This is a genomic window from Microvirga sp. P4_A5 (assembly GCF_056402495.1).
In genome coordinates, this window is the sequence record NZ_JBFUHH010000012.1 from 1 (window position 1) to 56,382 (window position 56,382).

Annotated in this window: 55 protein-coding genes, 1 tRNA gene and 2 pseudogenes (1 of these 58 only partly in view); 43 read left to right on the forward strand and 15 right to left on the reverse strand. The window is 63.3% G+C overall.

From position 1 onward, the window contains the following. The 6 genes and pseudogenes from AC1DVM_RS05975 to AC1DVM_RS06000 all read left to right on the forward strand — a co-directional run. Positions 1-532 (forward strand): annotated as a pseudogene (locus AC1DVM_RS05975) (nitrate ABC transporter substrate-binding protein); the annotation flags it as partial. A 23-nt stretch (positions 533-555) separates the two neighbouring features. Then, complete coding sequence (locus AC1DVM_RS05980) at positions 556-1,356, forward strand: deaminated glutathione amidase (protein ID WP_477252854.1); 801 nt, start codon at positions 556-558, stop codon at positions 1,354-1,356. A 32-nt stretch (positions 1,357-1,388) separates the two neighbouring features. After that, complete coding sequence (locus AC1DVM_RS05985) at positions 1,389-2,282, forward strand: ABC transporter substrate-binding protein (protein ID WP_477252856.1); 894 nt, start codon at positions 1,389-1,391, stop codon at positions 2,280-2,282. Beyond that, positions 2,279-3,247, forward strand: coding sequence for an amino acid ABC transporter permease (locus AC1DVM_RS05990; protein WP_477252857.1), 969 nt, complete (start codon positions 2,279-2,281; stop codon positions 3,245-3,247). The genes AC1DVM_RS05985 and AC1DVM_RS05990 overlap by 4 nt, the downstream gene beginning before the upstream one ends. 5 nt (positions 3,248-3,252) lie before the next feature. Further along, a complete protein-coding gene (locus AC1DVM_RS05995; protein ID WP_477252958.1) occupies positions 3,253-4,041 on the forward strand; it encodes an amino acid ABC transporter ATP-binding protein in 789 nt (262 codons plus the stop codon). A gap of 153 nt (positions 4,042-4,194) precedes the next feature. Then, the gene (locus tag AC1DVM_RS06000) at positions 4,195-5,085 is read left to right on the forward strand and encodes a LysR family transcriptional regulator (RefSeq protein WP_477252859.1); all 891 of its coding nucleotides are present in this window, start codon (positions 4,195-4,197) and stop codon (positions 5,083-5,085) included. A gap of 22 nt (positions 5,086-5,107) precedes the next feature. Here the strand turns inward: AC1DVM_RS06000 and AC1DVM_RS06005 are convergent, their stop codons facing one another. The 7 genes from AC1DVM_RS06005 to AC1DVM_RS06035 are packed head-to-tail and all read right to left on the reverse strand — an operon-like array spanning position 5,108 to position 11,513. Continuing rightward, a complete protein-coding gene (locus AC1DVM_RS06005; RefSeq protein ID WP_477252861.1) occupies positions 5,108-6,073 on the reverse strand; it encodes an isoaspartyl peptidase/L-asparaginase family protein in 966 nt (321 codons plus the stop codon). After that, the gene (locus AC1DVM_RS06010) at positions 6,070-7,134 is read right to left on the reverse strand and encodes a DmpA family aminopeptidase (protein ID WP_477252862.1); all 1,065 of its coding nucleotides are present in this window, start codon (positions 7,132-7,134) and stop codon (positions 6,070-6,072) included. Before AC1DVM_RS06010 ends, AC1DVM_RS06005 begins: the two co-directional genes overlap by 4 nt. Beyond that, a complete protein-coding gene (locus tag AC1DVM_RS06015) occupies positions 7,131-8,030 on the reverse strand; it encodes a polysaccharide deacetylase family protein (RefSeq protein WP_477252864.1) in 900 nt (299 codons plus the stop codon). Before AC1DVM_RS06015 ends, AC1DVM_RS06010 begins: the two co-directional genes overlap by 4 nt. A gap of 54 nt (positions 8,031-8,084) precedes the next feature. Then, on the reverse strand, positions 8,085-8,840 hold the full coding sequence (locus AC1DVM_RS06020; RefSeq protein WP_477252866.1) for an SDR family NAD(P)-dependent oxidoreductase: 756 nt from the start codon (positions 8,838-8,840) through the stop codon (positions 8,085-8,087). Continuing rightward, positions 8,837-9,853, reverse strand: coding sequence for a ketopantoate reductase family protein (locus AC1DVM_RS06025; RefSeq protein WP_477252869.1), 1,017 nt, complete (start codon positions 9,851-9,853; stop codon positions 8,837-8,839). Before AC1DVM_RS06025 ends, AC1DVM_RS06020 begins: the two co-directional genes overlap by 4 nt. 14 nt (positions 9,854-9,867) lie before the next feature. Continuing rightward, positions 9,868-10,563 carry a creatininase family protein gene (locus tag AC1DVM_RS06030; protein ID WP_477252870.1) on the reverse strand — a complete coding sequence of 232 codons (696 nt, stop codon included), beginning with the start codon at positions 10,561-10,563 and terminating at the stop codon, positions 9,868-9,870. Continuing rightward, positions 10,560-11,513: a GntR family transcriptional regulator gene (locus tag AC1DVM_RS06035; RefSeq protein ID WP_477252872.1), complete on the reverse strand. Its 954-nt coding sequence runs from the start codon at positions 11,511-11,513 to the stop codon at positions 10,560-10,562. The genes AC1DVM_RS06030 and AC1DVM_RS06035 overlap by 4 nt, the downstream gene beginning before the upstream one ends. A 217-nt stretch (positions 11,514-11,730) precedes the next feature. On the opposite strand from AC1DVM_RS06035, the gene AC1DVM_RS06040 reads away from it, so the two are divergent. From AC1DVM_RS06040 to AC1DVM_RS06065, 6 genes are all read left to right on the forward strand, one after another. Next, positions 11,731-13,311, forward strand: coding sequence for an ABC transporter substrate-binding protein (locus tag AC1DVM_RS06040; protein ID WP_477252874.1), 1,581 nt, complete (start codon positions 11,731-11,733; stop codon positions 13,309-13,311). Positions 13,312-13,388: 77 nt separating this feature from the next. After that, positions 13,389-14,363 (forward strand): ABC transporter permease, encoded by a 975-nt coding sequence (locus AC1DVM_RS06045; protein ID WP_477252876.1) that lies wholly within the window; start codon positions 13,389-13,391, stop codon positions 14,361-14,363. Further along, positions 14,360-15,253, forward strand: a complete 894-nt coding sequence (locus tag AC1DVM_RS06050) for an ABC transporter permease (RefSeq protein WP_477252877.1) — start codon at positions 14,360-14,362, stop codon at positions 15,251-15,253. The genes AC1DVM_RS06045 and AC1DVM_RS06050 overlap by 4 nt, the downstream gene beginning before the upstream one ends. Beyond that, positions 15,250-16,269: an ABC transporter ATP-binding protein gene (locus AC1DVM_RS06055; RefSeq protein WP_477252879.1), complete on the forward strand. Its 1,020-nt coding sequence runs from the start codon at positions 15,250-15,252 to the stop codon at positions 16,267-16,269. The genes AC1DVM_RS06050 and AC1DVM_RS06055 overlap by 4 nt, the downstream gene beginning before the upstream one ends. Continuing rightward, entirely contained in the window at positions 16,221-17,225 is a 1,005-nt protein-coding gene (locus AC1DVM_RS06060) for an ABC transporter ATP-binding protein (RefSeq protein WP_477252881.1), read from the forward strand. The genes AC1DVM_RS06055 and AC1DVM_RS06060 overlap by 49 nt, the downstream gene beginning before the upstream one ends. 18 nt (positions 17,226-17,243) lie before the next feature. Then, the gene (locus AC1DVM_RS06065) at positions 17,244-18,764 is read left to right on the forward strand and encodes a carboxypeptidase M32 (RefSeq protein WP_477252882.1); all 1,521 of its coding nucleotides are present in this window, start codon (positions 17,244-17,246) and stop codon (positions 18,762-18,764) included. Here AC1DVM_RS06065 and AC1DVM_RS06070 read toward each other — a convergent pair. Further along, positions 18,761-19,528, reverse strand: coding sequence for a HugZ family pyridoxamine 5'-phosphate oxidase (locus AC1DVM_RS06070; RefSeq protein WP_477252884.1), 768 nt, complete (start codon positions 19,526-19,528; stop codon positions 18,761-18,763). The two genes, AC1DVM_RS06065 and AC1DVM_RS06070, sit on opposite strands and share 4 nt — an antisense overlap. A gap of 112 nt (positions 19,529-19,640) precedes the next feature. Here AC1DVM_RS06070 and AC1DVM_RS06075 point away from each other — a divergent pair, with 112 nt between their 5' ends. From AC1DVM_RS06075 to AC1DVM_RS06090, 4 genes are all read left to right on the forward strand, one after another. After that, positions 19,641-20,933 (forward strand): amidase, encoded by a 1,293-nt coding sequence (locus tag AC1DVM_RS06075; RefSeq protein ID WP_477252886.1) that lies wholly within the window; start codon positions 19,641-19,643, stop codon positions 20,931-20,933. 117 nt (positions 20,934-21,050) lie between these two features. Then, complete coding sequence (locus tag AC1DVM_RS06080) at positions 21,051-21,416, forward strand: hypothetical protein (protein ID WP_477252888.1); 366 nt, start codon at positions 21,051-21,053, stop codon at positions 21,414-21,416. 2 nt (positions 21,417-21,418) lie between these two features. Then, entirely contained in the window at positions 21,419-21,766 is a 348-nt protein-coding gene (locus AC1DVM_RS06085; protein WP_477252890.1) for a hypothetical protein, read from the forward strand. A 151-nt stretch (positions 21,767-21,917) separates the two neighbouring features. After that, complete coding sequence (locus AC1DVM_RS06090; protein WP_477252891.1) at positions 21,918-22,388, forward strand: aminoacyl-tRNA deacylase; 471 nt, start codon at positions 21,918-21,920, stop codon at positions 22,386-22,388. A 173-nt stretch (positions 22,389-22,561) separates the two neighbouring features. On the opposite strand, the gene AC1DVM_RS06095 is transcribed toward AC1DVM_RS06090, so the two are convergent. Continuing rightward, positions 22,562-22,771 carry a cold-shock protein gene (locus AC1DVM_RS06095; protein ID WP_150945255.1) on the reverse strand — a complete coding sequence of 70 codons (210 nt, stop codon included), beginning with the start codon at positions 22,769-22,771 and terminating at the stop codon, positions 22,562-22,564. A 683-nt stretch (positions 22,772-23,454) separates the two neighbouring features. On the opposite strand from AC1DVM_RS06095, the gene AC1DVM_RS06100 reads away from it, so the two are divergent. After that, entirely contained in the window at positions 23,455-23,955 is a 501-nt protein-coding gene (locus tag AC1DVM_RS06100; protein ID WP_477252892.1) for a Ros/MucR family transcriptional regulator, read from the forward strand. A 117-nt stretch (positions 23,956-24,072) separates the two neighbouring features. Here AC1DVM_RS06100 and AC1DVM_RS06105 read toward each other — a convergent pair whose 3' ends face one another. Then, complete coding sequence (locus AC1DVM_RS06105; protein WP_477252893.1) at positions 24,073-24,771, reverse strand: sigma-70 family RNA polymerase sigma factor; 699 nt, start codon at positions 24,769-24,771, stop codon at positions 24,073-24,075. Between the two features lie 438 nt (positions 24,772-25,209). Here AC1DVM_RS06105 and AC1DVM_RS06110 point away from each other — a divergent pair, with 438 nt between their 5' ends. Together AC1DVM_RS06110 and AC1DVM_RS06115 are read left to right on the forward strand one after the other, a co-directional pair. Next, the gene (locus AC1DVM_RS06110; RefSeq protein ID WP_477252894.1) at positions 25,210-25,614 is read left to right on the forward strand and encodes a DUF1236 domain-containing protein; all 405 of its coding nucleotides are present in this window, start codon (positions 25,210-25,212) and stop codon (positions 25,612-25,614) included. Between the two features lie 157 nt (positions 25,615-25,771). Further along, on the forward strand, positions 25,772-26,827 hold the full coding sequence (locus AC1DVM_RS06115; RefSeq protein ID WP_477252895.1) for a D-2-hydroxyacid dehydrogenase: 1,056 nt from the start codon (positions 25,772-25,774) through the stop codon (positions 26,825-26,827). Positions 26,828-27,071: 244 nt separating this feature from the next. On the opposite strand, the gene AC1DVM_RS06120 is transcribed toward AC1DVM_RS06115, so the two are convergent. From AC1DVM_RS06120 to AC1DVM_RS06130, 3 genes are all read right to left on the reverse strand, one after another. Further along, positions 27,072-27,881, reverse strand: coding sequence for a transglutaminase-like domain-containing protein (locus AC1DVM_RS06120; protein ID WP_477252896.1), 810 nt, complete (start codon positions 27,879-27,881; stop codon positions 27,072-27,074). 69 nt (positions 27,882-27,950) lie between these two features. Further along, positions 27,951-28,850, reverse strand: coding sequence for a transglutaminase family protein (locus AC1DVM_RS06125; protein WP_477252897.1), 900 nt, complete (start codon positions 28,848-28,850; stop codon positions 27,951-27,953). Positions 28,851-28,971: 121 nt separating this feature from the next. Next, positions 28,972-29,047: transfer RNA gene (locus AC1DVM_RS06130), tRNA-Ala, on the reverse strand. A 173-nt stretch (positions 29,048-29,220) separates the two neighbouring features. Here AC1DVM_RS06130 and AC1DVM_RS06135 point away from each other — a divergent pair. Genes AC1DVM_RS06135 through folD form a run of 3 tightly spaced genes read left to right on the forward strand, consistent with a single transcriptional unit; the run spans position 29,221 to position 30,734 of the window. Next, positions 29,221-29,511 (forward strand): YggT family protein, encoded by a 291-nt coding sequence (locus AC1DVM_RS06135; RefSeq protein ID WP_477252898.1) that lies wholly within the window; start codon positions 29,221-29,223, stop codon positions 29,509-29,511. Between the two features lie 9 nt (positions 29,512-29,520). After that, a complete protein-coding gene (locus AC1DVM_RS06140) occupies positions 29,521-29,835 on the forward strand; it encodes a DUF167 family protein (protein WP_477252900.1) in 315 nt (104 codons plus the stop codon). After that, on the forward strand, positions 29,832-30,734 hold the full coding sequence (gene folD, locus AC1DVM_RS06145; protein ID WP_477252901.1) for a bifunctional methylenetetrahydrofolate dehydrogenase/methenyltetrahydrofolate cyclohydrolase FolD: 903 nt from the start codon (positions 29,832-29,834) through the stop codon (positions 30,732-30,734). The genes AC1DVM_RS06140 and folD overlap by 4 nt, the downstream gene beginning before the upstream one ends. A 2-nt stretch (positions 30,735-30,736) precedes the next feature. Here folD and AC1DVM_RS06150 read toward each other — a convergent pair whose 3' ends face one another. Next, entirely contained in the window at positions 30,737-31,624 is an 888-nt protein-coding gene (locus AC1DVM_RS06150) for a LysR family transcriptional regulator (RefSeq protein WP_477252902.1), read from the reverse strand. 184 nt (positions 31,625-31,808) lie between these two features. Between AC1DVM_RS06150 and sdhC the strand changes: the two genes are divergently transcribed. The 14 genes from sdhC (at position 31,809) to AC1DVM_RS06220 (ending at position 47,739) form a co-directional block, all read left to right on the forward strand. After that, positions 31,809-32,204, forward strand: coding sequence for a succinate dehydrogenase, cytochrome b556 subunit (gene sdhC / locus AC1DVM_RS06155; RefSeq protein WP_477252903.1), 396 nt, complete (start codon positions 31,809-31,811; stop codon positions 32,202-32,204). A gap of 12 nt (positions 32,205-32,216) precedes the next feature. Further along, positions 32,217-32,621 carry a succinate dehydrogenase, hydrophobic membrane anchor protein gene (gene sdhD / locus AC1DVM_RS06160; protein WP_477252905.1) on the forward strand — a complete coding sequence of 135 codons (405 nt, stop codon included), beginning with the start codon at positions 32,217-32,219 and terminating at the stop codon, positions 32,619-32,621. A 14-nt stretch (positions 32,622-32,635) separates the two neighbouring features. Next, positions 32,636-34,459 (forward strand): succinate dehydrogenase flavoprotein subunit, encoded by a 1,824-nt coding sequence (gene sdhA / locus AC1DVM_RS06165; RefSeq protein WP_477252907.1) that lies wholly within the window; start codon positions 32,636-32,638, stop codon positions 34,457-34,459. Between the two features lie 40 nt (positions 34,460-34,499). Next, entirely contained in the window at positions 34,500-35,282 is a 783-nt protein-coding gene (locus AC1DVM_RS06170) for a succinate dehydrogenase iron-sulfur subunit (protein WP_477252909.1), read from the forward strand. Between the two features lie 185 nt (positions 35,283-35,467). Next, positions 35,468-36,061: an AprI/Inh family metalloprotease inhibitor gene (locus AC1DVM_RS06175; RefSeq protein ID WP_477252911.1), complete on the forward strand. Its 594-nt coding sequence runs from the start codon at positions 35,468-35,470 to the stop codon at positions 36,059-36,061. Positions 36,062-36,101: 40 nt separating this feature from the next. Beyond that, complete coding sequence (zapE, locus tag AC1DVM_RS06180) at positions 36,102-37,295, forward strand: cell division protein ZapE (protein WP_477252913.1); 1,194 nt, start codon at positions 36,102-36,104, stop codon at positions 37,293-37,295. Beyond that, positions 37,292-37,927, forward strand: a complete 636-nt coding sequence (locus tag AC1DVM_RS06185) for a TetR/AcrR family transcriptional regulator (protein WP_477252915.1) — start codon at positions 37,292-37,294, stop codon at positions 37,925-37,927. Before zapE ends, AC1DVM_RS06185 begins: the two co-directional genes overlap by 4 nt. A 226-nt stretch (positions 37,928-38,153) precedes the next feature. Then, positions 38,154-39,116: a malate dehydrogenase gene (mdh, locus tag AC1DVM_RS06190; RefSeq protein WP_477252916.1), complete on the forward strand. Its 963-nt coding sequence runs from the start codon at positions 38,154-38,156 to the stop codon at positions 39,114-39,116. A 75-nt stretch (positions 39,117-39,191) separates the two neighbouring features. Then, positions 39,192-40,391, forward strand: a complete 1,200-nt coding sequence (gene sucC, locus AC1DVM_RS06195) for an ADP-forming succinate--CoA ligase subunit beta (protein ID WP_477252918.1) — start codon at positions 39,192-39,194, stop codon at positions 40,389-40,391. Positions 40,392-40,400: 9 nt separating this feature from the next. Next, entirely contained in the window at positions 40,401-41,288 is an 888-nt protein-coding gene (gene sucD / locus AC1DVM_RS06200; RefSeq protein ID WP_477252920.1) for a succinate--CoA ligase subunit alpha, read from the forward strand. 65 nt (positions 41,289-41,353) lie between these two features. Continuing rightward, positions 41,354-44,314 (forward strand): 2-oxoglutarate dehydrogenase E1 component, encoded by a 2,961-nt coding sequence (locus tag AC1DVM_RS06205; protein ID WP_477252922.1) that lies wholly within the window; start codon positions 41,354-41,356, stop codon positions 44,312-44,314. Between the two features lie 57 nt (positions 44,315-44,371). After that, positions 44,372-45,622, forward strand: a complete 1,251-nt coding sequence (gene odhB / locus AC1DVM_RS06210) for a 2-oxoglutarate dehydrogenase complex dihydrolipoyllysine-residue succinyltransferase (RefSeq protein WP_477252923.1) — start codon at positions 44,372-44,374, stop codon at positions 45,620-45,622. Between the two features lie 91 nt (positions 45,623-45,713). Beyond that, entirely contained in the window at positions 45,714-47,114 is a 1,401-nt protein-coding gene (lpdA, locus tag AC1DVM_RS06215) for a dihydrolipoyl dehydrogenase (protein WP_477252924.1), read from the forward strand. Positions 47,115-47,121: 7 nt separating this feature from the next. Then, positions 47,122-47,739, forward strand: a complete 618-nt coding sequence (locus AC1DVM_RS06220) for a thymidine kinase (RefSeq protein ID WP_477252926.1) — start codon at positions 47,122-47,124, stop codon at positions 47,737-47,739. 29 nt (positions 47,740-47,768) lie between these two features. Here the strand turns inward: AC1DVM_RS06220 and AC1DVM_RS06225 are convergent, their stop codons facing one another. After that, on the reverse strand, positions 47,769-48,749 hold the full coding sequence (locus AC1DVM_RS06225) for a tyrosine recombinase XerC (RefSeq protein ID WP_477252928.1): 981 nt from the start codon (positions 48,747-48,749) through the stop codon (positions 47,769-47,771). Positions 48,750-48,805: 56 nt separating this feature from the next. On the opposite strand from AC1DVM_RS06225, the gene AC1DVM_RS06230 reads away from it, so the two are divergent. From AC1DVM_RS06230 to AC1DVM_RS06260, 7 genes and pseudogenes are all read left to right on the forward strand, one after another. After that, positions 48,806-50,968 (forward strand): primosomal protein N', encoded by a 2,163-nt coding sequence (locus tag AC1DVM_RS06230; RefSeq protein ID WP_477252930.1) that lies wholly within the window; start codon positions 48,806-48,808, stop codon positions 50,966-50,968. A 20-nt stretch (positions 50,969-50,988) separates the two neighbouring features. Further along, on the forward strand, positions 50,989-51,552 hold the full coding sequence (locus AC1DVM_RS06235) for a histidine phosphatase family protein (RefSeq protein ID WP_477252932.1): 564 nt from the start codon (positions 50,989-50,991) through the stop codon (positions 51,550-51,552). Between the two features lie 218 nt (positions 51,553-51,770). Continuing rightward, positions 51,771-52,343 (forward strand): F0F1 ATP synthase subunit delta, encoded by a 573-nt coding sequence (locus AC1DVM_RS06240; RefSeq protein ID WP_477252934.1) that lies wholly within the window; start codon positions 51,771-51,773, stop codon positions 52,341-52,343. Next, positions 52,343-53,872 (forward strand): F0F1 ATP synthase subunit alpha, encoded by a 1,530-nt coding sequence (gene atpA / locus AC1DVM_RS06245; RefSeq protein WP_477252936.1) that lies wholly within the window; start codon positions 52,343-52,345, stop codon positions 53,870-53,872. Before AC1DVM_RS06240 ends, atpA begins: the two co-directional genes overlap by 1 nt. Positions 53,873-53,926: 54 nt before the next feature. Further along, positions 53,927-54,799: a F0F1 ATP synthase subunit gamma gene (locus AC1DVM_RS06250; protein WP_477252938.1), complete on the forward strand. Its 873-nt coding sequence runs from the start codon at positions 53,927-53,929 to the stop codon at positions 54,797-54,799. A 49-nt stretch (positions 54,800-54,848) separates the two neighbouring features. Then, a pseudogene (gene atpD / locus AC1DVM_RS06255) lies at positions 54,849-56,255 on the forward strand (F0F1 ATP synthase subunit beta); the annotation flags it as partial. 114 nt (positions 56,256-56,369) lie between these two features. After that, positions 56,370-56,382: the start of a F0F1 ATP synthase subunit epsilon gene (locus AC1DVM_RS06260; RefSeq protein WP_477252940.1), read on the forward strand. 389 nt of this gene lie beyond the right edge of the window; the window shows 13 of its 402 coding nt (coding positions 1-13); it begins with the start codon at positions 56,370-56,372; its stop codon lies beyond the right edge, outside the window.

The following is a 56,382-nucleotide window of genomic DNA, read 5'->3' on the forward strand; positions in this document are numbered from 1 at the left end:
GCTCGGCGGCTATGGTCGTGCCGGTCGCATCGAAGCCGTTCCGGGCGAGCGGCCTATGATGGAGCTGCTCGACGAAGGGTGGCTCGACGCGGTGTTCACCCCCTTTATGCCGCCTGGCTTCTTCGATGCCGATTCGGCGTTTCGCCAGCTCGTGCCGGATTTCCGACAGGCTGAACGCGCATATTTCGACGAGGTCGGCTATGTGCCGGGCATTCACATGCTCGGAATGAAGCCCGGCCTCGTCGCGCACCATCCATGGCTCCCCACCGCACTGAGCGAAATTCTCGATGAATCGGCCCGTGTCTGGCTTGAGAAGCGCGAGAAATATGCCGACACGACACCTTGGATCATCGATGAGTTGCGGCAGGTCGCGCGGGATCTCCCGGCAACCTGGAACCGTAATGGGTTTGAGGCGAACGAGCGCATGCTCGCGGATTTCGGAATCGAGCTCCAGGCTCAGAAGCTGACTGACACGCTCGTCACGCCGAGAGATCTCTTCCCCCAGGTTCCCGGCACCATAGGTCAATCATGAGTTCACAGACAGGGACGTCGAAAATGAAAGTCGCACTCGGACAGTTCGCAGTCAGTCGCGAGTGGCAGGAGAATGCGGACACGTGCCTCCGCCTGATCGAAGAGGCGAAAGCTGGCGGCGCCGCGCTGCTGGTGCTGCCGGAAGGCATTCTGGCTCGCGACATCGCAGATCCGCATATCGTGCTCAAATCCGCCCAGGAGCTCGACGGCCCGTTCATGACGCAGCTTCTCGAGGCGAATCGCGGAAGCGATCTGACCGTCATGATGAGCGTCCATACGCCAGCGGGCGACGGCCGCGTGTGGAACGTCCTCGTTGCCATCCGAAATGGGGAAATCATCGCGCAGTACCGCAAGCTGCATTTATACGATGCGTTTTCGGCCAAGGAATCCACCAACGTGACACCCGGCGGCGACGTACCCGCGCTGGTCGACGTCGCGGGCTTCAAGATCGGTCTTATGACCTGTTACGACGTGCGGTTCCCAGAATTGGCGCGGCGCCTCGTGCTAGACGGAGCAGATGTTCTGGTGCTGCCGGCAGCCTGGGTAAAGGGTCCGCTGAAAGAGGCGCATTGGGATGTACTTGTCACCGCGCGTGCGCTGGAGAACACTGCCTATGTGGTGGCGGTRGGCGAATGCGGTGAACGCAACATCGGCAACAGCATGGTTGTCGATCCCCTCGGCGTCGCCATCGCGCGTGCTGCAGAAGCGCCTGCGCTGGTTTTTTGCGATATCGACGCCGACCGCATCGCCCATGCCCGTGATGTCCTGCCGGTGCTCGCCAACCGTCGTTTCGAAAAGCCCGAACTCCGCAAAGCGAACACCTGAACGTTTCGCCACCAACGAAGGGAAAGATTGTCATGAAGTTCTACCTCTCCGCATCCGCCGCCCTGCTCGCCGCAGGCCTTCTCTCGGTTCCGACGCAGGCGCAGGAGGCCAAAATTCCCACCCAGACGGCCGATGCCGCCTTGCGCGCGAAACTGCCCAAAGAGATTCAGGATGCGGGCGAGATGACGGCGGTGAACAGTGGTTCGTTCCCTCCCTACGAGATCATCAGCGACACGCGCAGCATGAGTGGCGCGAGCGCCGATCTGGCCCATGCCCTCGGCGAGATCCTCGGCGTGACGGTCAAGCACGAATCCGTCAGCGGATTGTCGAGTCTGCTCAGCGGCATCAAATCCGGCCGCTATCAATTCGCACTCGGGCCCGTGGGCGATTTCCCCGAGCGCCAGGCGGCGAACGACTTTGTCGATTGGGTTCAGGAATATGTGGTCTTCGCTGTGCAGATCGGGAATCCAAAAGGAATCAAAGCCCTCGGCGACACCTGCGGCCTCAAGATCGCAGTGCAGTCAGGCGGCTCAGCTGAGCGCGTGATCAAGCAGCAGGCGGCCAAATGCGCCGAAGAAGGAAAGCCGGTCCTCGAAGTGCAATCCTTCCCCGACCAGCCCACGTCAATCCTGGCTGTGCGCTCGAAGCGTTCGGACGGATTCTTCTCATCGCAGGCCCCGCTGACCTATTTCGTCCAGCAATCCAACGGCCAGCTTGAGCTTGCCGCCGTGGGCCAAGCCAATGGCTTCGACGATCTCTTCCAGGGAACGGTCGTGCCGAAGGATTCGCCTCTCGGTCCCGTTATCCTCGAAGCGTACAAGAAGCTGTTCGAGAACGGAACCTATGCGACCATCATGAAGAAGTGGGGCCTTGAGAACAACATGCTGAAGGCTCCTGGCATCAATCTAGCCGCGAAGCGACCGTGATGAACGAGCGCACGCTTACGACCCGGGCGAACCCGGGTGACGACATCGCGGAGCTCAGGCTCCGCGATGTCGCGCATGCCCGCCGCCCCATCAATTACGGCGGCTGGGTCCTCTGGGCGCTGACCTTGGTGATCACCGCCGACTTCCTTTGGGTTATCGCCAACAACAAGAACTTCGAGTGGTCGGTCGTCGCGAAGTGGTTGACGGCCGAATCCGTCATGCGGGGATTGTCGGTGACGCTTGGCCTCACGGTGGTGGCGATGCTCATCGGCGTCGTGATCGGCCTCTTCCTCGCGATTGCACGTCTCTCCGACACGAAGCTCCTGGTGGCCCTGTCGAGCATCTACATCTGGTTCTTTCGCGGCACGCCGCTGCTCGTTCAGCTGATATTCTGGTACAATCTCTCGACACTCTTCCCGGTCATTTCCATCGGCATTCCCTTCGGCCCCGAATTGGCGCGCTGGAACACCAATGATCTCATCACGCCTCTGACGGCCGCCATCGCAGGCCTTGCCTTGAACGAGGCCGCCTACATGGCCGAGATCATTCGTGGTGGATTGCTGTCAGTAGATCCGGGACAGGTCGAGACCACGCAGGCTTTCGGCATGACGCGGGCGCGTGCGCTGCGGCGGATCATCATCCCGCAGGCCATGCGATCGATCATCCCACCGACCGGCAATCAGCTCATCAGCATGATCAAGGCGACATCGCTCGTCAGCGTGATCGCGATGGGCGACCTTCTGTACTCCGTACAGGCCGTCTACAACCGGACTTTCGAGGTCATCCCGCTGCTGATGGTGGCGGTGCTCTGGTATCTCTTCATCACGTCCATCCTCAATGTCGGACAAACGTTCGTCGAGCGCTATTACGCGCGCGGCGAAAAAGGTGCATCGACCACCAAAGCACGGCGCCCGGAGGATCAGGATATCATCGCTGATTCGATCAACATGGGAGATGCGCGATGACCGCCATGCTGCCAGTGAAGGAACAAACCGCGACGAGTCCGCTGGTCGTCGCGCGCAACGTGCACAAATCGTTCGGCGACAACGAAGTGCTCAAGGGTATCGATCTCGATGTCTGGCCCGGCGAGACGGTCGTCATTCTGGGTCCATCCGGCTCAGGAAAATCCACGTTCCTGCGGTGCGTCAACCATCTGGAGCCCATGGACCGTGGCTCCATCATGGTGGCCGGAGAGCAGATGGGCTACCAGCTCCGCGGGCGGCATCTGCAGAAGCTCTCTCCGCGCGCCATCGCGCGGCAGCGCCAGCAGATCGGCATGGTGTTTCAACAGTTCAATCTCTATCCCCATCTCACCGTGCTCCAAAATATCATCGAGGCGCCGATCGGCATTCATGGGGAAAGCAGGGCAGAGGCCGAGGGCTATGCCCGCGCCTTGCTGGAGCGCGTGGGACTGACCGAGAAAGCCGACGCGTATCCGCGGCAATTGTCGGGGGGGCAGCAGCAGCGCGTTGCCATCGCGCGCGCTCTGGCGATCAAGCCCAAGCTCATGCTCTTCGACGAGCCGACGTCGGCGCTGGACCCCGAATTGGTCGGCGAAGTCCTGGCAACCATGCGCGATCTCGCCGAACAGGGGCTGACGATGATCGTCGTCACGCACGAGATCGGTTTTGCCAAGGAGGCGGCGGATCGGGTGGTCTTCATGGATGGAGGCTATATCGTCGAACAGGGCAAGCCAGAGGATGTTCTGGTCAATCCCGAACATCCGCGCACCAGGACGTTCCTCGGCCGGTTCATCTGACGCGAATGCGATCCGAGGAGCTGGGCACGGCAACCGTGCCGCGCCTCTTCTTTCGCTCGCGGGGAATCTGGCCTAGGATCACAACCGTTGTCACGATTCAGTGGCGGTTCAGAAGCTAACCGCGACAAAAAATCGACATGGTGAGGGTCCGCCTTGGACTGGGACAAGATACGACTGTTCTATGAGGTCGCGGAGGCCGGGAATTTCACGCGCGCGAGCGAGAAGCTTGGCCTCAACCAATCCTCGGTCAGCCGGCAGATCAGCGCGCTGGAACGCGACCTGAAGGTGCCGCTTTTCCATCGCCACGCGCGCGGGCTGATCCTGACCGAGCATGGCGATGTGCTTTTTAGTGCCGCGAGCGAGGTCAACCGGCGTCTTGAGGCGACACGCCTGCAATTGACGGAAACCAGTGAGCGGCCAGCGGGCGACCTCAAAGTCACGGCCACCGTCGGTATCGGTGGAATCTGGTTGGCTCAACGGATCACCGAATTCCTCGACACCTACCCCGAGGTGAATATCCAACTGATCCTGACCAATGATGAACTGGATCTCGCCATGCGGGAGGCTGATGTCGCGATCCGCCTGCGCCGGCCTGCACAGCCCGACCTCATCCAACGTCGCCTGTTCACCATTCACTATCACGCCTACGCGTCGAACGCGTATATCGAGCGCTTCGGTGAGCCGGAGAGCGTGGAGGACCTTGATCGCCACAGGATCGTTTGCCTCGGCGGCGATCAGCCGGCGTTCATTCTCAATCTGCATCGACTGACGACCCTCGGACGCAGCCCGAAAGATCCGCGCCCGAACCGTTTTATGGTCAATGACAGCCTGGCACTCCGGCGCGCCATCGAGTCCGGGACTGGAATCGGCATGGCGCCGGATTACGCGATGGGCGGAAACACGAACGTCAGACGGGTGCTGCGCGACGTCGAAATGCCCACGCTCGACAGTTATCTGGTCTATCCGGAAGAAATGCGGTCCGTCGCGCGGGTACAGATCTTTCGGGATTTCCTTGTCTCCAAGTCGCAGCGTTGGGTTTATTGAATAATGCCCACGCCCTGGGGGTCTATCGGGATTCCGAAAACGGCTCGTCGTAGATCGCGGTCCGCAAAATCCCGTCGCCTGTGACGACGCCGCGATACATTCCCGAACAATTGAAAGGCAGGGAAAACGCCCCGTTCCTGTCCACCGCGATCAGCCCGCCGGACCCGCCCGCAGGCGCGAGAACGTCGATGACGACACCTCGCGCCGCTGCGTCCAGAGTCTCACCCGCATGGCGCAGGCGGGACGCAATCTCGTGGCAGGCGGCATAGCGGATGAAAATTTCTCCGTGACCAGTCGCCGATATGGCGCAAGTCGCATCGTCGGCCCACGTGCCCGCTCCGATCACCGGGCTGTCGCCCACGCGACCAGGCGCTTTTCCCGTCATGCCGCCCGTCGAAGTCGCGGCGGCCAAATGCCCGTGCCGGTCCCGCGCAACCGCGCCGACCGTGCCGTGCTTGCGCGATTCATCCTGATCGTCAGCGCCGCTACGACGCATGGCGAGGGTTTCCTGCAAGGCGTTCCAGCGTTGTTCCGTGAAGAAATAGGATGCCTCTTCGAAGGCGACACCGTGCTGTCGGCAAAACTCCTGGGCGCTCTCCCCGATCAGGAAGACGTGGTCGGATTTTTCCATGACGGCGCGCGCGGCGAGAATGGGATTGCGCGGACCGCAGATGCCCGCAATCGCGCCAGCCGCGCGATCACGGCCGTCCATGATCGCCGCATCCATCTCCTGCTTGCCCGCCGACGTATAGACGGCACCCCGCCCCGCGTTGAAGAGCGGTTCGTCCTCGAGCGCCATGACGGCTGCTGTGACGCCATCGATCGCAGTTCCGCCATCCGCCAGCACGGTACGACCCGCGTCGAGGGCGAGGCGGAGGCCGGCGTGGTAGGCCGCCTCCCGCTCCGGCGTCATCTTCGAGCGCAGTATCGTGCCGGCGCCTCCATGGACCGCGAGGGTGAAATCGAGCGATGTGAGTGAGCTTGTCATGCGCGGGTGGCCTTCATGGTGTCACGTTGCATCAGGGTTTCGGCAAGGCCGGGGCGGTGATGCCCGTCGCGACCGATCATCGGACCTGCCAACAAAAGCGAATCCAACACGGCTTCCTGAGCCGCATCAGCCATGGCCTCGAAAAGAACGTCGATGCGATTTTCGTTGAAGATCCGATGTTCGATGAAGGCATCCTGCTCGTCGTGCCGCACGACGTTGGCAGTTGAGAAACCGAGCGCGATGTCGCCGCTCCCGTGACCCCAAAACGAACCGAGCCGCGCCAATCCCACACCGGATCGGCGGATGACCCGCTTGATCTGGCGGTCGCTGAGCGGCACGTCGGTGGCCATGATGATGATGATCGAGCCACTCTCGCGCTTGTCGTTGTCGCTGGCCGGCGCCGGCGCCACGGAAGTCCCGTCCGGAAGCCGCAGATCCCCCGCGCGCCCGAAATTGGAGAGCACCAGCACGCCCAGATGGTGGATCCGGCCATCGAGGTCCAGTCTTCGGGACGACGTGCCAATCCCGCCTTTGAATCCGAAGGCGCTCATTCCCGTTCCCGCGCCGACCGCGCCGCATTCGAAATTCTCCGAGGCGGATGCAAGCGCTGCTTCGGCATCGGCTTCGCTGATCGCCAGCGCCTGTATGTCGTTCAGGAAGCCGTCATTGCATTCGAGAACGACGGGATTGACGGTGGCGGTCTCGCGCCCGATATCTTGGTTCGATCGCAACGCATGGCGGACGAGCGCGGTATAGCATGTCCCGACTGACAGAGTGTTCGTCAGCAGCAGGGGCGTCTCGATCGTTCCGAGTTCCTCGATCTGAACGAGCCCCGCGCTCTTGCCGAACCCATTGAGAACATGCGCCGCGGCGACCGGTTTCTCCCGATAGACATTTGCCAGGGACGGGACGAGTGCGGTGACACCGGTTCGAATTCCGCCTCGGATCAGCGTCTGGTGTCCGACGCGAACGCCCGGCACGTCGGCGATGCTATTGCGGATGCCTGTCGTCATCCTTCCGCAGGATAGGCCTGCATCCCGAGCGCGGCGCGATGGGGTCATGGGGCGCATTCCGCATTCACGAACGCAGCGATCTCGGCATGGGTCGCGACCCAGACGTCGGGACGTGCCGTAATCTCAGCCAGAAGCTTCTCGAGAATCCAGATCCGCGAGCGGTATCCCGTGACATGCGGATGCATGGTGAGCAGAAACAATCCGCCTTCCTCATAGGCGCGTTCGAATTCCCTGAAGAAAATGTCGTACACGTCCGAAGGCGCCGTATGGGGACGCAGGCCGCTGAAGCGGTGCATGTTGAAATAGACCGCGTCGTCGCGAATCCACTCAACCGGCAATTCCACAATGCCGGTTGGCTCACCCTTCTCCATAAGCTCGTATGGGTCGTCGTCGGCCATCAAGGACGAATCGTAGAGAAGCCCGAGCTCGCGCTCGATCCGTAACGTATCCGGGCTAAAATCCCACGAGGGGGTACGCATGCCCACAGGCCGCTTTCCGCTGACGCGCTCCAGCGTATCGGCCGCGCGGAACATCAGATCGCGTTCGATCTCATACGGAAGCTGGCTATTGAGTTCGTGAATCCAGCCGTGGATCCCGAGCTCATGGCCTTCGGACGCCACGCGGCGCTGCTCGTCCTCGTAAAGCAGGGCGGCGACCGCCGGTACAAAGAACGTCGCCCTGGCGTCGTGTTTCGCTAGAGCCTCGAGAATCCGCGGGACGCCCTTGCGATTACCGTACTGGCCCTGCGACATGCGGCCAATCGATTTTCCTCCGTCGCGCAACTCGTTGGTCTCGTGATCGGAATCGAACGAGAAAGCAACGGCGCAGCGTGCACCGTCCTTCCATCTCTTGGGCTTCATCGAGCGTCCGGCGCGGACGTGATTGACCTTGTCGCGCCAGATCTGCTCCGGCCACGTCCAAGGCTGCTGCTGCGTATCGTCCAAAGCCCATGCTCCCTGAAATCGACGTATCGTTCACCCGGTCACGCCGAGCGCGAACTATGATCGTCCGCCATCCACCGAAATGATCTGCCCGGAAATCCAGCCGGCGACGTCGGACGCGAGAAACATCACGGTGTCGGCGATGTCCCGCGGTTGACCGAGCCTGCGGGTATGAATGCTCTCCAGCAGGCGCTGCTGCCCAACCTCGCCATAACTCTCCCATTGGCGCTGCGTGGCGGGATTCGACAGGACGAATCCTGGCGCCACACTGTTCACGGTGATACCGAACGGGCCGAGCTCGAAGCTGAGTTGTTTCGTCAGACCCACGAGCGCATGCTTCGACGCCGTGTAGGCTTGAATGCCCGTCAGGCTGGGGCGCAATCCGGCACCCGAAGAAATATTCACGATCCGCCCGAAGCCGCCCTTTTTCATTTCCGGGGCCACGGCCTGCGAGCACCAGAAAGCTCCGTGCACGTTGGCCTCGAAGAGCACGAGCCAATCCTGCTCGCTCACCTCCTCGACGGGACGACCGACTTGGCCGCGCACGCCACCTGCGCAATTGACGAGAATGTCGACGCCTCCGAATTCCGCGGCCACGTCGCCGACCGCACTTTTAACCGCGCTGCGATCGGAGAGGTCGAGCGTCCGCGAGAACGCTGCGCCCGCCTTGGTGGCATGGCGCAAGCCGTCTTCGTCAAGATCGAAAGCTGCGACGCGTGCGCCTTCCCGGACGAGCGCCTCGACAATGCTGCGTCCGATGCCTTGCGCGGCACCGGTAACGATCGCGCGGCGATGGGAGAGATCAAGGTTCATGGCTGCAGCATCAGATCGAGAGTGGACCAGGATTGTTCGCGCCGCCCATCCTCGATGTCGTGAATCAGGCTCACCAGCTTGTCGATCGCGGGCGTTCGCACACCTGCCTCCGCGCCGAGTGCGGCGATGATGGCGATTTGTGCATCCACTTCCGTCTTGCGCTTGCGCACGGCAAGGTCGCGCCAGATTCCCGAGTGGGTCTTGGCCGTGTGCCGGTTGAACTCGGCCATGTCGGCGACCGAACGACGCGCCGCGCTCTCGTCGGCATCGGGCATGAAAGCCGCAGGGTCGAACCCGTTGAATCCGAGCGGCGCGACGCCACGTTTGACCGCAACCGCCATGACTTCGCGCCCAAGTCGATTGAAGACTTCGAAATGCCGCGCGGACGCAAGGTTGTCGGACATCGATTCGTTGGTCAGCGCCGTGGCAAACAAGATCGACCCATAACCGAGCTTCCCCCAGAGGTAGCCCCAGATATTGTCGGTAAGGACGGCCTTTGGTTCAAAAATCGACAACAACCGATGATAGTCGGGCGCCGCGCCTCGCGCGTTGTCGCTGATCTCACCGACGGCGACGGTGGCCCGGTTGCCGAACAGGATGCGACCCGGTTCGAGCCAGTCCGCGCCGAAATTCACGAAACAACCCACGGTGCGCTCGGCGCCGATTTCGTCCGCGATAATGATCTCGTTCAAGCCGTTCTGGGCTGACAGCACCGTGCCGTCTTCCGCCAGATGTGGTTTGAGGGCACGCACCGCCTCACGAGTATGGTGCGCCTTTACCGCGAGGATGATTCGCCTGAATTTTTCCGTCACATCTGCCGGAAGACTGGCGCGGACATTCTGGGTGAAGGCCTCGACCGGCCCTTCGATGTTGAGGCCATCGCGGTTCATCGCATCGACATGCGGCTCGACGATATCGACGAGGAGGACGTCCTCGCCCGCGCGAGCGAGATAGGCGCCCAGCGTGCCGCCGATGGCGCCCGCGCCCCAGATCAGAATGGTGTCCTGGTTCATGTGGGAATCTCGCATTACCAGTTTTCGATGAGCGCGCGCGTCTCATCGAGGGCCACGGACCAGATCGCATCCATGTCCGAATCGGGGCGCTGGTAGAGGCCGCCGAAATTCCCGTCGCCGAGGATCTCTCTCACGCCCTCGGGACCGAAGGTGCGCATGCGATCGAGATCCGCCATGGGCTTCCGATGGTCGGGTTGTTTCATTCCGGCCAGTCGCGTCCAGGGGAAGTTTTCCATCCAGGACGCGTGCGACGCCACAGGGTCGATTTCTTTGACCATCTCGAAGGTGCGGGGTGCGTTCCACCAGTTGTGGAAACGCACGCGACAATCGGGGTTCCGTCCCATCCATTCGAGAGCGGCAGTCTGGCCAGGGGAGTTGCCGCCATGGCCGTTCACGAACAGGATGCGCCGAAAGCCCGTGCGTTGCAGGCTGTCGAGAATGTCGGTGAGAATGCGCAGATAGGTCTCGGCCTTGAGCGACACGGTGCCCGGATAGGCCATGAAGGACGGCGTGATACCATAGGCCATGACAGGGAAGACCGGCACGCCGATGGGTTCCGCCGCCTCTGTCGCGACGCGCTCCGCCAGGATGCTGTCGACCGACAGGCTGAGATAGGCGTGCTGTTCGGTGCAGCCCAGCGGCACGACGGCGCGGTCATCCGTCTTCAGGTATTGTTCGACCTGAAGCCAGTTCATGTCGCTGATCTTCATGAAGGATCTTCCTCTTTGGTGACGGCTTCGGTGCGCAAGCGCTCGAGTGCCGGAATCAGGGTTTGGCGAATGGCGTGTGGGTCGGGAACATACCGAAATTCGATTGCCTGGCGGCCAGCCGGCATGTCCTTGAGGATGGGCTCGGCCCCACTCGCATAGACGAGCACGTCGAGGCTCATGAGAAACGCCTTGAGGTCCGGTGCCGTAATCAAGCGAACTTCCGCGTCGGAAACGTGTGGGGTGAACCGCAGGACGCCGGGCTTCATGAGCGCCATGAATTCAGGAAAGATCGACACGATGCCGATGCGCGCCATCGGATCGATGACCGCAAGCAGCGCGCGGGTTTCTTCAGCCGGAATGAAGCTCAGGCCAACCACCGGAATGCCGGCGGGAAGCAGGCTCTCGACCTCGCCGCGCCGGTGCGCCAGCGTCACGCACAGGTCGTAGGGGAGGGGCTCCGACACGGTCTTTTCAAGCGCCTGGACCGTGGTTGCCACAATCGTGTCGCCGGCGTTGAGGTGCTGCCGGATGGAGTCCACATATTGCTGCGTGGTGTCGATGAAATTGCCGACCATCACCAGGCGCAGGGGGCGCAGGGAGGAACGTCCGCGCGCCGCGCGCGCGTTGACCAGCGAGGCGACCAGCGTCGGCGCAAGACCCAGCTCCTCCGCCTCGTGGAACAAGCCATCGATACGGCGCTGCAGCTTGCGCATCGCGGATGAGCGCAGCCCGTCGCTGCTGTGACCGTCCCCCACATAGGTGCCGGCGCCCGGCTTGGACTCAATCAACCCCGACTCGCGCAATTCCCGATAGACCGTCGCGACGGTCATCGGCGCAATGCCCGCGCGTTCAGCCAGCTCCCGCACCGAAGGCAGGCGGACGCCCGACGGAAGCTCGCCGAGCGCAATCCCGAACTCGATGAGCCCCCGGAGTTGCACGCCGAGCGGCACAGGCAGCGTTCGGTCAAGAGATCCTGCCAGCCCGGCGAGGATTTTCGCCGCTCCCGATTGTTCTACAGGGCTATCACAGTCTGAGTCTGCAACAGTAGAGCTATTCCGTGTCATCTATACGTTGCTGGTTGACTTGGGCGGGGGTGGCAACTTACCGTCATAATCGATAAGAACACATTGGACGAAAAGATCGGTTCTTAGCAAGAGGGGATATTTGATGAAACAAACTTTCAAGCTGGGCGGCGCGCTCGCCACGGCTCTTCTTCTCGGGACCATGCTCGGCGGTGCCGTTTCGGCGCAGACGCTGACCATGGGCGTTCGCGCAGGACCCGACTCGATCGATCCGCATTGGTCGACGCTCGGCAGCCAGGCCGAGGCGCTACGCCATGTGTTCGACACGCTGGTGATGGCCGATGAAAACCTGCAGATGAAGCCCGGCCTCGCGGTTTCGTGGAAGCCGGTCGACGAGACCACGTGGGAATTCAAGATCCGCGAAGGCGTGAAGTTTCACGACGGCTCTGAGCTGACCGCTGAAGACGTCAAATTCTCGATCGATCGCATCCCGCTCGTGACCGGTCCGATGAGCATGACGATCTACACCAAGCAGGTGAAAGGGACGGAAGTCAAAGACAAGTACACGCTGCATGTGAAGACCAAGGTCGCGGCGCCGACGCTTCCGAACGACTTCATCCGCCTGTTTGTCGTGTCCAAATCCATTGGCGCCGAAGCGCGCAACGAGCAGTTCAATTCGGGCAAGGCCGCGATCGGAACCGGCCCCTACAAGTTCGTCTCGTGGGAGCCCAAGGGCGATCTGGTCGTCGAGCGCTTCGATGGCTATTGGGGCGACAAGCAGCCCTGGCAGAAGGTCGTTCGCAAGGAAATCCCCAATGACCCGGCCCGCATGGCGGCTTTGAAGTCCGGTCAGGTTGACCTCGTCAATTATGTGCCGGCGACCGATTATGCGTCGATGCAGAAGGACAAGAGCGTCGACACGTTCGTGGCCGATTCCGTCTACTTTCTCAACATCACGCCGAACGTGAAGGAGACGTTGCCGAAGCCGGTGAAGGTGGATGGCAAGGAAATCACCGCCAATCCGCTGCGCGATCCCAAGGTCCGCGAAGCCATGGATCTTGCCATCGATCGCAAGACCCTCGTTCGCGTGGTCCTCGAAGGTCTTGGCCGTCCCGCCAATCAGTTGATGCCCACGAGCTTCTTCGGCGGCAGCAAGAATCTTCCCGAGCGTCCCTATGACGTCGCGAAGGCCAAGCAGCTGCTTGCGGATGCCGGATATCCCAAGGGCTTCGAGATCGATTTCCACTGCACCAACAACCGCCTGCCCGGCGATTCCGCGGTGTGTGAAGCGCTCTCGCAGATGTGGGCTCGCGCCGGCCTGAAGGTGAACGCCAACGCACTTAACGGAACGGTGTTCTTCCCCGCTCAGCAGAAGGGCGAGTTCAGCCTCTGGATGAGCGGATGGGGCACGTTGACGGGTGAAGCAAGCTACACCTACGGCTCGCTCGTTCACACGGCGGATCCTTCGACCGGTCTCGGCGCGTTCAACAAGCAGGGCTACTCCAACCCGGAAGTCGACAAGCTTCTGCAGGAAGGTAGCCGCACCATGGACGACACCAAGCGTCGCGCCCTGTTCGAGAAGGTCACGGACGTTTCCATGACCGACCGCGCGCTGATCCCGACGGTGCAGCTCCAGACTGTCTGGGCCTCCAAGAAGGGGATGGTGACGATCCCGTCACGCGTCGATCAGGAGACGCTCGCCTACGAGATCAAGCCGAAGAGCTGATCACCTGACATGCAGGCGGCCGGCAATGTCCGGTCGCCTGTTCTTTGAATTGAGACCTTGAACCCGCACGGGTAAGTATGATCGGCTTTTTTATCCAGCGCATTCTGCAGGCGCTTCTGGTGATCATCGCGATGTCGGTGATCGTGTTCGTTGGCGTCTACGCCATCGGAAACCCAATCGATGTGATGATCGACCCGGCCTCCGATCAGGCACTCCGCGAGGCACTCATCCAGCGATATGGATTCGATCGCCCGCTGATCGAGCAATATTTCATCTTCATGGGAAACATGCTCCGGGGCGATCTCGGCGAATCGTTCATTTATCGACTGCCCGTCATGGGCCTCATCTTCTCGCGTCTGCCGGCCACGTTGGAGCTGGCGCTTTGCGCGATGCTGATCGCCACGCTGCTGGGCATACCGCTCGGGTTATGGGCTGGCTACAAGCCCGATGCGATCTCGTCGAAATTCATCATGGGGTTGTCGGTCCTCGGCTTCAGCGTCCCCACTTTCTGGGTCGGCCTCCTCCTCATCATGACGTTCGCGGTCGAACTCGGCTGGCTGCCTTCTGGTGGACGGGGACCGGTGCAGGATTTCCTCGGCATGAAGCTGTCCTTCGGCTCCATGGAGGGGCTGAGTTACATCATCCTGCCAGCCTTCAATCTGGCGCTGTTCAAGCTGGGTCTTTTGATCCGCCTCACACGCGCCGGCACTGTGGAAGTGATGAGCTCGGACTATGTTCGTTTCGCCCGTGCGCAAGGCCTCTCAGAAGGCAAGGTGGTGGGCCTGCACGTTCTCAAGAATATTTCCATCCCCATCGTCACCGTCTTCGGACTGGAGCTCGGGTCCACGCTCGCTTTCGCGGTCGTCACCGAGACGGTTTTCAACTGGCCGGGCATGGGCAAGCTCATCATCGATTCGATCACCGTGCTCGATCGTCCGGTGATGGTCGCGTATCTCATTCTCGTGGTGTTTCTGTTCGTGCTGATCAACCTCGTCGTCGATCTGATCTACGGGCAACTCGACCCGCGGATCCGGGTAAAGGGCGCGTCATGAGTCTTGCTCCCGAAACGCGCTGGAGCCGCCTGGGGAATTTCTGGTCGGACTACAAGCAGAGTCCGGTCGCGATCGCGGCCCTCATCATCATCGTGTCGGTTGTCCTGATGGCCATCCTGGCGCCGCTGATCGCGCCCCAGGATCCCTACAATCAGGAGACGCTCGACCTGTTCGACGCGCGGCTGACGCCGGGCGAGACCGGGTCCGGGGGCTATGTTCACTGGCTGGGCACGGATGCGGCCGGACGGGATGTCTTCTCGGCCATTCTCTATGGATTGCGCACGAGTCTGATCGTCGGCGTGCTCGCCGGCACCTTCGCGTTGCTGCTCGGCGGCGTCGTGGGTCTGATCGCCGCCTATCACGGCGGTCGGATCGAAGCGGTGATCATGCGCATCATCGATCTGCAGCTCTCGTTGCCGGCCATTCTCCTTGCGCTCGTTCTCGTGGCCATGCTCGGCCAGGGATTGCCGCAACTCGTCACCGCCTTGACGCTGGCGCAATATGCTTATTTCGCGCGCACGACGCACGGCGCTGCCAGTGCCGAGCGCGGGAAGGATTACATCGAGGCAGCGTTGTCCACGCCGCTCCCTGCCCGGCAAGTCCTGTTTCGCCATCTTCTGCCCAACGCCTTGCCGCCGCTGATCGTGGTCGCGACGGTGCAGGTCGCAAACTCGATCGCGCTGGAGGCCACGTTGTCGTTTCTCGGATTAGGGCTTCCGCTCACGCAGCCCTCGCTCGGGTCGCTGATCTCGAACGGTTTTCAGTTCCTCCTGTCCGGCCGCTATTGGATATCGATTTATCCTGGCATTGCCCTGATGCTGACCGTGGTGGCAATCAATCTCGTGGGCGACCAGGTTCGCTATGTCCTCAATCCGAGGCGCAGCCGATGAGTGAGCCTGTGCTCAGCGTCAAGGATCTGCGGACGGAGTTTGTCGTCCGCGCGGGTGTGGTCAAGGCCGTCGACGGGGTGACCTTCGAGGTGTCCCGTGGCCGCATTCTGGGTCTCGTCGGGGAATCCGGTTCGGGCAAGAGCGTCACCGGCTACTCGATCCTCGGCCTCATCGAACTTCCAGGTCGGATCGCCGGCGGAGAGGTCTTGCTGAACGGTGTGGACCTGACGAAACTCAAGGGCGAGCAGCTCCGGCGCATTCGCGGCGCCCAGATCGCCATGGTGTTCCAGGACCCCATGATGACGCTCAACCCGGTGCTCAAAATTTCGACCCAGATGATCGCGGCGGTGCGCGCGCACGACAACGTCTCGCGGAAGGTTGCTCGCGATCGGGCGCGGGAGGCTCTCTCCATCGTGGGCATTCCCAGCCCTGAGGAGCGTCTGGATTCCTACCCACACCAGCTCTCGGGGGGAATGCGGCAGCGCGTGGCCATCGCGATTGCGCTGTTGCACAAACCCGCGGTGATCATCGCGGACGAACCCACGACGGCCCTCGACGTGTCGATCCAGGGTCAGATCCTCGCCGAGGTTCGCCGCCTGGCCGACGATACCGGCACTGCCTTCGTGTGGGTGACGCACGACCTCGCGGTGGTGTCGAGCCTCGCGGACGACATCTGCGTGATGTATGCGGGGCGCGTGGTCGAGACGGGCCCCGCGGCCGACGTCATCGCATCGCCCCGGCACCCTTACACGGCAGGTCTGCTGGCCTCTGTGCCGGCCGAGCACGAACCCGGCGAACGGTTGCCGCAGGTGCCGGGTTCGGCGCCGTCGCTCGCCAATCTTCCGCCAGGTTGTGCATTCGCTCCGCGCTGTTTCAAGGCCGGCCCGGCCTGCAACACCACGCCGCCTGTCCAGCATTTCGAAGACGGACGCACCGCCCTCTGCCATTACCCGATCGAGCCCGATTCATGTCAGCCGCTCTCCTCGATATCGACCACGTATCAAAGCGCTTCATAAAGCGCCCGAGCATCGGCGAGCGTATCGCAGGCTTGCTCGGGGCCGGCCGCGCGACCGAGATCGTGCGTGCTGTCAGCGATGTCAGCCTGACTGTCCGCAAGGGCGAAGTGGTCGGTCTCGTGGGCGAATCCGGCTGCGGAAAATCGACCCTTGGGCGCATGGTCGCGGGGATTTACACACCGAGCGACGGCAAAGTGATGTTCGACGCCAAGCCCGTGGCTCGCGAGAAGGGTCGCCGCACCGACAAGCTCACAACTCGCATCCAGATGGTTCATCAGGATCCGTTCTCGAGCCTCAACCCCCGGATGCGGATTGGCGACACTGTGGGCGAGGGACCGGTTACGCATGGAATCGTGAAGGCGCGTGAGGCGGATTCCTACGTGGCCGATACGTTGGAGCGCGTCGGTCTCGACCCGAGCTACCGCCGACGCTTTCCGCACCAGTTCTCGGGTGGCCAGCGTCAGCGCATCGCCATCGCGCGTGCGCTGGCGATGAAGCCCGATCTTCTCGTGCTCGACGAACCCGTGGCGTCGCTCGATGTCTCGATCCAGGCGCAAGTGCTGAACCTCTTCATGGATCTGCGGCGCGATCTCGATCTCACGGCGATCTTCATCAGCCACGATCTTGGGGTCGTGCGGCACGTCTCCGATCGCGTCGCCATCATGTATCTCGGCCGGATCGTCGAACTCGCGCCGACACCAGACTTATATGCGGCTCCCAACCACCCCTATACGCGCGCGCTGTTCGAGAGCGTGCCGCGCGTCGGGGTGGGGCGGAAGGATTTTCGTCCGATTTCGGGCGAGATTCCATCGCCGCTTCATCCGCCGAGCGGATGTCATTTTCATCCGCGCTGCCCCTTCGCCGGTCCCCGCTGCCGGCAGGAAGTTCCAGCCCTGCTGCCTGTCGGCGAGGGCCGTCTCTCGGCATGTCACCTCAACACCGGCGGCACCGCATAAACCTCTGGACCGAATATGATGAATGAAACGCCTCTCGCCGCGCTGGACGCCCGTGTCGCGGCGGTCAACGATGTCCTGAACGCGACCTCGGTGCTGACCTGGGACTCGCGCACCATGATGCCGCCCGGTGGCGCGGAGACGCGCGGGCAGCAGATCGCCACGCTCACGCGTGTTGCCCGTGACCTGCTGCTTTCGCCCGAGACCGAGACGGCGCTCGAAGCCGCCGAAAAGGTGGTCGAATCCTTCGGCCAGGATAGCGTCGAGGGCCGCATGGTGGCGCAGGTTAGGCAGGCTTTCGATCATCACAGCCGTGTGCCGGCCTCGCTCATTCAGCAACGCGCGGCCCTTCGCACCGTGGCGCAGGCCGCCTGGATCGACGCGCGTGCCAAGAGCGACTTCTCGATTTTTGCCCCGCACCTCGAAAAGACCGTCGCGCTGGCGCGCCAATATGCCGATTGCATCGGGTGGAGCGCGCATCCCTACGACGCGATGGTGGCGATTTACGAGCCTGGCGAAACGGCAGCGAGTCTCGCCCGGCTTTTCGCGAACCTTCGGACGGGCCTGCAGCCGATTCTCGAGGTTGCCCGCGCGCGGCCGGCGCCGCGCTCCGATTTTCTGTTCGCCGATTTTTCGGAAGACCGACAGCGCGCCTTCGGCCTCGGGATGGCGGCGAAGCTCGGCTACGATTTCACGCGGGGACGCCTCGACACCACAATCCACCCCTTCGAGGTATCGTTCACCCGGAACGACGTTCGCATCACCACGCGCTATACCCGCAACTATCTGCCGGCTTCGCTCTTCGGGACCGCGCACGAGACGGGACATGGATTGTACGAGCAAGGGGTCGAGCCGCGCTACACGCGCACAGCCTTCACGACAGATCTCATCGGCCTCTATGCGGTCGGGGGGACGAGCTTCGGGGCGCACGAGTCGCAATCGCGCTTGTGGGAAAACCAYATCGTCCGAAGCCAGACCTTCTGGAAACTGCATTTTGGCGAATTGYAAAGCCAGTTTCCGGAGCAGCTCGGCGATGTGAATGCGGAGGAATTCTACCGCGCGGTCACTCGCGTGGCGCCTGGCTTCATCCGCGTCGAGGCGGATGAGCTCACGTATGATTTCCACATCATGCTTCGCGTCGAGCTCGAATGCGCATTGATGGACGGATCGCTCGCGGTCTCGGACCTGCCTGCCGCCTGGAATGCCGCGATCAAGCGCGACCTCGATCTCGATGTTCCCGACGACGCGCGCGGCGTGCTGCAGGATGTCCATTGGTCGACCGGCTATATCGGCTCTTTCCCCACCTACACGATCGGCAACGTGATGGCGGCGCAGTTGATGGAAACGCTCCGCGCGGGAGACCCTTCGCTGGACGCGGCCATCGAGGCGGGAGATTATGCGCGCCTCGCCGAGGCGCTGCGGGGCCGGATCTGGCAGCACGGGCGACGGTTCGGCCGGGATGAGCTGCTTCAGCGCGAGACCGGACGTGGCCTCGATCCGGCACCTTACCTTGCCTACCTCCGGAGCAAATACGCGGGTTAAGTCTCCGGCAGCTGCCGGGCCTGCTTCGCCAGCAAAATGAGCATGGGTCGGAGTTCATCTGCGCCAGTCAAGGGCCGCGGAAAGGGCAGCCGCAAAACCGTGTCGCCCAAGCTCAGAAGCGCGCCCTCCGGATCCAGCGCCGTCATTGTCCAGTTGCCCGCCCTACCGCCGCACAGCCTCGTCGCGTACAGAGACACGGCTTCGGCGTGATCGACGTTCATATGCGCGACCGCCTCCGCCTCGATCGCCGCAAGGTCGTCGAGACCGCTCATTGGCAGGAGAATGTCGCTCGCGCTCATCCGATAGGCGCGCCCGAACCCGCCATTCAAGCTCGCGGAGGTGATTTTGAGGCGCCAGAAGGCGAAGTCCGGGAAGTCCACATAAAGCGCGGCCTTCGGATGATGCGCCAGATAGCGCCGGCGTGTCCCGGTCGTTTCCGGCGCGGCGGGATCCAGCCTGTGGGCCTCTGCCAATAACGTGAGCCGGGGATGCGCCAGCGGATCGCCGCGGCCTGTGGCCGCGACAAGCAGGGAGCAGCGGGCATCCGCGTCCAGCAATTGCGTGTGCGCCGACAATTGCGACGTCAAAATGATCGGCGAGCCATCGATCTCGGTGGCGACGGCCACGAGGCTGGCAAACGGCATGCCGCTGATCGTGTCGTTCGTCGCCAGCGCGCCCGAGCGGGCCGTCCGAAGCAGTTGCCGGGCAAGCGTGCGGGCCTCATCGTCCACAGGCAAGGTCGGATCCTTGGGGGAAAGGCTCATGACAAACTCCTCTGCGGGTTCTCGCCTAGCATGCGCGAGCCTATGATGAACAGGGACGACGACCGGCTCGTCAATCCTGCCCTTTCTGTTTGCAAGTGACCTTGGATTATCCATGCGCAATGTTCGCGAGAAACTTGAAATCGTCCTCGGTCGTCTGGCCGAGCGCGCCGGCGACGAGCGCGTATTCGTGCGGCTCTATCCGCAAGAGGCGCGCGTTGCCGCGGATGCGGCCGACAGAAGGCATCGCATGGGCGCGAGCCTTGGGCCTCTGGACGGTGCGATCGTTTCCTTGAAGGACCTGCTCGACGTGAAGGGCGAACCGACCCTCGCAGGCTCGCTGGTTCTCCGCGACTCAGCGCCGGCGGCGGCGGACGCCACGATCGTCACGAGGCTCAGGCAAGCCGGGGCGGTGATCCTCGGCAAGACCAACATGGTGGAGTTCGCCTATTCGGGGCTTGGCCTCAATCCGCATTTTGGGACCCCTGGCAATGCGACCGATGCGAGCCTCGTGCCGGGCGGCTCGTCCTCGGGCGCGGGCGTGTCGGTGGCGGAGGGCACGAGCGAGATTTCCATCGGCAGCGACACCGGCGGATCGATCCGTATCCCGGCGGCGCTCAACGGCGTGGTCGGTTTCAAGCCGACGGCGCATCGCATCCCGCTGACAGGCGCCTTTCCCCTGTCCTACACGCTGGATTCACTCGGCCCCCTGGCGCGCTCGGTCGCGGCATGCGCGGACACTGATGCGGTCCTGGCCGGCGAGACGCCGGTTCCGCTGCTTGTGCCGTCATTGGCAGGTCTGCGCGTCGGTATCCCGCGAGGGCGCTTGTTCGGCGAGATCGATTCCACCGTCGAGGAGGCATTCGGACGTGTCGAGAGGGTCCTCGCCGGCGCCGGCGCTAGCCTCCAGGACTTCTCGATTGAAACGTTGCTGCAGGAGATGCGGGACGCGACCGCGGCCGCGTCGTTTGCATCCATCGAGGCGTCCGCCGTTCACGCCGACTGGATCGACGCCCGCGCGGCCGAGATCGATCCGCTGGTGCGCAAGTCGATCGTGCGAAGCGGGAAGATCACCGCAGCCGTCTATATTCGAATGCTGCGCCGCCGGAACGAACTCGTCGCCGCCATGGACCAGCACCTGTCCGGCATCGACGTGCTGATGCTGCCGACCACGCCGGTGACGGCGCCTCCCATCGCCCCGCTCCTGACGGACGATGCCCTGTATCACCGCACCGATTGGCTGCTGCTGCGAAATCCCATGGTGGCCAATCTGTTCGATCTCACCAGCATCACGCTCCCGATCCCCGAAACGCCGCGCCCGGTCGGTCTCATGCTGATGGCGCGCCATGGAGAGGATCGCCGCCTGCTGGAGATCGCCGCAGCGATCGAGCGCGCGATGCCCGCGTGATGCATCGACGGGCGTCGCCTGGACGTTATCCACCGGCAAGGATTCACATTCGTCGCGAACGTGGGTAGACTCGCGATCGTTGCGGAGTCGTCGCATGTTCATGATGCATTTCGCCGGATGACGGCGTCGACCAAAGGTTCGATCAAAACGCTCACCGATCAGCTGCTGGCGGTTGTGGAAATTCTCTCGGCTCAGAATCACGAACTCGAAATCCTGAAGCGGCGTTGCTCGCGCCTGGAGGAAAACGACCAGGCGGCGATGGTCGCCTTTACGACATTTTTTCATATTCTATCGGCGAGCAATGTCTCGGATCTCGATTCGATGGCGAGCGTCTTCGGCGGCATCATCGACGAGGCAGGTTCGCTCGATCTTCCCTCCGATTCCGTGACATTCCTGCGTTCGATCGAGAGAATGCTTCGAACGCAGCATAGGATCGACGCGGGGGCAAACGGCCAAGGATTGTTGTCAGCTCAGGAGAGTTAGCGATGCCGCTTCTGACAGAAGCCGTACAGGAAGCCAATGTGACGATCGAAGGTATTCTCTCGCGGCTCGAGCGAAGCCCGGACAGCGAGGCGGGTCTCGGCGACCTGCGTTCGCAAATTCTGAGCATTCTCTGGCTCGTGGAGCGCGACCCCGGCATCGAGGCGGCGGCGGACGATCTCTTCAACGCCGCGACGGCGGTCGTTCGGGTGGTGGACGACGGCGATTCGGGCGTTCGGCACAAACGCATCATGAACGAGGCGAACCTGCGCTTCCGCGAACGGTTGCGCACCGCGACCCCAAGTCAGCAGGCGCTGAAACTCGGACTCACGGGAGCGGCCACCGCCAGATAGCGCGTTGCCATTGCGATGCGATGCCGGGACGGGTTCGATTGCAGGGCGCCAAGGGCGGGTGTAGCATCAATCCCAGCAGCCGCGCGTCTGACCGCCGCTTGGCGAATGCCGACCAATTTGCGCGCGGTAACAGCGTGACAGGAGGTCCGCTATGGCCATCGCACCGAGGCTCCAACGTTTTCTGAACGATCAGGGTTTGAAATACGATGTGGTCGCGCACACGCCCACCATGTCGTCAATCGGCACCGCCCATGCGGGACATATCCCGGAGGACCGCTTGGCCAAAGGCATCATCCTGAGCGACGGGGATCGCTACATGATGGCCGTCCTGCCGGCATCTCATCAGCTTCGGCTGTCGGATCTGCGCGTCGAACTCGGGCAGGAGGTCCGGCTCGCGAGCGAGGAAGAGGTCGAGGATATCTTCGTGGATTGCGCGCGAGGCGCGGTCCCCCCGGTGGGGGCCTGCTACGGACTGGACGTGATCATCGATAACAGTCTGAACGACGGATCGGATTTTTATCTTGAGGGGGGCGATCATGCGACCTTGGTCCACATGACGGGCCAGGAATTCGCGCGCCTCAATCCACGGGCCCAGCATGGCTCATTCAGCACCCGCCATTAGGCTGCGGGAGGGCGCGAGCGGGATGCCGCCCCGAGGGCATGAGGTATCAGGGCCGGCGCAGCGAGCGCGAACTTGCGCTCAACTGATCCCACCGGGCGTTCAGGCAATCGCAAGCCGCCCCGGAGGGCGGCTTGCGAGCGAGGCGCCGGGATGGCCGGCGCCTGCAGTTTCAATCAGGCTGATTGCAAATTGGTGGCGGATTCCTTGCCGGACCGACGATCCTGCTCGACCTCGTAAGAGATCTTCTGACCCTCGACCAAACCGCGCATTCCAGCGCGTTCCAGGGCGCTGACGTGGACGAAAACGTCCTTGCCGCCTGTATCGGGCTGGATGAATCCATAACCCTTTTGGTCGTTATACCACTTCACCGTACCAGTAGCCATTTGATGTCTCTAAGCCCTTATCTATGCGTGACGCGCCATACCGTGCAGCGTGTTGGGCATAAACGTCAAGAGTAGAACCTCCGGATTGACGCATCTCCTTGCTCCCGCCGCTGGGCCGGAAACGCATTTCCGGATGAAAACAGGCGAAGGAACCTCCATCGCGGCGAGCCCGTCCCCGGTCTGACGAAGCGCCGGAAGCCCCTCGGAACGCTCCAATCCGCCCAATCCTCGACGATTCCGGCCTCAAGGTTAGTGGCGGGATTGCCTGGGAACCGAAGGGTTCTTGTGATGAAAACGGCCCCCCGCATCAGTCGGACATGGACCAACGTCACTTTGCGGCAAGCTTGCGGCCGGACAACACAGAGCCCGGTGAGAAATGTTGAGAAGCGCCGCGGACAAAGATATTCCGGCTTCGCCCCTCGCTATTTCAATATCCGAAACGCTGATCTGGACTTCCGACAGAACAGAAAGTCATCCCGATGCTTCGCTCCCGCGCCGTATTTTCGCGTTTGTGACCTCCAGCCGCCCGGCGATCCAGAACATCGTCCCACGCGCGCCGGACGGCGCATCATCGGAGAGGTTTTGACGGCCAGCGAAATGGAAAACAGCCAAAGAACAACTTGACCGAATGCCATGATTGGAAGATGTAGGACCCTTGGCCCGAAGATAAACTTGGAAATACGATGAACGTACTCGAACCGCAGCTGCCCGATCTCACAGAGCTCACCGCCGACATCGTCTCGGCCTATGTGGCGAACAACTCCGTGGCTCGCGGCGATCTCGCCGAGGTCATCGTGTCYGTCTACGGTGCCCTTCACAATCTGACCGCGCCCGCCCAGCCCGCGCCGCCCAAGCAGGAGCCGGCCGTCGCGGTCCGCCGATCGGTAACCCCGGACTTCATCTTCAGCCTCGAAGACGGCAAACCCTACAAGACCTTGAAGCGTCACCTGGGAATTCTCGGCATGACGCCTGCGCAATATCGCGAGAAGTGGGGCCTTCACTCGGATTACCCGATGGTCGCCGCCAATTACGCGAAGCGCCGCTCGGATCTCGCCAAGAGCCTTGGCCTCGGCCAGATCCGCAAGAAAGGCGCTGCCCCCAAGGCTGTCGGGTCGGAGAGCATCAGCGCCGGCGCGGCCAAGCCCAAGGCCCGCGCGGCGAAGAAAGCCAAGGCCAAAGCCTAGGCCACTACGCTTTCAATCGAACGGCCCGGACGTCCGGGCCGTTTTTTTGTGCAATGATGTTCTGCCTGTGTGAGAGCCGGGTCGTGACTGTTCTCCGACATGCGCAGCGGGCTGTACCTAAAGTCCCGCGATCGAAGGCTCCCCGGCACCCTCCTCGACGAGTCCCATAAGCACCGCGAGGCGGGTTCGTGCCCGGTTCACACGGCTCTTGACGGTGCCCACCGCGCAATTGAGCGTCTCGGCGGCTTCCTCATAGGTCAGTCCGTCGGCACCCACCAGCATGATGGCGGCGCGTTGGTCGGACGAGAGTTGGGCCAGTGCCGACTGGAGGTCCTGGATCGCCAGCCTGTCATCCTGGTCCGGAATCGTGACCAGCGTGGCGGCGTGATACCCGTCCGCATCTTCCACCTCGCGGCCCTTCGTGCGGTGAGAGGTAAAGAAGCTGTTGCGGAGAATCGTGAAGAGCCAAGCCTGCATGTTGGTGCCCTCCTCGAAACCCTCCCGCCGGCTGAGAGCCCGCAGGACGGTGTCCTGCACGAGGTCCTCGGCCCGGTCCGCGTTGCGGGTCAGGGAGATCGCGAAGGCGCGAAGCGATGGAATGCTGCTCATGATGCCATCGACGAAGACCTGGCTGACCGGCTCCTGGTGGGCGCGGATGATCTGGCTGGTCCTGGCGATCAATTGCGCCATGTGCCGGGGCACCCGCTGGTCGACCGGGTTCCCGTAGATGGCGCGGAGTTCGTCTCCGAGATGATCCTGCACATAGCGGCTCAACGAGCCAAGGCGGGAGGCAGGAATGTCGGTATCGCTTGTCATGCTACTCATCCGAGCTCTTTGCAGGGGCATGGCTTGTTGCAGTGTCGAGTGGCAGGTCGACCCCCCATTCTGCACCGGAACCCTCATAGTCATTTAGAATTATGTGATCAGCTTGGAAACATCCCAGCAGGCCTCAGCATTCGCGTTCCGCTTCGTGTCTCTACGCAACCTCGGTGTCAACCTGTCGTCTCCAAGCTGAGCCACAGATCTTCCTGTCAGAAGCGTTGCAGTTCAGACGCATTCCGCAATAGACAGTGGTATGCGACCATGATCCATATAATGCTCATTGCAGCTGATCAGCACATTAATAGTGCGTTCACGTTTCGTTAATAATTCTATCTTTGGAAATTTCAGAATTGATCGAAAATTAAGCTGAACCTTTTGGTATCGAAATGTGTTTTGCTCCACGGAATACATACGTTCCTCTAGGAGATGAACATGTCGAAGAAATTTCTGATGATCGCCGCCCTTGCTTGTGTCGCGTCCACCGGCGCTCTGGCTCAGGGCGGCGGCGTCGCGGCCGGCGCCGCCACGGGCGCTGTCGGCGGAGCAGTCGTGGGCGGCCCGATCGGCGCTGCCGTGGGCGGTGTCGCGGGAGCAATCGTCGGCGGCATCGCCGATCAGCAGCAGCCGCAATTCCGCCAGTACGTGGTGACCCAGAAGGCTCCGTCCTACACATATGCTGAGGAAGTGCGCGTCGGCGCCGTTCTGCCGGCACAGGGCGTCACCTATTACGAAGTCCCGGCCGACTACAAGGTTCAGGGCTACCGCTACACGGTCGTGAACGACACGCCCGTGCTGGTTGATCCGGGCACACGCCGCATCGTCCAGATCGTTCGCTAACGGAAGAGATGGTCTGCTGGCTCTGAAAAGAGCCGGCAGAGCTCTCGACTGTAAACAGAGCCGCTATCGCCCCCGCGATGGCGGCTTTGTCTTGTGGCGCGACTCTCTGGCATGATATCGCGGCGCTCGGGTCCGCATCCTCCAGCGCGTGGTGACAATGAGCAATCCCCCAGAAATCGTTCTTATCACCAGCCCTCTCGAGGTCGAGTATGTTGGGCGCATTCGCGCCATAGCGCCGGACCGGCTCGACGTGATCTTTGAGCCGGACCTTCTCCCGCCCTCTCGTTACCTGGGGGATCACGAAGGAGAGGAGGCGTTCCGGAGGACGGGCGCGCAGGAGGCTCGCTGGCGCGATGCCCTCGCCCGCGCGACGATCCTATGGGACTTTCCGTCGGGCGCGGAAGACGAGGGCGGTCTCGCACTCGCGCCCAATGTTCGCTGGGTCCAGACGACCAGTTCGGGCGTGGGGCAACGCGTCCATGCTCTCGGGCTTGCAGACAGCGACCTCATCGTCACGACCGCCCGCGGCGTCCACGCCAGCGCGCTCGCGGAATTTGTGTTTCTCGTGCTTCTCGGCGACACCAAGGATCTGAGGCGCCTTCAGCGCGATCAGGCGGCGAAACGCTGGGATCGGTATTGCGGCGGGAGCCTTGCGGGCAAGACGATCACGATCGTCGGCGCAGGGCAGATCGGCGCCCGCATCGGCGCCATTGGGCAGGCCTTCGACATGAACGTCGTCGCGGTGGTGAACCATCCGGCACCGGAGCGTCGTGGGGAATTGTTCGCCCACGAGGTTTGCGGACAGTCCCAGTTGAAAGAGGCGGTCGGCAAGGCCGATTACGTCGTGCTGTCGACCCCGCATACCCCCCGGACGGACCGCATGATCGATCGGGAGGTGATCGCGTCCATGAAGCGCGGCGTTGTTCTGGTCAATATTGCGCGCGGTCGCGTGGTGGACGAGGACGCCATGATCGCGGCCCTGATCGACGGACACATCCGATTCGCCGGCCTCGACGTGACGACCGTCGAGCCCCTGCCGCCCGAATCGCCGCTCTGGACCCTCCCGAATGTGCTGATCAGCCCCCACTCAGCGAGTACCGACCCCGACGAGAATAGAAAAATCACCGACATCTTCTGCAAGAATATTCGGCACTTTCTCGAAGGACATGTGGAGCGGATGGTGAACCGCCTCGACAAGCAGCGGATGTACTGAGCGCAGGGCAGGACAAGCGGCTGACGCGACGCTGCGTGCGCTGGGCGAGCGGCCTGCAACATCTAAAAGGCACAAAAAAGGGCAGTGATGCTGTCCTTTTCACCTTGCAAAAGGTCGAGGTGAAACCTACCTGTTTGGAATGCGGCAAGGCGATTGGCGTTGTCCTGCCGCTGCCCTTCTTGGGCGTTTCCTCCCTAAACTTCGGGCCGCTCGCAAGGGCGGCCTTTTTTTGGGTCGAGGGTGGTCAGGCAGGGAGTTCGTCAGTGACGACCTTGAAGGTCACGAGCTCGGACGCGCCGAACCCCGTCGATATCGCCACATCGGTCGCGTCGCGCCCGGTGGCCATCAAAATCCGGCCGATCCGCGGCGTGTTGTGTCGGGCGTCGAACGTGTACCATCGCCCGCCGAGATAGACCTCGAACCACGCGCTGAAATCCATGGGGTCGTCCACGGGCGGAATTCCAATGTCTCCCAGATACCCGGTGCAATAACGCGCCGGAATGTTCATGCAGCGGCAGAGCGCGATGGCCAGATGGGCGAAGTCGCGACACACGCCCTGGCGCTCGACAAACCCGTCATGGGCCGTCCGCGTCGGGCTTGCCTTCTGGTAGTCGAACGCGATCCGGTCATGGACGAAGTCACAGATGGCCTGAACCCGGGGCCAACCGGACGGCGTTTTTCCAAACATTTCCCACGCGAGGTCGGCGAGGCGCTGGGTATCGCAATAGCGGCTGCCCAGGAGGTAGACGAGCACCTCGGCCGGCAGGTCGTTGACGTCATGCTGATGCGCCGAAGGGGCGACCTCGTCCGGGCGCCCGGTATCGGCGATGACGAAGTTGCTGTGGAGGGTGATGTCGCCTCCGGGAGCCACCAGCCTCAGGCACCGATTGCCGAAGCCGTCTCGGTAGGTTTCGGAGGGGACGTCGGGGGTAACCTGGATTCGGTCCGGGGTGACGAGATCGGGCTCGCGCGAGGGGTGGACATTCAGGAGGAAGATGAAAGGCGTCGGTGCAGCGCATCTCAGAGTGATGGTAAAGCCGGCTCTGATTCGCATGGGTGCCTTCCTCATCTTTCGACAGCTTAACGCCTCCACGCCCTAATTTGTTACCCGAACCTGCCTCTTTTACAGCGGGCCGGCCCGTCGCAATGCTTCTTCTTCGCGCACGCTGACCTCTACCGTCATGCCGAGGCTGTCATCGGGTTTTCCGACCCAGGTGCCCGAGAGCGGGATTGCCTGCCGGGGATCGCGCGCCACCGCGATCCTGATGAGATCCCGGTTGCCGATGATGCCGTTGGTCGGGTCGAACTCCACCCACCCGGCTCCCGGCAGGTAGACTTGGCACCAGGCATGCGTCGAGCCACCTCCAAGATAAGACTCGTCGGAACCGGCAGGGCTGTAGATATAGCCGGACACGAAGCGGGCTGCGAATCCGAGGCAGCGCGCCGCCTCCATCATCAAGACCGCGAAGTCGCGGCAGGTGCCCCTACCCCGGCTGAGGGTCGTGATCGGATCCTGCGTACCCTTCTCGCTGCGACGCTCATACGCCAGACTTTCCTTGATGCCGTAAGTCACGGTCATGAGAAGCTCGCTGGTGCTGTTGATCGTCCCGCGTTTCACAAAACGCTGCACCCAATGGTGGAGGCGGCGGTCCGGATCGAGGAATTGCGGCTCCACCAGGCGCATCAGATCCGGCATTTCCTCCGAGCTGTAGGTGAACGGGTAGGTGCGCGCATAATCCTCCATCTGGAAGTCGGGCGTATTGGCCGGCACATGGTCGAGGGTGATGTTGGTTTCGAACCTCAGTTCGGAAGCGGGGCTCGTAAAGCGTGCAAGCGCGACGCAATTCCCGAACACGTCGTGAATCCAACGGAGGGACCCCTGATGCGGCGTGATCTCGATGCCTGCCCGGATCAGGCGCTGGTCGTAGCTGTCGCGCGGCCGGAACATGATCCGGTGTTCGCCGAACGAGACCGGGCGCTTGTAGCGATAGGTCGTGACGTGCCGGACGGACAGGATCGTCACGGCGCGAACCTGGCATTGCGCGAAAACATGACCCGGCAATCGGCGATCATCGACAGGATCTCATGGTGAGGGGTTCAAGGTCCCGGCGGCAGCTCCTGGCAAGGCCCTGCCGAAAAACGCCTGGTGGAGCTGAGGGGAATCGAACCCCTGACCTCTGCAGTGCGATTGCAGCGCTCTCCCATCTGAGCTACAGCCCCGGTCAGTGTCGTGACCAAGCGGCGAAACTTTTAGGCCTCGGGCCTCGACCCTGTCAATCGGTGCACAAAGACCCCCCGCTGAATCGCCGGCCAACGCCGTCAATCCGTCCATTGGGTTGTTCCGGGGGGCGAGGGGGGTTACATGAGCAACGTCCGACCCCCGCGAGATCCCCATGCGCGCCTTGCTCGAAATCATCCTGATGGCCTTGCAGCTCTACGTCTATCTCATCGTCGCGTCGGCGATCTTGAGCTGGCTGGTGGCCTTCAACGTCGTGAATACCCGGAGCGACGTCGTCCGCTCGATCTGGAATTTCCTCGACGCCGTCACTGAACCGGCCCTGAGACCCATCCGCAGCATCCTGCCCAATCTCGGCGGCGTGGACATCTCGCCCGTGATCCTGATCCTGGTCATCATCTTCATCCAGAAGCTGATCCAGGATTATCTGATGCCCATCGCCTTCTAGGGCCTTGCTTTGCCCTGGAGACCCTGCGCCGAGGGGCTTGAGATTCGGGTGCGCGTGACGCCCCGTGGGGGGCGTGACGCCATCGACGGAATCGAGACGCTCTCGAATTGCGAGCGGGTCTTGAAGGTGAGAGTTCGCGCCGTGCCGGAAGACGGCGCCGCCAACGAGGCCGTCGGGCGGCTTCTTGCCCAGGCCCTGCGGCTCCGTCCCTCGGCGGTTCGGTTGCGGGCGGGAGCGACGGCGCACCTGAAGATCTTTTTCCTCGAAGGCGATGCGCAGGATTTGACCGAGCGACTCGCCGCCCTGACAGGACAGAAATCATGAGCGCCACGATCATCGATGGAAAAGCCTATGCGGCGGGCCTCCGGTCGCGAATTGCCGAAGCGGTCGCGGCGCTCAAGAACAGGGACGTCACGCCGGGCCTGGCCGTGGTCCTGGTGGGGGAGGATCCGGCAAGTCAGGTCTACGTCAAGAACAAAGCGCGCCAGACCGTCGAGGTGGGGATGCGCTCCTTCGAGCATCGGCTCCCCGACGCCGCCAGCGAGGCGGACGTGCTGAATTTGGTGGCGAGGCTCAACGCCGACCCGGCGGTCGACGGAATCCTGGTCCAGCTTCCCTTGCCGCGACAGGTCGATGCCCAAAAGGTCATCGAGGCCATCGACCCCGCCAAGGACGTCGACGGCTTTCATCCCATCAATGCGGGACGGCTCATGACGGGAGTGCCCGGCTTCGTCTCATGCACGCCCCTCGGATGCCTTCTGCTCATCCGCTCGGTCCGGCCGGATCTCGCCGGTCTGGACGCGGTGGTGATCGGGCGTTCGAATATCGTCGGCAAACCCATGGCGCAGCTTCTCGTGAGCCAGAGCTGCACCGTGACCATCGCCCATTCGAAGACCCGCGATCTGGCCGAAGTCTGCCGCCGGGCGGATATCCTCGTGGCGGCGGTCGGGCGCCCCGGAATGGTGCGGGGGGACTGGATCAAGCCAGGCGCCGTCGTGATCGACGTGGGCATCAACCGGGTCGCCTATCCCGAAGCCGGCGAAGGCAGGACGCGGCTGGTGGGCGACGTGGCATACGCGGAAGCCGCCGAGGTCGCATCGGCGATCACGCCGGTGCCGGGCGGCGTCGGGCCGATGACCATCGCGTGCCTCCTGCGCAACACGCTCGAGGCCGCCTGCCTGCGGCGCGGCCTGCCGATGCCGCCGGTGGATGTCACAGGCTGACTTCAGGCGCCTTTGCGCAGCTGCTCCACGAGCCGCAGGGCCGAGGGTGGCAGTTCGGCGAGCGCGCGAACGCACAGGGTCAGATCCCGCGCAGCCCAGAAATCCTCCAGCGCCACGGCCTTGATGGCGGTGGTGCGGGTGGCGCGCAGGGCGGTGGTCTCGGGAACGATGCCGAGGCCGACGCCGGCTTCCACCATGCGGCAGACCGCATCGAAGCTGCGCAGCTGTACTCGCAGCCGAAGCGGCTTGCCGATGCGCCCCGCCTTGTCGGCAAGAAAACGCTGGAGCGCGCTGGCGCGGTCGAGACCGACGAAATCGTGGTCCAGCACTTCGGCGAATGCGATCCGCGGGGTTCCCGCAAGCGCATGTCCCACCGGCACAACCAGGACAAAGCGATCGCTGCGGAAAGGAAAGGTCTGGAGTCTCCCGGTATCGACGGTGCCGGCCACGATTCCGATATCGCCGACGCCCTCGGCGATCAGGCCGACGATCTCGTCGCTGAGCCGTTCCTCGAGATCGATGCTGACCTGCGGGTGTTCGGCCAGAAAGGCGCTCAGGGCCTCGGGCAGAAACTCCGTCAGCGCATTGGTGTTGGAGAGGATCCGGATCTGCCCGGCAAGCCCGCCCGTGTAGGTGCCGAGGTCCTCCCGCAGGCGCTCGGCCTGGGACAGAAGGGTCCGGGCGTGTTGAAGCAAGGTGCGTCCCGCCGGAGTGGTCACCACGCCCTGCCGACCGCGCAGGAGCAGAGGTGTGCCGAGAGACTTTTCCATGTTGCGGATGCGGGTGCTCGCGGCGGCCAACGCCAGATGGGCCCGTTCGGCGCCGTGGGTAATGCTTCCCGCCTCCACCACGTGGCGAAACAGCCGAAGATCGGTAAGATCGAACTGCATGGCTTCCTTCGTGAACCGCGAAGCCAGATAAGAATAATTAAAAATTGCCTCAAGAGCGGAGATGAAAGAGACTTCGCGACTGACGAAGTTTACTCACTATCATCCCTGTCGCCAAACGCTGATTGCGGCGTCGCGGTGGTTCAGATACGAAATCTTCCAAACTGCGCGATCAGGAGCGAATGCCATGGCTGAGGCAAAGGTGACCCAACGGCCGCTATCACCGCATCTTCAAGTCTACCGCTGGACATGGACGATGGCGATGTCGGTCTTCCACCGGGTCACCGGCACCGGGCTCTATTTCGGCATCGCGCTTTTGGCGATCTGGCTGGTGGCGCTGGCGGCGGGACCCGATGCCTTCGAGGCGGTGCAGTGGTTCTTCGGATCGCCGATCGGATTGCTGGTGCTGTTCGGCTACACCTGGGTCCTGATGCACCACATGCTGGGCGGCGTTCGCCATCTGGTGTGGGACACCGGGACCGCCATGGGGCCGGGCACCCGCATGGCCATGGCCCGCTTTACCCTGATCGCGTCGATCGCGCTGACGATCGCGATCTGGTTCGTCGCCTCGCTGATTTTCTGAAGGAGAGAGTTCATGGCCGACAATCGAGTGTCCATGCGGACTCCGCTCTCTCGCGTGCGGGGGCTCGGCGCCTCCGGTCACGGTGTCGAACATTGGTGGCTGCAGCGGGTCACGGCGATCGCCAACATCCCGTTGATCGTCGCGTTCGTCATCATCGTGGCGGCCCTTTCCGGCAGTTCCTACGCGGAGGCGATCGATCTGATTTCCCACCCGCTGATTGCCATCATCCTGGCACTGGCGGTGATTTCGGTTTGCCTGCACATGCGTCTCGGCATGCAGGTCATCATCGAAGATTACGTTCATGACGCGGGCCTGAGGCTCATGGCCCTGATTGCGAACACCTTCTATGCGGCGATCATCGCCGTCGCCTGCCTGTTCGCGATCCTCAAGGTCAGCCTCGGCCGAATCCTGCTTTAAGGAGCTTTTCTCAAATGGCCCAAGCAACCAACGGGGCTGCCGTCAACGGCAAGGCCTACACGATCGTCGATCACACCTTTGACGTGGTGGTCGTGGGTGCCGGCGGCGCCGGGCTTCGCGCCACGGTCGGCTGCTCGCAGGCGGGACTTCGCACAGCCTGCGTGTCGAAAGTGTTCCCGACGCGCTCGCACACGGTTGCGGCGCAGGGCGGCATCTCGGCCTCGCTCGGCAATATGGGGCCGGATGACTGGCGCTGGCACATGTACGACACCGTCAAGGGGTCGGATTGGCTGGGCGATCAGGATTCCATCGAATATCTGTGCCGGAACGCCCCGGACGCCGTCTATGAGCTGGAACATTGGGGCGTGCCGTTCTCCCGCACCGACGAGGGCAAGATCTATCAGCGCCCGTTCGGCGGCATGACCACCGATTACGGCAAGGGCACGGCCCAGCGCACCTGCGCGGCGGCGGACCGGACCGGCCACGCGATCCTTCATACCCTCTACGGGCAGGCGGTGCGCAACAACACCAACTTCTTCATCGAGTATTTCGCGCTCGACCTCATGATGAACGAGGAGGGACGCTGCGTCGGCGTCGTGGCGCTCGATCAGACCACCGGCCAGATCCATCGCTTTCGCGCCAAGATGACGATTCTCGCCACCGGCGGCTACGGACGCGCGTATTTCTCCGCCACCTCGGCGCATACCTGCACGGGCGACGGCAACGCCATGGTGCTGCGCGCCGGCCTGCCGCTGCAGGACATGGAATTCGTGCAGTTCCATCCCACCGGCATCTACGGCGCGGGCTGCCTCATCACCGAAGGCGCGCGCGGCGAGGGCGGCTATGTGACGAATTCGGAAGGCGAGCGCTTCATGGAGCGCTACGCGCCATCCGCCAAGGACCTCGCGTCGCGCGATGTGGTGTCGCGCGCCATGACGATGGAGATCCGCGCGGGCCGTGGGGTCGGGCGCAACAAGGACCACATCTACCTGCATCTCGACCATCTCGACCCGAAGATCCTGCACGAGCGTCTTCCGGGCATCTCGGAGAGCGCCAAGATCTTCGCGGGCGTCGACGTCACCAAGGAGCCGATCCCCGTCCTGCCGACGGTCCATTACAATATGGGCGGCATCCCGACGAATTATCACGGCGAGGTGCTGACGCTGAAGAACGGCAACCCCGATACGGTGGTGCCGGGCCTGATGGCGCTGGGCGAAGCGGCCTGCGTGTCTGTACACGGCGCCAACCGCCTCGGCTCGAACTCGCTGATCGATCTCGTGGTGTTCGGCCGAGCGGCCGGTTTGCGCTGCGCTGAAATCCTGACGCCCAACGACAAGCATGCGGATCTCCCCAAGAACGCCGACGAACTGGCCTTGTCGCGCCTCGATCGGTTCCGCCACGCCAATGGCGGCACGCCGACCGCGCAGCTTCGCCTCGAGATGCAGAAGACCATGCAGAACAATTGCGCGGTTTTCCGCACCGGCGAGGTGCTCGCGGAAGGCCGGGATCTCATCCACAAGGTCTGGAGCGGCGCCGGCGACATCAAGGTCACGGACAGGTCGCTGATCTGGAACAGCGACCTGCTCGAGACGCTAGAATTCGACAACCTCATCGGCCAAGCCGTCGTCACGATGGAAGGCGCGCTCAACCGCGAGGAATCGCGCGGCGCCCATGCCCGCGAGGACTTCCCGAACCGCGACGACGAAGGCTGGATGAAGCACACGCTCGTCTGGCTCGACGATCATTCGCACAAGACGGCGATCGATTACCGTCCGGTGCATACCTACACCATGTCGAACGAGATCCAGTACATCGAGCCCAAGGCTCGGGTGTACTGACAACTGACCGTCAGCCCGGCACGTCGACAAGAGGATCAAGATGGCTCAGTTCCAACTTCCCAAGAATTCGCGCTACACCGAAGGCACGTCGTGGCCGAAGCCGGCCAATTCGAACAATGTGCAGGAATTCCGCATCTATCGCTGGAACCCGGATGACGGGGCCAATCCGAAGATCGATACCTATTATGTCGATCGGGACGATTGCGGGCCGATGGTTCTCGATGCGCTGATCTGGATCAAGAACAACGTCGATCCGACGCTCACCTTCCGCCGCTCCTGCCGCGAAGGCATCTGCGGCTCCTGCGCCATGAACATCATGGGCGAGAACACGCTCGCCTGCACGCTCGGGATCGACGATTGCAAGACCGGGAGTGTGAAGATCTATCCGCTGCCCCACATGCCGGTCCTCAAGGATCTGGTGCCGGATCTGACCACCTTCTTCGCCCAGCACGCCTCGATCGAGCCATGGCTGCAGACGGACACGCCGGAACCCGAGAAGGAATGGCGCCAGACGCCGGAGGAGCGCTCCAAGCTCGACGGACTCTACGAGTGCATTCTCTGCGCCTGCTGTACGACGTCCTGCCCCAGCTATTGGTGGAACGGCGAGCGCTTCCTCGGGCCGGCAGCGCTTCTCCAGGCCTATCGGTGGCTCATCGACAGCCGCGACGAGGGCACCGGCGGGCGCCTCGACAACCTGCATGATCCATTCAGGCTCTATCGCTGCCATACGATCATGAACTGCGCCAATACCTGCCCCAAAGGTCTCAACCCCGCCAAGGCCATCGCCGAGATCAAGAAGATGATGGTGGCGCGGACCGTGTAACGGCCGCGGGCTAGGCAACGTTTTCGTAATATTGTAGCGATTCAGAATCGGCGGCTGTGGCCTGCCGTGGGACTGGGGCCCACGACGGAACAAACTGCCTCGCTGAAGCTTCTCCGCGACAGGCTTGGCTTGACACAGCCATGATTGCTGCCATTTCACGAAGCTGGACTATGATCGAGGGAACGATGAGCCGTCATATTCTCGCCTCCGTTGCTGCGCTGTGCGCCATTCTGGCTGTCGGGGCCTGTTCGTCGGCCCGCGTCGGAGGCTATGGCGGCCAGCCGGTGCGGAGCGCCGCCGCTGCCCCGACCATGACCATGGAACAGCCGATCGAGGCGGTGCCTTCGGCTCCCGTAACGTCAGAACCGCTCGCGCCCATCGAGGGACAACCGCTTCCCCCCATCGGCGGAACCTTGCCGCCCCCGTCCTCGCCAACCGATATGGCGAGCCTTCCCCCGGTCTCCGCGCCGGAGACTCCGGCGCCCGCGCCCGTCGCCACGACCCGCACCGCGATGGTGGGCAACTGGACGGCCAAGGACGCGTCCGGCGGTTCCTGCCGCATTCAGCTCTCGAGCTCGCCGGCCCTTGATCTCTATCGCGCCTCGGCGTCCGGATGCGCCAATCAGGACCTTTCGAAGATCAATGCGTGGGATTTCCGAAACGGCGAGGTCTACCTCTACCAGCAGGGCGGTTCGGTCGCGGCCCGCTTGAGAGGTTCGTCGGGTTCTTTGAACGGTGTGCTGGCGAAATCCGGCGCGCCCCTGACGCTGGCCCGGTAAGCGTTTGCGCTTCGAGGCGCAGGACGCTAATCGGTCCTCCGTGACCGACCGAAAACACATCTCCCCGAAATCCATCTCCGCGCGCTATGACGCCCTCGTCCGCGAGGGCGCCATCGAGCGCGATCCGGCTCAAGTCGCGCTCCTGCGTCATCTCGAAACCCTCGCCGAAGGGCTGAGCGGCTACCGGCTCGCGCGCAAGACGAGCGCGCTCGGATGGTTGTTCGGAAAGCGAAACGCCACGCCGCCACGCGGGCTCTACGTCTGGGGCTCGGTCGGACGTGGCAAGACCATGTTGATGGACCTGTTCTTCGAGGCGCTCCCGGTCCACCGCAAGCGCCGCGTTCATTTTCATGCCTTCATGGCCGATGTTCATGAGCGCATTCACGCATGGCGCACACAGCTCAAGGCCGGGACGGTCAAGGGCGACGATCCGATCGGGCCCGTGGCGGCGTCCATCGCCGATGAGGCCTGGGTCCTCGCCTTCGACGAGTTCACCGTGACGGACATCGCCGATGCGATGATCCTCGGGCGCCTGTTCACGGCCCTTTTCGCCCAAGGCGTCGTCGTGGTGGCGACCTCCAACGTGGAGCCCGAGCGGCTCTATGAGGGCGGTCTGAACCGGACGCTGTTCCTGCCGTTCATCGCGCTTCTCCAAGAGCGCATGGCGGTGGTGCGCCTCGACGCGCGGGCGGATTTCCGCCTCGAGAAACTGGCGGGTGGCATGGTCTTCCACAGCCCGGCGGATCAACATTCACACGATGCGCTCACCAAGATGTTCCGAAGCATTTCCGGCCACGCCCATGGCAAGCCGATGGTTCTGACGGTGAAAGGCCATCCGGTCGAAATTCCGGAGGCCGCTGGCGGCGTGGCGCACTTTCGTTTCGGCGACCTCTGCTCGAAGCCGCTGGGCGCGTCCGACTACCTGGCGATCGCCGAGCGGTTCCACACGGTCATTGTGGAGGACATTCCCCGGCTCACCTTTGAGCGGCGCAACGAGGCCAAACGGTTCATCACACTCATCGATGCTCTGTACGACGCGCGCGTCAAACTTCTCGCCTCGGCCGAGGCGGAGGCGACCGCCCTCTATCAGGCCGATACTGGTCGGGAGGCTTTCGAATTCGACCGGACCGTGTCCCGGCTGATCGAGATGCGGTCGGAAGACTATCTGGCGCTCCCGCATGGACAGCCGGATTCGACCGGGTCCGGGCAGACGACGGGCCTCGTCGAGACATGAAGCGCCCGCGGGGGGACGCGGCGGACAGGCTGCTCGATGCCTCGATCCCGGCGGATGCGCGCCTTCTGACCATCGCGTCCGACCACCTCAAGCGTTTCGGCGCGCGGCACGTCACCGTCGTCAGCATCGCGGACGCGGCCGGCATGACCCACGCGAACGTCTACCGCTATTTTCCCTCTAAGGCGGCCCTCATCGATGCGGTGGCGGGGCAATGGCTGAAGCGGGTCGAGACGGTGATCGCCGCCATCGCGGATGCTCCCGATCCGGCGGACGACAAACTCGAACGGCTTCTCCAGGCCTGGGCCCGGACCCATCGGGACCTCCTGCGCGACGATCCGCATCTCTTCGACGTGTATTGCACCGCGACCGAGACCCGGCGATCCATCGTGCGGCGGCACCGCACGCGCATGCGCCAATTGACCGAGCGCGTCGTCGATGAAGGGATCGCTACGGGCAAATTCGAGACGCGGGATCGCGACCGCGCGGTGACTTTCGTCACCGATGTGACGTTCCGGTTCATCAACCCGCTGACGATCAGGCTCGATTCCGACATGCCGGACGACCTTGCCGATCTTCGGCTGGGGTCGCTTGTCCGCGCCACTCTGAGAACGTTGGCTAACGGCTACGTTTGAGTTTGTTACAAAATCAAAAATTTGTAACACAAAGTTTCGATCGTCGATATCTCCTTTAAGTGTTTGGAGAAATTGACGTAATCGACAAGCGCCAAGAAAACGCCGCTGCCCATCGAAGGCAACACTCTACCGTTTACCCTTTTGTCGGCTTGAAGGTGACCCATTTCTGAGTCAAACAGCGCCACGTTTTTTTGGCTCAATGCCTTCCAACACTCAAGGACAATCCATGGCCCGTCATAAGATTGCGCTCATTGGTGCTGGCCAGATCGGTGGCACGCTCGCCCATCTCGTCGGCTTGAAGGAACTGGGCGACGTCGTGTTGTTCGACATCGCGGAAGGCGTTCCCCAGGGCAAGGGCCTCGACATCGCCGAATCGGCTCCGGTCGACGGCTTCGACGCCAAGTACAAGGGCGCCAACGACTACGCGGACATTGCCGGCGCGGACGTGATCATCGTGACCGCGGGCGTGCCCCGCAAACCCGGCATGAGCCGGGACGACCTCATCGGGATCAATCTCAAGGTCATGGAAGCCGTCGGCAACGGCATCAAGCAGCATGCGCCCGACGCCTTCGTAATCTGCATCACCAACCCGCTCGACGCGATGGTGTGGGCGCTGCAGAAGTTCTCCGGCCTCAAGCCTGAAAAGATCGTCGGCATGGCCGGCGTGCTCGATTCGGCGCGGTTCCGGCATTTCCTCGCCGAAGAATTCAACGTCTCCGTCAAGGACGTCACCGCCTTCGTGCTCGGCGGCCATGGCGACGACATGGTGCCGCTGGTGCGTTACTCGACGGTTGCGGGCATTCCGCTTCCGGACCTCATCAAGATGGGCTGGACGACGCAGGAGAAACTCGACGCCATGGTCGAGCGCACCCGCAAGGGCGGCGGCGAGATCGTCAACCTCCTCAAGACCGGCTCGGCCTTCTACGCACCGGCCGCATCGGCGATTTCGATGGCTGAAAGCTACCTCCACGACAAGAAGCGGGTCCTGCCCTGCGCGGCTCACCTGTCGGGCCAGTATGGCGTGAAGGACATGTATGTGGGCGTGCCGATCGTCATCGGGGCGAACGGGGTCGAGCGTATCGTCGAGGTATCGTTCACCGGCGACGAGAAGGCCATGTTCGAGAAATCGGTGGCTTCCGTCCAGGGCCTCATCGACGCCTGCAAACAGATCAATCCGGCTCTGGCCTAAGGACGGATGGTGAGTGGCTCTCTTCACCATTCGCTACTCGCCATTCGCCATTCGCAATATTGAAAGCGCGAACACATGAACATCCATGAATACCAGGGCAAGGCTCTCCTGAAAGAGTTCGGGCTTCCCGTCTCGAAGGGCGTGGCGATCTTCTCCGCCGACGAGGCCGAAGCGGCGGCAAAGCAGCTTGGCGGACCGTTGTGGGTCGTCAAGTCCCAGATCCACGCGGGCGGCCGCGGCAAGGGCAAATTCAAGGAAGCGGCGGCGGGCGAAAAGGGCGGCGTGCGCTTGGCCAAGTCCATCGACGAGGTGAAGCAATTCGCGCGCGAAATGCTCGGAAACACGCTGGTCACCATCCAGACCGGCGAGGCGGGCAAACAGGTCAACCGCCTCTACGTCGAGGACGGCTCGGATATCGAGAGCGAGCTCTATCTGTCGATGTTGGTCGACCGCGCCACCGGCCGCGTCGCCTTCGTCGTGTCGACCGAAGGCGGCATGGATATCGAGGCGGTCGCGCACGACACCCCTGAGAGAATCCACACGTTCTCGGTCGATCCCGCGACCGGCATCATGCCCCATCACGGCCGCTTGGTCGCGAAAGTGCTGGGCCTGACCGGCCCTCTCTTGAAGGAAGCCGAAGACCTGGTGACGAAGCTCTATAACGGCTTTATCTCCAAGGACATGGAGATGCTCGAGATCAATCCGCTGATCGTCACCGCCGACGGCCACCTCAAGTGCCTCGACGCCAAGATCTCGTTCGATTCCAATGCGCTCTACCGGCATCCCGAGATCGTCGCCCTGCGCGATCTCACCGAGGAAGACGCCAAGGAAATCGAAGCCTCGAAATTTGATCTGGCCTACATCGCTCTCGACGGCACCATCGGCTGCATGGTCAACGGCGCCGGCCTCGCGATGGCGACCCTCGACATCATCAAGCTCTACGGCGAAGAGCCGGCGAACTTCCTCGATGTGGGCGGCGGCGCTTCGGAAGAGAAGGTGACGGCGGCGTTCAAGATCATCACGGCCGACCCGCAGGTGAAAGGCATTCTCGTCAACATCTTCGGCGGCATCATGAAGTGCGACGTCATCGCGCGCGGCGTGATCGCGGCTGTGAAGACGGTCGGGCTGCAGGTTCCGCTGGTCGTTCGCCTCGAAGGCACGAATGTCGAAGAGGGCAAGAAGATCATACGCGAATCCGGCCTCAACGTGATTCCGGCGGATGACCTTGACGACGCAGCGCAGAAGATCGTGTCCGCTGTCCGCGGCGGAAAGTAAGAGGCTCAGATGTCCATCCTCATCGACAAGAACACCAAGGTCATCTGCCAGGGCTTTACCGGCAAGAACGGCACCTTCCATTCCGAACAGGCGATTGCCTACGGCACCCGGATGGTCGGCGGCACGTCGCCCGGCAAGGGCGGCTCGACGCATCTCAACCTGCCGGTCTTCGACACCGTCATGGAGGCGCGCGAGGCGACGGGCGCCGACGCCTCCGTCGTCTACGTTCCGCCGCCGGGCGCGGCCGATGCAATCTGCGAGGCGATCCAGGCGGAGATCCCGCTCATCGTCTGCATCACCGAGGGCATTCCGGTGCTCGACATGGTGCGCGTGAAGCGTTCCCTCGAAGGCTCGAAGTCCAGACTTATCGGCCCCAATTGCCCGGGTATCGTGACGGCGGGCGAATCGAAGATCGGCATCATGCCGGCCAACATCTTCAAGCCAGGCTCGGTCGGCATCGTGTCCCGCTCCGGCACGCTCACCTATGAGGCCGTGTTCCAGACCACCAACGAGGGCCTCGGCCAGACGACGGCGGTCGGCATCGGCGGCGATCCGGTCAAGGGCACGGAATTCATCGAGATGCTCGACATGTTCCTCTCCGATCCCAAGACACTGTCGATCGTGATGATCGGCGAAATCGGCGGATCGGCCGAAGAGGAAGCGGCTGAGTTCATCGCCCGGGAGGCCAAGAAGGGCCGCAAGAAGCCGATGGTCGGGTTCATCGCGGGCCGCACGGCGCCTCCGGGCCGCCGCATGGGCCATGCGGGCGCGATCATCTCGGGCGGCAAGGGCGGCGCGGAAGACAAGATCGCCGCCATGGAGGCCGCGGGCATCCGCGTGTCGCCGTCACCGGCGCGCCTTGGAAAAACCCTCGTCGAGGTTCTCAAGGGCCAATAACCATTCGTTGATCGCCCCGGCGCTACATGGGGCGATCAATTCGTTCATTTGGATCGAGTATTGCCATGGCACGCCAGGACGCCAACGAAACGTTCCTCAACACCGCTTTCCTATACGGGGCGAACGCGCCGTATATCGAGGAGCTCTATGCACGCTTCCAGAAGGACTCCGGTTCGGTGGATGCGGAGTGGCAGGCGTTCTTCGCGGCATTGAACGATGACCGGCAAGCGGTCGAGCAGAGCGCGCGTGGCGCGTCCTGGAAGAAGCCCAACTGGCCGATCGCCGCGAACGGCGAACTCGTCTCCGCCATGGACGGCAACTGGGCGCAGGTCGAGAAGGTCGTCGGCGACAAGATCAAGGCAAAAGCCGAAGCCAAGGGCGGTCCTATCGACCAGGCCGAGGTTCTCCAGGCAACCCGCGATTCCATTCACGCCATCATGCTCATTCGGGCCTACCGCGTGCGCGGACACCTGCACGCGAAGCTCGATCCGCTTGAGATCAATCCCCGCCCCAACGACCAGGAACTGCACCCGTCGCATTACGGATTCACGGAGGCTGACTGGGACCGCAAGATCTTCCTCGATAACGTGCTGGGGCTCGAATTCGGCACCATCCGAGAAATCGTCGCGATCCTAGAGCGCACCTATTGCCAGACGCTCGGCGTGGAGTTCATGCACATCTCCGATCCCGCCGAGAAGGCGTGGCTGCAGGAGCGGATCGAAGGCCCGGACAAGGAAATCACCTTCACGCGGGAGGGCAAGCGCGCGATCCTCAACAAAATCGTCGAGGCCGAAGGCTTCGAGAAGTTTCTCGACGTGCGCTACACAGGCACCAAGCGTTTCGGCCTCGACGGCAGCGAATCGCTGATCCCGGCGCTCGAGCAGATCATCAAGCGCGGCGGAAATCTGGGCTGCAAGGAAATCGTCCTCGGGATGGCCCATCGCGGCCGCCTGAACGTGCTGACGCAGGTGATGGGCAAGCTCCACCGCGCACTCTTTCACGAATTCAAGGGCGGCTCCTTCGCACCCGACGATGTGGAGGGATCGGGCGACGTGAAATATCACCTGGGCGCATCGAGCGACCGGACGTTCGACGACAACAACGTCCACCTGTCGCTCACCGCGAACCCGTCGCATCTCGAAATCGTCGACCCCGTGGTGCTGGGCAAGGTTCGCGCCAAGCAGGACCAGCATGGCTGCGCCCCCGACAACCGCACGGCCGTGATGCCGCTGCTGATCCACGGCGACGCAGCCTTCGCCGGGCAGGGCGTCGTGGCGGAGTGCCTCGGCCTCTCGGGCCTTCGCGGTCACCGGACCGGTGGGTCGATCCACTTCATCATCAACAATCAGATCGGTTTCACGACCGATCCGCGATTCTCGCGCTCGTCACCCTATCCGTCGGATGTCGCCAAGATGGTCGAGGCGCCGATCTTCCACGTGAACGGAGACGATCCGGAGGCGGTGGTCTTCGCCGCGAAGGTCGCGACCGAATACCGTCAGAAATTCCAGAAGCCTGTCGTGGTCGACATGTTCTGCTATCGTCGGTTCGGCCACAACGAGGGCGACGAGCCTGCCTTCACGCAGCCCCTCATGTACCGGAAGATCAGGTCGCATCCCTCGATCCTCGATATCTACGCGAAGAAGCTCATCGCCGAGGGTACGGTCACCGAGGCCGAGTTCGAGGAGATGAAGAACGCCTGGCGTTCCAAGCTCGATGCGGAATTCGAGATCGCCCAAGGCTACAAGCCCAACAAGGCCGATTGGCTCGATGGTCGCTGGGCCGGCCTCAAGGCCGTCCGCGAGGATTCGGACGACCCGCGCCGTGGTCAGACGGGTTTGCCCGTCGAAGCACTTCGGGAGATCGCCAGCGCGCTCACCACGGTGCCGGAGGGCTTCCACGTCCACCGCACCATCCAGCGCTTCCTCGATAACCGCAAGAAGATGATGGAAACCGGCCAGGGCATCGATTGGGCCATGGCCGAGGCCTTGTCGTTCGGCTCGCTGCTGGTCGAGAATCACCGGGTCCGCCTGTCGGGTCAGGACGTGGAGCGCGGCACCTTCTCGTCGCGCCACTCGGTGCTGATCGATCAGGAAAACGAGGAGCGTTACACGCCGCTCAACCACATCAAGGAAAACCAGGCGCGCTACGAAGTCATCAACTCGATGCTGTCGGAGGAAGCGGTTCTCGGGTTCGAGTATGGCTACACGCTGTCCGAACCGAATGCGCTGACGCTTTGGGAAGCGCAGTTCGGCGATTTCGCCAACGGCGCCCAGGTGGTGTTCGACCAGTTCATTTCGTCGGGCGAACGCAAATGGTTGCGCATGTCCGGGCTCGTCTGCCTCCTGCCGCACGGCTACGAGGGACAGGGCCCGGAGCATTCATCCGCGCGTCTCGAGCGCTGGCTGCAGATGTGCGCCGAGGACAACATGCAGGTCGCCTATTGCACGACACCCTCGAATTATTTCCACATCCTGCGGCGCCAGCTCAAGCGCGAGTTCCGCAAGCCCCTCATCCTGATGACGCCCAAGAGCCTGCTGCGCCACAAGCGCTGCGTCTCGACCCTCGACGACATCGCCGAAGGCACGTCCTTCCACCGCGTTCTGAAGGACGACGCCCAGAAGGGCGGCGAGGCGATCAAGCTCGTAAAGGACGACAAGATCCGCCGCGTCGTGATCTGCACCGGCAAGGTCTATTACGATCTCTACGAGGAGCGCGAGAAGCGCGGCATCGACGACGTCTACCTGATGCGCGTCGAGCAGCTCTATCCGTTCCCGGCGAAATCGCTGGCGGCCGAGATCGCGCGTTTCAAGAAGGCCGATGTGGTGTGGTGCCAGGAAGAGCCCAAGAACATGGGGTCCTGGACCTTCGTCGAGCCCTATCTCGAATGGGTGCTCAAGACGGCAGGCGCCAAGGTCGATCGTCCGCGTTACGTCGGTCGCTCGGCCTCCGCCGCCACGGCGACGGGCCTGATGTCCAAGCATCTGCTGCAATTGCAGACTTTCCTCGATGAGGCTTTCGCGGCTTAATGTCCGCGAGATCCGCTCCCCTCCACGGGCCCTTCGCCCCGAACAGTTAAGACGATCATGGCCACCGAAATCCGCGTACCCACCCTCGGCGAGTCCGTTTCCGAAGCCACCATCGGCCGCTGGTTCAAGAAGCCCGGCGATGCGGTGAAAGCCGACGAGCCCCTCGTGGAGCTCGAAACCGACAAGGTCACCCTGGAGGTGAACGCACCGGCAAGCGGCACCCTCGGCGACATTCTGGCCAAGGACGGCGAGACGGTCGCTCCGGGCGCCGTGCTCGGTTCGATCACGGAAGGCGGCGCCGCGGCTGCGCCCGCTGCCCCGGCGGCACCTAAAGCTGAAGCGCCAAAGGCGGAGGCTCCAAAGGCGGAGACTCCCAAGGCGGCCGCTCCCGCCCCCGCGGCCCCGGCCGGCGCGGCCAAGGATCACGGCCCGGCCGTGGCTCGTATTTCCGCCGAGAGCGGCGTCGATGCAGCGGGCATTGCCGGTTCGGGCAAGGACGGACGGGTGACGAAGGGCGACATGCTGGCGGCGATCGCGACCGGCGGCGCCCAGGCGCCTGCGCCGGCAGCACCCATGCAGGTCCGTGCACCCTCATCCGCCGATGACGCGTCGCGCGAAGAGCGCGTCAAGATGACCAAGCTGCGCCAGACGATCGCGCGACGCCTGAAGGACGCGCAGAACACAGCCGCGATGTTGACCACGTTCAACGACGTGGACATGACCGCCGTGATGGGCCTGCGCAGTCAGTACAAGGAAGTGTTCGAGAAGAAGCACGGCGTGAAGCTGGGTTTCATGGGGTTTTTCGGCAAGGCCGTGATCCAGGCGCTGAAGGACGTGCCGGCGGTGAACGCCGAGATCGACGGACAAGACCTCGTCTTCAAGAACTATTACCACATCGGCATCGCGGTCGGCACCGAGAAGGGCCTCGTTGTTCCGGTCGTGCGCGACGCCGATCAGATGTCCATCGCGCAGATCGAAAAGAAGATTGCGGATTTCGGCAAGCGCGCCCGTGACGGCAAGCTGACCATCGATGAGATGCAGGGCGGCACGTTCACCATCACCAACGGCGGCATCTACGGCTCGCTGATGTCGACGCCGATCCTGAACGCGCCGCAATCGGGCATCCTCGGCATGCACCGCATCGAGGAGCGGCCGGTGGCGCGCAACGGCCAGGTGGTGATCCGTCCGATGATGTATCTGGCGTTGTCCTACGATCACCGGATCGTGGACGGCAAGGATGCGGTGACCTTCCTGGTGCGGGTCAAGGAGGCGCTCGAAGATCCCGCGCGTCTCGTTCTCGACCTCTGAACCGAAATTCCATCTTGCCCGGCGCGATGCCGGGCATTCCATCGACTGACCTGCCGGGATCGCCCGGTCCTGACGTCCAAGGGGGCGACCCATGTCTTACGATCTCATCGTTATCGGAACCGGTCCGGGCGGATATGTGTGCGCCATCCGCGCGGCGCAGCTCGGCCTGAAGACGGCCGTCGTCGAGAAGCGCAAGACCCATGGCGGCACCTGCCTGAACATTGGTTGCATTCCGTCGAAGGCGCTGCTCCACGCATCGCATTCCTTCGAGGACGCCAAATCCCATTTTCCCGCCATGGGCGTGATCGTGGGCGAGCCCAAGCTCGACCTCGCCAAGATGCAGACGTTCAAGCAGGAGGGTGTCGACGGCAACACCAAGGGCGTCGAGTTCCTGCTGAAGAAGAACAAGGTCGACGTCTTCACCGGCACCGGGCGCATCGCCGCGGCCGGGAAGGTCGAAGTCACGGCTGAGGACGGCGCGAAACAGACCATCGAGACGAAGAACATCGTCATCGCGACCGGCTCGGACGTCACGCGTCTGCCGGGCATCGAGATCGACGAAAAAGTTGTGGTCTCGTCCACCGGCGCGCTCGAACTCGCAAGCGTGCCCAAGCGCCTGGTGGTGATCGGCGCGGGTGTCATCGGGCTCGAGCTCGGCTCCGTGTGGCGTCGTCTCGGCTCGGAAGTGACGGTGGTCGAATACCTCGATCGCATCCTGCCGGGCATGGATGGCGAGGTTGCCAAGCAATTCCAGCGTTTGCTCACCAAACAGGGCATCGCGTTCAAGCTCGGCGCGAAAGTCACGAAGGTCGAGAAGAAGGGCAAGGGCGCGACGCTCACCTTCGAGCCGGCGGCGGGCGGAACGGCGGAGACGATCGAAGCCGACGTGGTGCTCGTGGCCATCGGGCGCGTTCCCTACACGCAGGGGCTCGGCCTCGACGAGATCGGCGTCCAGAAAGACAACAAGGGTCGCATCCAGACGGATCCCCATTTCGCCACCAACGTCGCGGGAATCTACGCGATCGGCGACGTGATCACGGGGCCGATGCTGGCGCACAAGGCCGAGGACGAAGGCATGGCGATCGCCGAGATTCTGGCCGGCAAGGCCGGGCACGTGAATTACGACGTGATCCCGAGCGTCGTCTACACCTTCCCCGAGGTAGCCTCCGTCGGCAAGACCGAGGAAGAGCTGAAAGCCGCCGGCGTTGCTTATAACGCGGGCAAGTTTCCCTTCACGGCCAATGGCCGCGCAAAGGTGAACCACACGACCGACGGCTTCGTGAAAGTCCTGGCGGATGCCGCCACCGACAAGGTGCTGGGCGTGCACATCGTCGGCGCAGAGGCTGGAAACCTGATTCACGAGGCAGTTCTGGCAATGGAATTCGGCGGGTCGTCGGAGGATATCGCGCGCTCGTGCCACGCGCATCCGACGCTGGCGGAAGCCGTCAAGGAAGCGGCGCTCGCGGTGGAAAAACGCGCCATCCATATGTGAGCGGATCGTGGCGAAGCTTCACTTCCTCTACTCGGTGATGAATGCGGGCAAGACCACGCATCTCCTGCAGGTTCGCCACAACTATGTGGAGAACGGCGGCAACGTGCTGCTGTTCACGAGTGTGATGGATGACCGGTTCGGCACCGGCAAGGTGAGATCCCGCATCGGCATCGAAGCCGACGCGGTCCCGCTGCGACGCTCCGATTCCATCGACCGCATCGTGGCGGACGAGCATGCCAGGAAGCCGCTGACGGTCATCCTCATCGACGAAGTGCAGTTCATGACCGCCGAACAGGTCCGCCAGTTGGTGTGGATCGTCGATGAGCTGAAGATACCCGTCATGGCCTATGGGCTGAAGAACAACGTCTACGGCACGTTGTTCAGCGACGCCATCGCGGCCTTGATGGCGCTGGCCGATCAATTCCTCGAGATCAAGCAGCTCTGCCATTGCGGCCGCAAGGCGACGATGATCCTCAAGTTCGATCGCAACGGCGAGGCCGTGCGGTCCGGGGAGGTGGTGGAGATCGGCGGCGAAGGCCGCTACGTCTCGGTCTGCCGCCGTCATTGGACCCAAGGCGAAATCGGCCCTGCCGCCAGGCATCTGCTTGCGCAGGCGGTGGACTAGGAACGACGGGCTCGCCGGCGAATGTCAGCCTAAGTCTTAATCCGAGCTCGTGGATGAGACGCGTCGAAAGCGTCCATCAGACGGGTCGCGTCGATCTTCGTATAGAGCTGCGTCGTCGACAGAGAGGCGTGGCCCAGCAACTCCTGAATGCCTCTGAGATCGCCGCCGCGCGCCAGCAGGTGCGTGGCGAACGAATGGCGCAACGCATGGGGCGTCGCACTGTCCGGCAGCCCCAGCATTCCGCGCATCTCCTCCACCGCGAGCTGGATGATGCGGGGGGACAGCACGCCGCCGCGAGCACCGACGAAAAGTGGTCCCTCTGGCGGAACCGCGTAGGGGCAGAGCCGCAGATATTCTTCCACGGCGCGCTGGATCGGGGCGATGACCGGCACGCTGCGCATCTTGCCCCCCTTGCCGACGACCGTCAGCGAGTCAGTTCCGTGGATGGGCGCGTCGCGCCTTTGCAGACTGAGTGCTTCAGAAATGCGCAGGCCCGAACCGTAGAGCAGCGACAGGACGGCGGCGTCGCGGGCGACGATCCAGGGCTTTCGGTCTCCGCCGGCGCGCAGATCGGTCTCGGTCACAGCCACTGCCGACAGGGCTGAGAGCGGTCGAGGCAGGCTCTTGTCCATCCTGGGGGTTCGAATCGCTGCGAATGCGGAGGCGGTGCCGTGCCCTTCCCGTTCGAGATGACGCGCGAAAGAGCGCAGTGAGGCGAGCTGGCGCATGAGCGACCGGCTCTGCACCGATTGCATGCGGCGGGCCGACAGGAAGGCGCGGATGTCGAGGGGCTTGAGGGCGAGGATCGCACTGACGCTCGGAGGCTCGCCGAGATGGTTCGTCAGGAAGGTGAGAAACTGCCGCAGGTCGCGGCCATAGGCTTCCACCGTCTTGGGCGACAGCCGGCGTTCCTTGGCGAGCGACGTCAGCCACTGCATGGATTGCTGGCGCGTATCGGGCGCACCCGGCATGGCCAGATTAAGGGCTGTAGGCGAATCGCTGCTTGACATGTTCCTGCTTTGTGCAAGGGCAGACACCATAGCATGGACAGGTTAACCCGAGCCGAATGACAAGCCGCATCGCCGATGTCCTCATCCCCCTGGCGCTGGACACGGCCTATAGCTACGCCGTGCCCGACGGCCTCTCGCTGAAAGAGGGCGATGTAGTGCAGGTGCCGCTCGGCACCCGCGAGGTGGTGGGCGTGGTCTGGACGCTCCGCGCCGGCCCGGGGGGCAATTTCAAGCCGGTGACGGGGGCCATCGAAGCGCCCGCGCTCTCCTCGAAAATGCGGAAATTTCTCGATTGGGTGGCGTGGTATACGCTTGCGCCCAAAGGCTCCGCGCTGGGCATGGGCTTGAAACTGGCGGATCCCGATCGCCCGGAGGCCGTTCGCGTGGGGATCCGGCTGGCGGGGCCGCCGCCCCGGCGCATGACGCCGACCCGGCAACGCGTCCTGGAGGCTGCGGCCGACGGGCTTGTGCGCCCCAAGCGGCAATTGGCGCATGAGGCCGGCGTCAGCGCCGGCGTAATCGACGGTCTGGTGGATGAAGGTGCGCTCGAAACAGTCGCGCTGCGCCCCGAACGGGCCGCGGAGACGCCGGATCCCGATCACAGCAGCACCGGGCTCTCCGACGATCAACGGGCGGCCGCGCAAGCGCTCATCGCGGTGATGGGCCAGCATCCCGCGCCGGTGAGCCTGCTGGAAGGGGTCACCGGATCGGGGAAGACGGAAGTCTATTTCGAGGCGGTCGCGGAAGCGGTGCGTCAAGGCCGGCAGGCCCTCATCCTCATGCCCGAAATTGCCCTGACGGCCCAGTTTCTCGACCGGTTCGAGGCCCGTTTCGGCGCGAAGCCCGCAGCCTGGCATTCGGGCGTGACGGGCCGCAAGCGCGAGCGCATCTATGCGGGCATCGCGGCCGGTGACGTGAAGGTGGTGGCCGGGGCCCGTTCGGCCCTGTTCCTCCCTTATGCCGATCTCGGGCTGATCGTGGTCGATGAGGAGCACGAGGCCGCCTACAAGCAAGAGGACGGGGTCCACTACCATGCGCGCGACATGGCGGTTGTGCGCGGACGGATCGAAAGCGCGGCGGTGGTTCTCGCCTCTGCCACCCCCTCCATCGAGAGCCGCACCAATGTGGAGCGCGGGCGCTACCGGCATGTGCAGTTGCCCGAACGCTTCGGCGGGCGGCAGATGCCCCATATCCGAACCATCGACCTGAAGCGCGAAGCCATCCCGCAGGGAAAGTGGCTCTCGCCGAGCCTGATTGCGGCAATGAACGAGACGCTGGGGCGGGGCGAGCAGGCGCTTCTCTTCCTCAATCGCCGCGGCTATGCGCCCCTGACCCTCTGCCGTTCCTGCGCCCACCGCTACGAATGCCCGAATTGCTCGGCATGGCTCGTGGAGCACCGATTCCGACGCTCTCTCGTGTGCCATCATTGCGGGCATGTGGAGCGCACGCCGCAAGCCTGCGTGGCCTGCGGCACCGTCGATTCGCTGGTTTCATGCGGTCCGGGCGTCGAGCGAATCGCCGAAGAGGCTGCCGAATTGTTTCCGGACAAGTGCCGAATCGTTCTGTCGAGCGACTTTCCCGGTGGCACAGAGCGGCTGCGCTCGGAGCTGGCGGCCATCGCCGCGGGGGAATTCGACATCGTCATCGGCACCCAGCTCGTGGCCAAGGGCCATAACTTCCCGCTCATGACGCTCGTGGGCGTTCTCGATGCGGATATCGGGCTCACCTCCGGTGATCCACGGGCGGCCGAGCGGACCTTCCAGCTCCTCCAGCAGGTCACCGGCCGCGCCGGCCGGGGCGACAAGCCGGGTCGGGCGCTCGTGCAGACCTGGCAGCCGGAGCATCCGGTGATCGCCGCCCTGGTCTCGGGCGACGCCGAGCGGTTCTACCGGGAGGAAACCCGTGTGCGGGAGATGGCCGGGCTGCCGCCCTTCGGCCGGCTGGCGTCGCTCATCGTGTCCGCCACCGAGCGGGAGGCCGCCGAGGTCCACGCGCGGGCCATGGCGAAAGTCGCCGATCCGGGGCAGGGAATCACGGTCCTGGGGCCCGCCGAGGCGCCCCTCGCCCTGATCCGTGGCCGATACCGCTATCGCCTCCTGGTGAAGACCGAGCGGGACGTGGATCTTCAGGCCTATCTGCGCGGATGGCTGGAGCGCTGTCCGAAGACACGTGGTAACACCCGCGTCGCCATCGACGTCGACCCCCAAAGTTTCCTCTGACCGCCAACCGGAAAGTACCGATGACCAAGACCGTCCATTGCATCCGCCACGGGCAATCCACCTTCAACGCCCATTGGGAACATGCGGGCGGCATCGACCCCCTTCATTTCGACGCGGTACTGTCCGATCTCGGGCGGCAGCAGGTCGCGGCGGCCGCCAGGGCCGTTCGCGCGGTCCCCTATGAGCTGGTGGTGACCTCGCCGCTCACCCGGGCGATCCAGACGACGCTGGGGCTTTTTCAGGACCATCCCTCCACGCCGAAGATCCAGGTCGAGTGCCTCCACCGCGAACGCGTCGAAAACAGCTGCGACGTGGGGCGTTCGCCGGCCTTGTTGCGCGGCGAGTTTCCGGCCTTGGCCTTCGATCATCTCGACGAGGTGTGGTGGCACCGGGACGGCGACCCGGACCACCGGGGTATCGTCGTCGAGCCGGACGCGGTTCTGACCGGGCGCGTGCGGTCCTTCCGCGAGTGGCTGGGGAACCGTCCGGAGCGTGTCATCGCGGTGGTCGGCCATGGCACGTTTTTCTATCATCTGACGGGGCGTCAGCTGCAGAATTGCGAGATCGTCACGCTGGATCTGTGATCCGGCGCTTCGCTCCGGCCGCGCTTTGCCGGAAAGGCAAGCCGCGTGGGGGCGAGATCGCCTTGCGCCTTGGAAAATCCCATGCTAGTGCACCCCCGCCTGACGGGGGTTAAGAGACTCCCGCTCTGGCTCATTTCCACCGACTGACGGGTTTCCCCGCGGCCTTCTCCGGAAGGGTTTGCCGGTCTGAACGCCGTTAGCCTTGAGAGAGACGAAAAGTGGCGCAAAGCGGTTCCCAAGAAGGACCTCTCCTGTCGGGTGTGGCGATGCGCTATGCCTCGGCGCTGTTCGAAGTCGCTCAGGAAGCGAATTCCGTCGACGCCGTCGCGGCCGATCTCGACCGTCTCGGTCGGATGGTGGATGGCAGCGACGACTTCCAGCGCCTGATCCGCAGCCCCGCCTTTACGGTGGAGCAGCAGGTGAAGGCCATCGGCGCCATTCTCGACAAGGCCGGCATTTCCGGCCTTGCGGCCAATTTCATCCGCCTCGTCGCCTCCAAGCGTCGCCTGTTCGTCATGCCCGACATGATCCGCGCTTTCCGCGATCTCGTCGCGAAGTCGAAGGGCATCGTCAGCGCGCAGGTGGTATTGGCCGAGGAGCCTTCCGACAAGGTTCTGACCGAAATCAAGGCAGCGTTGCGCGACGTTGCCAAGGCTGACGTTTCGTTGAACGTCAAAATCGACCCGAGCCTCATCGGTGGTCTCATCGTCAAGATGGGTTCCCGCATGGTGGATGCCTCGGTGCGCACCAAACTCAATTCCATTCGTCTAGCGATGAAAGAGGTCCACTGATGGACATTCGAGCCGCTGAGATCTCCGCGATCCTCAAAGAGCAGATCAAGAACTTCGGCACCGAGGCTGAAGTCACCGAAGTAGGACAAGTGCTGTCCGTCGGCGACGGCATCGCCCGCTGCTACGGCCTCGACAACGTTCAGGCTGGCGAGATGGTCCAGTTCGAGAGCGGCGTGCAAGGCATGGCGCTGAACCTCGAAACCGACAACGTCGGTATCGTGATCTTCGGCTCCGACCGTGAGATCGCCGAGGGCCAGACCGTGAAGCGCACCGGCGCGATCGTGGACGTGCCAGTCGGCAAGGGGCTGCTTGGCCGCGTCGTCGACGCGCTCGGCAACCCGATCGACGGCAAGGGCCCGATCGTCTCGACCGAGCGTCGCCGCGTAGACGTCAAGGCTCCGGGCATCATCCCGCGCAAGTCGGTGCACGAGCCGATGGCGACGGGCCTCAAGTCCATCGACGCGCTCATCCCGGTCGGCCGCGGCCAGCGCGAGCTGATCATCGGTGACCGTCAGACGGGCAAGACCGCGATCGCCCTCGACACGATCCTCAACCAGAAGCCCCTGAACCAGGGCACCGACGAGTCGCAGAAGCTTTATTGCGTCTATGTGGCGATCGGTCAGAAGCGCTCTACCGTCGCCCAGTTCGTGAAGGTTCTGGAAGAAAACGGCGCGCTCGAATATTCGATCATCGTGGCAGCGACCGCGTCCGACCCTGCGCCGATGCAGTATCTGGCACCCTTCGCCGGCTGCGCCATGGGCGAGTATTTCCGTGACAACGGCATGCACGCCGTGATCACCTATGACGATCTGTCGAAGCAGGCCGTGGCCTATCGCCAGATGTCGCTGCTTCTGCGTCGTCCGCCCGGCCGCGAGGCTTATCCCGGCGACGTGTTCTATCTCCATTCGCGTCTTCTCGAGCGCGCCGCGAAGCTCAACGATTCCGAAGGTTCGGGCTCGCTGACCGCGCTGCCCGTCATCGAGACGCAGGCGAACGACGTGTCGGCCTATATCCCCACCAACGTGATCTCGATCACCGACGGCCAGATCTTCCTCGAGACGGACCTGTTCTACCAGGGCATTCGCCCGGCGGTGAACGTCGGTCTGTCGGTGTCGCGCGTAGGCTCCGCCGCGCAGACGAAGGCGATGAAGAAGGTCGCGGGCAAGATCAAGGGCGAGCTGGCGCAGTACCGCGAAATGGCGGCGTTCGCGCAGTTCGGCTCGGACCTCGATGCCACCACCCAGCGTCTGCTCAACCGCGGGTCGCGCCTCACCGAACTCCTGAAGCAGCCGCAATTCTCGCCGCTGAAGATGGAAGAGCAGGTGGCGGTGATCTATGCGGGCGTGAACGGCTATCTGGATGCGCTGCCACTGAACCGCGTGCGGGCGTTCGAAGACGGATTGCTCTCGCTCGTTCGCGGCAAGCACGCCGACATCCTCGACGCGATCCGCTCCTCGAAGGACCTTTCGAGCGACTCGGAAGCGAAGCTCAAGGACGTCGTGCAGAACTACGCCAAGTCATTCTCGTAAGGACTTGGGTTCGCGTCTCAAGGAACCGGGTCACCGGAGAGGTAGGGCTGCTCGATGCCGAGCTTGAAAGACCTTCGCAATCGCATCGCCTCCGTCAAGGCGACGCAGAAAATCACCAAGGCCATGCAGATGGTGGCCGCCGCGAAGCTGCGCCGCGCGCAGTCCGCGGCGGAAGCCGCGCGTCCCTATGCGGAGCGCATGGCGGTGGTGCTCGGAAATATCGCGTCCGGCGTGACGATCGGACCGGAGACGCCGCGGCTTCTCGCCGGCACCGGCGCCGACCGGGTGCATCTTCTGATCGTCTGCACGGCCGAACGCGGGTTGTGCGGCGCCTTCAACTCGTCCATCGCGCGTCTCGCCCGCGACCATGCGCTTCGGCTCATGGGCGAGGGAAAGACCGTCAAGATCATCTGCGTCGGCAAGAAGGGCTATGATGTTCTGCGTCGCCAGTTCTCCGAGCAGATCATCGACCTGATCGACCTCCGGTCCGTGCGCCAGCTCGGTTTCGAGCAGGGCGACATGATCGCCCAGAAGGTGCTGGCGCTGTACGAGCAGGGCGAGTTCGACGTCGCGACGCTGTTCTACTCGCGCTTCCGCTCCGTGATCGCCCAAATTCCAACCGCGCAGCAGATCATCCCAGCCCAGATCGAGGGCGGCGGATCGTCGTCCGATGCGGTCTACGAGTACGAGCCGGACGAGAGCGAAATTCTGGCGACCCTCCTGCCGCGCAATCTGACCATCCAGATCTTCCGCGCGCTCCTGGAGAATGCCGCTTCCGAACAGGGCGCCCGCATGAGCGCCATGGACAATGCCACCCGCAACGCGGGTGAGATGATCAAGAAGCAGACGATGACCTATAACCGGTCGCGTCAGGCGATGATCACCAAGGAACTGATCGAAATCATTTCGGGCGCCGAGGCGCTCTGACGACACCCGAGAGGAAGCCACCATGGCCATTACCGCCAACAAGCCCACCGGCAAAATCACGCAGGTCATCGGCGCCGTCGTCGACGTGAAGTTCGAAGGTCACCTGCCCGAGATCCTGAATGCCCTCGAGACCACGAACCAGGGCAACCGCCTCGTGCTCGAAGTCGCGCAGCAGCTCGGCGAGAGCACGGTGCGCTGCATCTCCATGGACACGTCCGAGGGTCTCGTGCGCGGCCAGGACGTCACCGACACGGGAGCGCCGATCTCGGTGCCCGTCGGCGCCGGCACGCTGGGCCGCATCATGAACGTCATCGGCGAGCCGGTGGACGAAGCGGGCCCGATCCCGTCAGAGGGCATGCGCGCCATCCACCAGCCCGCGCCGAGCTATGCCGAGCAATCGACCGAAGGTCAGATCCTCGTCACGGGCATCAAGGTCGTCGACCTGTTGGCGCCTTACGCCAAGGGCGGCAAGATCGGCCTGTTCGGCGGCGCCGGCGTCGGCAAGACCGTTCTGATCATGGAGCTGATCAACAACGTCGCGAAGGCGCATGGCGGTTACTCCGTTTTCGCCGGCGTCGGCGAGCGCACCCGCGAGGGTAACGACCTCTACCACGAGATGATCGAATCGGGCGTGAACAAGCTCGGCGGCGGCGAAGGCTCCAAATGCGCGCTGGTGTACGGCCAGATGAACGAGCCCCCGGGCGCCCGCGCCCGCGTCGCCCTCACCGGTCTGACGGTTGCCGAAAACTTCCGCGACCAGGGCCAGGACGTGCTGTTCTTCGTGGACAACATCTTCCGCTTCACGCAGGCAGGTTCCGAGGTGTCGGCGCTTCTCGGCCGCATTCCTTCGGCGGTGGGCTATCAGCCGACGCTCGCGACCGACATGGGCGCGCTGCAGGAGCGCATCACCACCACCACGAAGGGCTCGATCACCTCGGTGCAGGCCATTTACGTACCGGCCGACGACTTGACCGATCCGGCGCCCGCCGCCTCGTTCGCGCACCTTGACGCCACGACCGTGTTGTCCCGCTCGATCGCCGAGAAGGGCATCTACCCGGCGGTGGATCCGCTCGATTCGACCTCGCGCATGCTGTCGGCCGCGATCCTCGGCGAAGAGCATTACAACGTTGCTCGCGAAGTGCAGCAGATTCTGCAGCGCTACAAGTCGCTTCAGGACATCATCGCCATTCTGGGCATGGACGAGCTGTCGGAAGAGGACAAGATGACGGTGAACCGCGCCCGCAAGATCGAGCGCTTCCTGTCGCAGCCCTTCTTCGTCGCCGAAGTGTTCACCGGTTCGCCCGGCAAGCTCGTTGCGCTGGAAGACACCATCAAGGGCTTCAAGGGCCTCGTGGAAGGCAAGTACGACCATCTCCCGGAGGCTGCCTTCTACATGGTCGGCAGCATCGAGGAGGCGGTCGAGAAGGCCCAGCGCCTCGCAGCCGAAGCCGCGTAATCGAATCGACGATTTTCCCGGGCCGGTTCGCCGGTCCGGGACTTTTCAAGACGTGTATCTCCAGACTTTGGATATCCGCCCCGCCTTCAGGCGGACAGGATGACGAGAGGCGCTATGGCCACCTTCA

What these genes read in the sequence shown, in the direction of transcription:
- mdh (WP_477252916.1), top strand. Translation starts at nt 38,154, where the DNA reads ATGGCCCGTCATAAGATTGCGCTCATTGGTGCTGGCCAGATCGGTGGC.
- AC1DVM_RS06080 (WP_477252888.1), top strand. Translation starts at nt 21,051, where the DNA reads ATGACGGCGTCGACCAAAGGTTCGATCAAAACGCTCACCGATCAGCTG.
- sucD (WP_477252920.1), top strand. Translation starts at nt 40,401, where the DNA reads ATGTCCATCCTCATCGACAAGAACACCAAGGTCATCTGCCAGGGCTTT.
- AC1DVM_RS06010 (WP_477252862.1), bottom strand. Translation starts at nt 7,134, where the DNA reads ATGACCCCATCGCGCCGCGCTCGGGATGCAGGCCTATCCTGCGGAAGG.
- AC1DVM_RS06030 (WP_477252870.1), bottom strand. Translation starts at nt 10,563, where the DNA reads ATGAAGATCAGCGACATGAACTGGCTTCAGGTCGAACAATACCTGAAG.
- AC1DVM_RS06150 (WP_477252902.1), bottom strand. Translation starts at nt 31,624, where the DNA reads ATGCAGTTCGATCTTACCGATCTTCGGCTGTTTCGCCACGTGGTGGAG.
- AC1DVM_RS06205 (WP_477252922.1), top strand. Translation starts at nt 41,354, where the DNA reads ATGGCACGCCAGGACGCCAACGAAACGTTCCTCAACACCGCTTTCCTA.
- AC1DVM_RS06025 (WP_477252869.1), bottom strand. Translation starts at nt 9,853, where the DNA reads ATGAACCAGGACACCATTCTGATCTGGGGCGCGGGCGCCATCGGCGGC.
- AC1DVM_RS06090 (WP_477252891.1), top strand. Translation starts at nt 21,918, where the DNA reads ATGGCCATCGCACCGAGGCTCCAACGTTTTCTGAACGATCAGGGTTTG.
- AC1DVM_RS06170 (WP_477252909.1), top strand. Translation starts at nt 34,500, where the DNA reads ATGGCTCAGTTCCAACTTCCCAAGAATTCGCGCTACACCGAAGGCACG.
- AC1DVM_RS06105 (WP_477252893.1), bottom strand. Translation starts at nt 24,771, where the DNA reads ATGACAAGCGATACCGACATTCCTGCCTCCCGCCTTGGCTCGTTGAGC.
- AC1DVM_RS06055 (WP_477252879.1), top strand. Translation starts at nt 15,250, where the DNA reads ATGAGTGAGCCTGTGCTCAGCGTCAAGGATCTGCGGACGGAGTTTGTC.
- AC1DVM_RS06005 (WP_477252861.1), bottom strand. Translation starts at nt 6,073, where the DNA reads ATGACAAGCTCACTCACATCGCTCGATTTCACCCTCGCGGTCCATGGA.
- AC1DVM_RS06020 (WP_477252866.1), bottom strand. Translation starts at nt 8,840, where the DNA reads ATGAACCTTGATCTCTCCCATCGCCGCGCGATCGTTACCGGTGCCGCG.
- AC1DVM_RS06115 (WP_477252895.1), top strand. Translation starts at nt 25,772, where the DNA reads ATGAGCAATCCCCCAGAAATCGTTCTTATCACCAGCCCTCTCGAGGTC.
- AC1DVM_RS06110 (WP_477252894.1), top strand. Translation starts at nt 25,210, where the DNA reads ATGTCGAAGAAATTTCTGATGATCGCCGCCCTTGCTTGTGTCGCGTCC.
- sucC (WP_477252918.1), top strand. Translation starts at nt 39,192, where the DNA reads ATGAACATCCATGAATACCAGGGCAAGGCTCTCCTGAAAGAGTTCGGG.
- AC1DVM_RS06250 (WP_477252938.1), top strand. Translation starts at nt 53,927, where the DNA reads ATGCCGAGCTTGAAAGACCTTCGCAATCGCATCGCCTCCGTCAAGGCG.
- AC1DVM_RS06070 (WP_477252884.1), bottom strand. Translation starts at nt 19,528, where the DNA reads ATGAGCCTTTCCCCCAAGGATCCGACCTTGCCTGTGGACGATGAGGCC.
- AC1DVM_RS06135 (WP_477252898.1), top strand. Translation starts at nt 29,221, where the DNA reads ATGCGCGCCTTGCTCGAAATCATCCTGATGGCCTTGCAGCTCTACGTC.
- AC1DVM_RS06085 (WP_477252890.1), top strand. Translation starts at nt 21,419, where the DNA reads ATGCCGCTTCTGACAGAAGCCGTACAGGAAGCCAATGTGACGATCGAA.
- AC1DVM_RS05995 (WP_477252958.1), top strand. Translation starts at nt 3,253, where the DNA reads ATGCTGCCAGTGAAGGAACAAACCGCGACGAGTCCGCTGGTCGTCGCG.
- AC1DVM_RS06050 (WP_477252877.1), top strand. Translation starts at nt 14,360, where the DNA reads ATGAGTCTTGCTCCCGAAACGCGCTGGAGCCGCCTGGGGAATTTCTGG.
- AC1DVM_RS05985 (WP_477252856.1), top strand. Translation starts at nt 1,389, where the DNA reads ATGAAGTTCTACCTCTCCGCATCCGCCGCCCTGCTCGCCGCAGGCCTT.
- AC1DVM_RS06040 (WP_477252874.1), top strand. Translation starts at nt 11,731, where the DNA reads ATGAAACAAACTTTCAAGCTGGGCGGCGCGCTCGCCACGGCTCTTCTT.
- sdhA (WP_477252907.1), top strand. Translation starts at nt 32,636, where the DNA reads ATGGCCCAAGCAACCAACGGGGCTGCCGTCAACGGCAAGGCCTACACG.
- AC1DVM_RS06120 (WP_477252896.1), bottom strand. Translation starts at nt 27,881, where the DNA reads ATGCGAATCAGAGCCGGCTTTACCATCACTCTGAGATGCGCTGCACCG.
- atpA (WP_477252936.1), top strand. Translation starts at nt 52,343, where the DNA reads ATGGACATTCGAGCCGCTGAGATCTCCGCGATCCTCAAAGAGCAGATC.
- AC1DVM_RS06230 (WP_477252930.1), top strand. Translation starts at nt 48,806, where the DNA reads ATGACAAGCCGCATCGCCGATGTCCTCATCCCCCTGGCGCTGGACACG.
- folD (WP_477252901.1), top strand. Translation starts at nt 29,832, where the DNA reads ATGAGCGCCACGATCATCGATGGAAAAGCCTATGCGGCGGGCCTCCGG.
- lpdA (WP_477252924.1), top strand. Translation starts at nt 45,714, where the DNA reads ATGTCTTACGATCTCATCGTTATCGGAACCGGTCCGGGCGGATATGTG.
- AC1DVM_RS06060 (WP_477252881.1), top strand. Translation starts at nt 16,221, where the DNA reads ATGTCAGCCGCTCTCCTCGATATCGACCACGTATCAAAGCGCTTCATA.
- AC1DVM_RS06185 (WP_477252915.1), top strand. Translation starts at nt 37,292, where the DNA reads ATGAAGCGCCCGCGGGGGGACGCGGCGGACAGGCTGCTCGATGCCTCG.
- AC1DVM_RS06225 (WP_477252928.1), bottom strand. Translation starts at nt 48,749, where the DNA reads ATGTCAAGCAGCGATTCGCCTACAGCCCTTAATCTGGCCATGCCGGGT.
- sdhC (WP_477252903.1), top strand. Translation starts at nt 31,809, where the DNA reads ATGGCTGAGGCAAAGGTGACCCAACGGCCGCTATCACCGCATCTTCAA.
- AC1DVM_RS06045 (WP_477252876.1), top strand. Translation starts at nt 13,389, where the DNA reads ATGATCGGCTTTTTTATCCAGCGCATTCTGCAGGCGCTTCTGGTGATC.
- AC1DVM_RS06235 (WP_477252932.1), top strand. Translation starts at nt 50,989, where the DNA reads ATGACCAAGACCGTCCATTGCATCCGCCACGGGCAATCCACCTTCAAC.
- odhB (WP_477252923.1), top strand. Translation starts at nt 44,372, where the DNA reads ATGGCCACCGAAATCCGCGTACCCACCCTCGGCGAGTCCGTTTCCGAA.
- sdhD (WP_477252905.1), top strand. Translation starts at nt 32,217, where the DNA reads ATGGCCGACAATCGAGTGTCCATGCGGACTCCGCTCTCTCGCGTGCGG.
- AC1DVM_RS06095 (WP_150945255.1), bottom strand. Translation starts at nt 22,771, where the DNA reads ATGGCTACTGGTACGGTGAAGTGGTATAACGACCAAAAGGGTTATGGA.
- AC1DVM_RS06075 (WP_477252886.1), top strand. Translation starts at nt 19,641, where the DNA reads ATGCGCAATGTTCGCGAGAAACTTGAAATCGTCCTCGGTCGTCTGGCC.
- AC1DVM_RS06175 (WP_477252911.1), top strand. Translation starts at nt 35,468, where the DNA reads ATGAGCCGTCATATTCTCGCCTCCGTTGCTGCGCTGTGCGCCATTCTG.